The following is a 42,887-nucleotide window of genomic DNA, read 5'->3' on the forward strand; positions in this document are numbered from 1 at the left end:
GCACGCCCCACAACGCCGGCACCAGCCGGCATCGTCGGGATCAATCATCTTCCCGACACCGGCGTCAAAAACTAACCCGAGTGACTCCACTCAGCTTGACATCGCGCGGAATTGGCGCAGCCCCCGCGCTGGGCGATTGGCTGGCAGAGCTTTGGGAGCGCAGCTCCCGCGTTCTGGCGCAGTTCCCGCGCAGCGTGGCCCGGCTTCGGGACACCGGGCCACGGCAATCCCCGCGAAGTCGCGCAAGTCCCGCGCAGCGGCGCAGTCCCCGCGTAGGTGGGCCCGATGACAGACGGCCTGCGCGCCACGCGGCCAACCCAGGGTCCGGAAACCGCCAGGTCAACCGCTACGGGGCGTCGGGGTGCGGCTTGTGCGGCAGGGCGCTGCGCCAGCTCAGCCCCTGGGCGGCCTTGACCGAGCAGATCACCAGCAGCAGCCAGCCGAACTCGAACAGAATCGTGCTTTCCGCCGCGCTGGTCACGAGCAGGGTGACCAGCATGAGCGGCGCCCAGACGTAGACCAGCGACCGCTTGTTCGAGGCGAGCAGCCAGGACCGCACGAAGGCCAGCAGCACGAGGGCGAGAAAGGCGAGAAAGCCGATCAGTCCCACCTGAAAGTACACGTCGAGGTAGGCGTTGAGGCCGGTGGCGTGCAGGCGTCCGGTGGTGAATTCGAGCCAGCCGTACGGGGTCACGTCGTGCGGCCAGAATCCGGCCCAGCCCCACCCCTCGAGCGGATGCAGTTCCACCAGCCGCCACATCTCACTCCAGAGCGAGTAGCGCGCTTCGAACTCGCTGCCGGCGTTCAGCGTGCCGATGATGGTGGTGCGACCGAGCCAGGCCGCGCCGGCGGCGACGAGAGCCGCACTCAGGAGGCCGAGCTGCAGCATCCACCTGCCTTCGACGGGCGTGGTGCGCAAGCGATAGAGGGCTAGCGCGGCGACGATCACGCAGACGGCGACGACCACGATGACCGGGGACCGGGTGAGCACGAGGCAGATGCCGGCCAGCCATAGGGATCCGATGCCGAGGCCGCGCGGAATAGACCTCGCGCGCAGCTCCACGTAAAAGGTGACGGCGGCGATCAGGGCGATCAGCCCGAACACGTTGCGGGAGCCGAACACGCCCTGGATGGGACCGAGCTGGTCGATATTGCCGACCACGCCGAGGAACGCGATGGGCAGGTCGAGCAGCAGCCCCGAGAGTACTTCGAGCACGATGGAGAGGCCGAGCAGCACCCGCAGCACGTCGCCGATGGCGCGTACCACCTGGAACGTGTCGCGCACGAGGGCCACGTAGATGGCGAGGAATCCGACGGTGATCTGGTAGCTGACGCCGATGATGGTCTCGGAGACGTAACCGCTCCACACGCCGGAGAGCGCGCACCAGGCCACGAACACGATGATCGAGATGGGCAGCAGGCCGTGCCATTCCACGATCGGGCGGCGGGCCAGCAGCGAGAGTACGGCGAGCACGACGAGGCCGCCGAGAATACCGATGAGGCCGGGCCAGCCCATGACGCTGCGCAGCAGGTGGGTGCTGAACGCTGTGGCCAGAATGGCGAGCGTGAGCGCGGCCGCGAATTTCGGTGACGCGAGCACGCGGCGCAGGGCGTCGTGCAGGGTGGGCATCCTCTAATTTACCGCGCCGCAGCCTACGGCATCGGTCGGGGCGCGTGTTGCTGACGTTTCGTGACGACGGCGAGCATGATGAGAATCACCCAGCCGCTCTCGATCAGCAGGCGGCTTTCGGCGATACTCTGCGCGATCAGGGCTGCGAGCAGCAACAGCGGCAGCAGGGCCGAGACGGCGAACGGTTCGGTGTCTTGTATGCCGAGGCGCGGCCGGTCGACCGCGAGAAACCAAGCCCGCCACAGGGTAGAGAACACCAGGGCGGCGAACAGAATGACGCCGATCACGCCGAGCTGCAGCCACACGTCGAGCCAGGCGTTGTGTGCCTGCAGGTAGGTGACGCCCTTGCGCACGGCGAGGTCGTTGAACGGTTCCACCCACGGCACCCAGTAGCTCACCCAGCCCCAGCCGAATACCGGCCGTTCCAGGGCGAGCTGGGTGACGCTGGCCCAAATATCGAAGCGACCGGTGAGGTCGTCGCTGCGGCCGAGCAGCCCGAACAGCTGCGAGGAGAACAGCGCGAGGGCTGCTCCCACCGCCAGAACGGATGCCGCCGCCACGACATACAGCGGCCGCCGGTGCTGGTCGTGCACGGTGCGCGCCCAGAGCGCAAAGAGCAGGGCGGCAACGACCGCGACGAGCGATACGGTGACCGTGGCGGAGCGGGTAAGCAGCAGCATCCCGACGGCCAGTGCGAGCCAGACCAGGCCGGCGTTGCGCTTGACCGTGTGGGCCTTCAACTGCACGATGAAGACGATGACGGCGGTTAATGCGATAAATCCGAGCAGGTTGCGGTTGGCGACGATGCCCTCGATGGGGCCGCCCTCTAATAGCAGGCCGCGGCTCCAGTAGAAGGCGCTCGGCACGTCGTCGGTGCCGTAGTCGACGAAGAACGGCAGCACCGGATTACGCATGACGACCGCCACGAACAGCTCGAACCCGAGGCTGAGCGCGAGCACCCAGCGCAGGGCGCCGGCCAGGGTGCGCAGCAGCTCCGGCCAGGTGAGCGCGACGGCCAGGAACAGCGCGGCGAGGGTGGTGATGAGCTGCAGGGTGATTCCCAGAGCGGATGCCCCCGGGTAATACGACCACGCGATCGAGAGGGTGGCCAGCAGCAGGAACGCGGTGACGGTCTTCGGAAACTTGCGCCAGTTCAGGGGCGGGGCGAGGGCCGCGCGGTAGGTGTGTCCGCGGGCGATGTCGCGGTCTGTGGGGGTGTCGTCGGGGGCTGCGGTGGTGTTTGTGTTTGCGGATGTGGCTGCTGTGCTCGGGGCAGCGACGCCTGCGTGTGCCGGGACGGCGGCGGCCCGGTTGCGGGCGTTGGTGCGCTGGGTGCTCAGGCCGATGATGCTGCCGACGACCACGATCACGGCGATCGCGCCGAAGCCCCACCAGCCGCCGAGGTTGCGCCAGAACTGGCCGGCCAGAACGGTGAACCAGACGAAGGTCGCGAAGAGTCGAATGACGAGGCGGCTCTGTACGACGGACATGGCTTCAGATTACCGTTCCTGGTGCGCCGGGTTTCGCGAGATTCGCGCATCCGCTTCGCCGTTTCATGCGGGAGCGGAAAAACTGTTGCTTCGGGATGGCTGAAGCAACGTTTTTCCCGCTCTCGCGTCACGGGGAAGGGATTTAGCCGGCGTGGCCCTCGGCCAGGTAGGCGAGCCGGCGCAGGGTCTCCGTGTTGCGGTAGCCGATGGCCAGGTCGCTCAGCGGGGTGGGGACGAGGCGGGCTGGGCCGGCGACGACGTCCTCGGTGATGCGCACGAGGCATCCGCTGTCGCGATCTTGAACGTCGATCGTCACGTGTGCCTCACCGATCGGCCAGCCGCGGGCCTTCAGCATGGCGTGCCGGGGTGCCTGCCATTCGAGCACGGAGGTGGAGTCGTCGAGCAGGGCCGGCCAGACGCCGACCGAGTGGTGGAGGCGGCTGCCGACTGCGGGCCAGTTCGCGTCCACGTCGCGCATGCGGCTCGCCCCGACGACCCAGGTGGGGTAGAGCCATCCGTTTTCGAGGACCGCGAAGACCTGCTCGGCGGTGCAGCTGAATTTTCGATAGTTCACGGCCATGGGAGCTCCTTCGGTTGGGTTCGGGGTGGCTGAGCGATCGATGAGCGGCCCCTGATCGGACTGGTCGCTACGTGCGAAGGCGCATAACTCCTGCAATTCGTTGGGTGTTCGAAAGTCTGGCCCGGAATTCCGGGGGTGTCTGCCGGGACGGCCAGGAATTGCAGGAGTTATGCGCGGCACCCTGGTATTTGGTGAGACCACCATCATTTGCCCCCGGAGGGGGAGAGGTCGGGCGGCGTCGTGATGTCGTATTCGTGGGCCAGGGCGCTCAGGGCGGCGCGGTAGCCGCACATTCCGTGCACGCCGGGGCCGGGCGCGGTCGACGACGAGCACAGGTAGACGCCGGTGAGTGGAGTGTGCCACGGGTCACTCGACAGCACCGGGCGGCGCACGAGCTGGGCCATGCTGATGGCTCCGGCCGCGATGTCGCCGCCCACGTGGTTGGGATTGTGGTTCTGCATCTGCGTTGCGGTCTGGCCGGTCGAGGCGAGAATGGTGTCGCGAAAGCCCGGGGCGAAGCGTTCGATCTGCCGGGTGATCTGCTCGGTCTGGTCGCGGGTGGAGCCGGCCGGCACGTGCGTGTAAGCCCAGAGCACGTGCTTGCCAGCCGGAGCGCGGGTGGAGTCGAGGATGCTCGGCTGCGCAGCGAGTACATACGGGGAGTCAGCGTGCCGGCCGCGAGCGACGGCGTTCTCGGCGCGGGCCTGATCGGCGCGGGTGCCTCCCACGTGCAGGGTCGGCGCTCGCCGCAGATCTTCTGCGCTCCACGGAACCGGTTCATTCAGGGCGAAATCCACCTTGGCGACGGCGTTGCCGTAACGAAACCGCTCCATGGCGGCCGCGTAGCGGGCGGGCAGTGCGCCATCGGCGAGGTCGACGAGGGCGCGCGGCGTCACATCGAGCAGCGTCACGCGTGCTGGCGGCAGCTCTCTCAGGCTGGTGATCTCGGCGTTGGTGATGATCTCACCGCCGTGCGCGAGCAGGTCGTCAGCGAGGGCTTGCACAATGGCGCCGCTTCCTCCTGTGGGAATCGGCCAGCCCCCGGCGTGCGCGTGCGCGGCGAGAACGAGCCCGGCACCGGCAGTCGAGGGGCTCGGCAGCCTGCCGATCGAGTGGGCAAAAGTTCCGGTGAGCAGCGCCGGCGCTTTCTCGCCGGTGAAGCGCCAGTTCCAAGCCGGGCCGCCCTGCTCGAGGGTGCGTAATCCGAAGCGGGCCAGCGTGAGTGGATGCCGCGGCACGCGCAGCAGCGTATCGCCGGTGAGTTCGGCGATGGCTTTCACGTTGTCGACGAGCGGCCCCAGCAACTGCAGCCAGGCCGCGCCGTCACGGCCGAGGCCGGCCGCGGTGCGTTCGATGTCGTGCCAGGCCACGCCGGCGCGGCCGCCGGGCAGCGGATGCCCGTAGGAGATCTCGGGAACCCGGAGTTCGATGCGGTCCTTGAGGCCGAATTTCACAAAGAACTCCGAGGCGAGCGCGAGCGGATGCACGGCGCTCCCGACGTCGTGGTGAAACCCGGGCAGGGTGAGTTCGGCGGTCTCGGCCCCGCCGCCGATCTGCGGGTTGCGCTCGTAGACGCGCACCCTGAGGCCGGCGCGGGCGAGCGTGACGGCGGCGGCGAGTCCGTTCGGGCCGGATCCGACGACGATCGCGTCGAGCCCCTGGTCGGTCGTCACGCGGTGACCAGGCCGGAACAATGTGGTCTCATTCCGACACCGTATCTCGGGGCTGGGTTGCGCGCAGCCCGTGGGGGCGGTTTCCGGGGGCGCGGGCATCCGTTTTTCGTCACGAGCTACGAAACGGGCCCAAGAATGAGCCAAATGGATTGCAGAATCCCCGTTCTACGCCCGAAATGGGGGACGCTCCATGCGCCCATATACCCATATGCTGCGGAGGTACGATCAGCAGACCCTTGGGGCGTGGATCCAATTCCCCCAAGCCGGTACGTCTGAACTCGAGGCCTATTTGGGGCGCCCCGCACTGTCATCTAAAAGGACACACATGAACGTCACGACTTTTTTCACGCCGAAACGGATGCTGCGCGGCCTCGCCATCACCGCTGCTGCCAGCCTGCTCGCTATCAGCCTGCCGATGACCGCTTCGGCCACGGCGCCCGGCTCTGCCGGCGATGTCTCCAAGGCCATGATCTACGGGGAAACCGGCCCGATCGGCGCTGTGATCCCGCAGTTGCGCAACCAGGACGACACAAGCTTCACCATCGCAGCGCCGTTCCCGATCAACTTCTTCGGAACGAAGTATGACGCCCTGTGTGTCTCGACAAACGGAACCGTTTCGCCCGTTCTCACGATTGACACGGGCTGCAGTTCCGCCTACAACCGGAATCTTGCGGACCTCGCACTGGACAATCAGGCGCCGGTCATCGCGGCCCTCGCCGCCGACATCGACCTCAGCAACCGGGTCACGTCCGAGGGAAGCGCAGTCGTGAATGACGGCTTCGGCGAACCAGGCAACATCTACTACGGGCCGACCACGGTTGATGGCGCAGACGCTGCGGTCCTCACGTGGTATCGCGTTCTCATGTACAACAACGCCAATTCCACCGCCCTGTCGAACACCTTTCAGATCGTTCTGACCAAGACGCCCACGACCAACGGCGACACGGTCGGCTACGACTTCACGATCCAGTTCAACTACGGGCTGATCCAGGATGCCGAGGAAGGCTACACCGCAGCTGCCTGCACCGAGGCGAGCGAGCTCTGCGTGGAACCAGGGTGCGTCGAGGACTGCGCACGGTGGGGTATCGGCTGGGCAAACTATCTTCCGAACGCCGTGGAAGGCGAGCCGGGTACCGCTGACCCGTACGAACTCTTCGCGACAACGCCGATGACCGCTCTCATTGACGGCGCGGCAACCTCACTCACGGCCAACAGCCTCAACTCCTCCGTGCCCGGCCGCTACACCTTCTCCATGGTTGGCGGTGTGACCCAGGAGTTCGTCGTTCCCACGATGGACGGAATCCCGTCGGGCGCCGTGCCCCCCGTGTTCACCCTTGACGCGGTCGAGCCGGTTCCGGCACCGGCCCTGGGCCAGATCACGTCCGCCGAGAACGGCGTCGCCGTCGCCTCGACCGTCGCGCGCGATGCCGCCGGCACCGGCGTCACCGTGACCGGCGCCGACTTCTCCGTTTCCCTGGCCGGGCTGGCTCCCGACGACTCAGCGCTGCCGGTGGACGCGAACGGGATCGTCACGCTCCAATCCGACGCCAAGGCACGCGTCTCCGGTGCAGGGTTCGCCCCGAATTCCGAGCTGCGTGTCTACCTGTTCTCGACGCCGGTACTGCTTGGCACCCTCACGACCAACGCGGCCGGTGCCTTCAGCGCGACGTTCCCGATGCCGGCCGGTGTTGCCGTAGGCAACCACACAGTGCAGGTGCGCGGGTTCACGACCGGCGGCGCCGTGCGCGAGCTCAACCTCGGCGTGCGCGTGATCGGCCCGCAGCTGGCCTCGACCGGTGTCGATGCCGGCATCGTGCTCGGTTCCTCGCTCGCCCTGCTGGTTCTCGGAGCCGGGGCAACCCTGGTGGCGCGCCGCCGCCTGGCCCTGTAGCCGCAGCGTTCCGCATTACGTGAACTGGCGTGTGGCCCCATCTCGGGGTCGCACGCCAGCGGTTTTTTCGGGGCGGGGGCATCCGCTTGCGTAGCTAATGCCGGTAAATATGCGACACGCCGCCTCAAACGGATGCCCCGCCCGGCGTGTCGCAAGTTTTACCGGCATAACGTACGGCCGGCCCCAAACCGAGCGGCACGGATCAGACGAAGGCGGCCTGGCCGGTGATGGTGCGGCCCACGATGAGGGTGTTCATCTCCTGAGTGCCCTCGTAGGAATAGATGGCCTCCGCGTCGGCGAAGTGCCGGGCCACGTTGTATTCGAGCGTGACGCCGTTGCCGCCGAACAGCTCGCGGCACCAGGCCACGCTCTCGCGCATGCGGCTGGTCGTGTAGGCCTTGGTCAGCGCGGAGTGCTCGTCGCGCTGCACGCCCTCGTCTTGCAGCTGCGACACCCGCACGACCATGCCGAGGCTCGCGGTGATATTGCCGAGGCTTTTGACCAGCAGATCCTGCACGAGCTGGTGCCCGCCGATGGCTTTGCCGAACTGCTCGCGCTGCTTCGAATAGGCCACGGCCGCGTCGTAGGCGCCGATGGCGTTGCCGACAGCCGCCCACGACACCTCGGCGCGGGTGGCCCGCAGCACCTTGGCAGTGTCCTTGAAGGAGTTGGCGTTCTGCAGGCGCAGGCGCTCGGGCACCACCACGTCGGTCAGGGTGATGTCCGCGTTCTGCACCGCGCGCAGGCTGATCTTGCCCTCGATCTTGGTGGCACTGTACCCAATGGTGTCGGTGGGAACGATGAAGCCCTTCACCTGGTTGTCGGCGGTGTCCTTGGCCCAGATGATGGTCACGTCGCTGAAGGTGGCGTTGCCGATCCAGCGCTTGGCGCCGTTCAGGGTCCAGCTGTCGCCGCTGCGGGTGGCCGTGGTGCGCAGGCCCTGCGCGGCATCGGAGCCGGAGAGCGGCTCGGTGAGTCCGAACGCTCCCACGATCTCGCCCGAGGCGAGGCGCGGAATCCACTCGGCGCGCTGCTCGGCGGAGCCGCACGCCGCGAGTGTGCCGGCCGACAGTCCGTTCTGCACGCCGACGAAGGTGGCAACGGATGCGTCCACTCGCGCCGTTTCCAGCGCCACGAACCCGCGGAACACGGCCGAATTCGCGAACGGCTTCGTCTCGTCCCAGCCGAAGGAATACACGCCGAGTTCGGCGAGCGGCTTGATGATCTGGGTGGGGAATTCGGCGCGGTCCCAGCATCCGTTCGCGATCGGCCGCACCTCGGCCTCGAGGTAGGCGCGCAGTTTGAGAATGGCCGCCTGCTCGGGCGCGGTGAGCAGATTTTCGTAGCCGAAGACGTCGCTGCCGAGTAGTTCAAAGGTCATGGATGCTCCGTTGCAAGAAAGGCGGGGGATGGCGGTCAGCCTAGGGTCGTCGGCGCAACGCCCGAAGTCGGTTGGTAGTTTGGTCTAAACAGTTTGAGAAGGAGTCGAAAATGTTTGTGGGCATCACCAACACGCCGCGCAATTACGCCTGGGGATCCACGCACGCTATCGCCGACCTGCTCGGACGAACGCCGTCGGGTGGCCCGGAGGCCGAACTCTGGCTGGGAGCCCACGCCGGCTCTCCGGCGGTGATCGAAGACGCGGCGCAGGTTGGGGCTGCGAACCTCGCCGAGTGGATCGCGGCCTCGCCCGCGGTGGCGCTCGGCGCTGATTGGGCCGCGCGCGAAGCGGATGCCGGAGCCCCGCGCCTGCCGTTCCTGCTGAAGATTCTGGCGGCCGGCCGCCCGCTGTCGCTGCAGGCCCACCCGACGACCGAGCAGGCCCGCGCCGGATTCGACCTCGAGAACGAGGCCGGGATCGCCGTCGACGCCGGCAACCGCAACTACCGCGACCCGTTCCACAAGCCCGAACTCATTTTCGCGCTGAGCGACACTTTCGAAGCGCTGTGCGGATTCCGCCCGCTCGCCGAGGTGCGCGGAATCATCGCCGAACTGCGCCTGCTCGACCTCGCGACCGAGAACCCGCAGGCGGCCGCACTCGACCTGCTCGAGAACAACCTGGCCCAGGGCCTGCGCGACACCGTCGACTGGCTGCTGCGCGATGGCCGCGGCGACGACTCCGGCGAGGTGAAATGGCTGGTCGAACGCGTGGTCGCGCTCGCCGAACACGCCGAGTTTTTGGCCGGCGGGGGAGCGGCCATCGGCTATGCCCGCGAGTTGGCGACCGTGCGCGCACTCGCCGCCGAGTACCCGGGCGACCCGGGAATGGTGATCGCCCTGCTCCTCAACCGGGTCTCGCTGCGGCGCGGTGAGGTGTTGTATCTGCCGGCCGGCAACATCCACGCGTACTTGTCGGGGCTCGGCGTGGAGCTGATGGCCGCCTCCGACAACGTGCTGCGCGGCGGCCTGACCCCCAAACACATCGACATCGACGAACTGCTCACGGTGCTCGACTTCACCGCCGGGCCGGCGCCGTACCTCGCGCCTGTCGTTCTCGCGGATGGCGTCTCGCGGTATCGCCCCGGCGTGACCGACTTCGAGCTCGTGCACATCAAAGCGGATGCCGACGCCGCGTCTTCGACGCCCGTCCCGATGCGACAGATCGCCCTCACCGGCCCGGCCATCGCCATCTGCACGGCCGGCGGGTTTCTCGTGGCCGGCGCCTCGTCGTCGCGGGCCGTGAAGCGCGGCCAGGCCGTGTTCGTTACGCCGGACGAGGGCACGCTGACCTTCGCCGGAACCGGCGAGGTCTTTCTGGCGACGACGGGCGCGTAGCTGTCAGCGACGGGCCTCCCAGAAACCCATCAGTCTCCTCGCCTAGCCTCCAGCCGGGGATGAATGCTGGAGGGCATCCGCAACCGATGGGAACTGAGAAACGATGCCGCGTACGGGTGAAGTGAACTGGGTCAAACGCAATCTGATGCGCCCACGAGCTCTTCAGGTCGTCAAGATTACTATCGCCGTGGCCATAGCCTGGTCGTTCGCTCCGCTCATGCCCGGTACCGCCAAAGACTTTCCGTACTACGCTCCGTTGGGCGCGCTGCTCAGCATGCATCCCACGCTCGCGCGATCGATGCACAGTTCAGTCCAGACCCTGGCGGGGGTCCTGATCGGCATCGGACTGGCCGGGATCGTGCTCATCGTGAGCGAGCCCAATGTCTGGACGCTCTCGCTCGCGGTCGGCCTCGGCACCCTGATCGGCGGAATGAAGTGGATGGGCGTTGGCGGCGAGCACGTGCCGATCACCGCCCTGTTCGTGCTCATCATCGGCGGGCCCGATGCCGATGGCTATTCGATCGGCTACGCCACCCAGATCTGCCTCGGAATCGTCGTCGGCCTCGCCGTCAATCTGCTGATCCTGCCGCCCCTCGCCATTGGACCGGCGCGAGAACGCCTGTCGGGATTTCGACGAACGCTCGCGATGCACCTCACCGAGATCGGCGAAGCCCTGGTGGAGAGTTGGCCGCCAGCCCGCGATACCTGGGCCATGCAGGGGGAGACGCTCGATTCGGCGGCACGACAGGTGCGCACGGCCGTGCAGACCGCCGACGAGAGTCGCAAGGGAAATCCCCGTGCCTGGTTCGATCGGGGAAACCTCGACGCCGACTACGACGCCCTGGTTGCGCTGGAAAACGTCACGTTTCACATTCGCAACCTCACCGAGGTTCTGGCCGGGATGGTCTGGGGCAAGCCGATCGCCCTCGAGCTGCCGTCGGAACTTCGTCCCGTTCTCAGTGAGGCCCTGCACACCGTGGCGGCGGCGATCAGCGCCGGAGACGACGACATTGAGCTGCTGGATCGTGCCGGCCTGGCAGTCGAGGCGATCCTGCGCGAAATGCAGCAAGAAATAGGTGCGGGGGCCGCTACGTTGAGCCCCACGGCTGCCATCGTGATCGATCTGAAACGAATTCTCGTTGCCCTGCGACCGAAAACCGATCGCGAGGCAGCGCCGGTCGTCGGGTGAGCTTGGCCGTTTCGTGGTGCCGCGGGACTTGCGCCGCTGCGCCGGAGGCGCAACTCGCGCGCATTGGCGCAGCTCCGGCGTGACGTGTTGCGCGGGAGTACTGGCCAGGCCCGAATTCGCGCGGTACTGGCGCAACACCCGCGCAGTGGGCCGACGCCGAGCGGATGCTCGGCTAGCCGACCTTGCGGGGGCCGAAGGCCCGGCGATAGGCGGTCGGCGTGGTCTGCAGAACCTGCAGGAAGTGGTGGCGCATCACCGCGGCCCCGCCGAAGCCGGTGTCCGCTGCAATCTCCTCGAGGCTGCGCGCGGAGTCCTCGAGCAGTTCCTGCGCCCGGAGCAGGCGCTGCCGGTTGAGCCAGCGGGTCGGCGTCGTGCCGAGCTCCGCGCGAAACCGGCGGGCGAAGGTGCGCGATGACATGAGCGACTTGCGGGCGAGCAGATCGACCGGCAGGTCCTGGTCGAGGTGGCGCAGCATCCACTCGGTGACGGCGGCGAAGGATTCGTCCTGGCAGTCGACGACCGGTGCCTCGATGTACTGCGACTGGCCGCCGTCGCGCTGCGGCGGCACGACCATGCGGCGGGCGATGACGTTGGCCGCGGTCACGCCGAGCTCCTTGCGCACGATGTGCAGGGCAGCGTCGATGCCGGCGGCGGTGCCGGCGCCGGTGACGACGCGGCGGTCGTCGACGAACAAAACGTCGGGGTCCACCGTGGTGTCGGGGTAGGCCCGGGCGAGGGCGTCGGTGTACATCCAGTGGGTGGTGCTGCGGCGTCCGTCGAGGATGCCAGCCTCGGCCAGCACGAACGCGCCGCTGCAGACGCTGAGCACCCAGGCGCCGCGGGCCTCGGCGTCGCGCACGACCTGCAGCACGCGCGGGTCGATCGGCGCGCCCGCCTCGTAGGCCGGAATGGCGATGAGGTCGGCGTCGGCGGCGGCCGACAGGTCGTCGTGCACGACGATGTCGAACCCGATTTTGGTGCGGATCGGGCCGGGTTCGGCGGCGACGACGTGAAAGTCGAAGGCGGGCCCGCCGTGGGCGCTGCGGTCGATGCCGAAGACCTCGCAGATGACGCCGAACTCGAACGGCGCCAGACCGGGGAGGGTGACGCAGACGATTTTGCGAAGCATGGGCATCCTCTGTTCAAGCGTGGCAGGAATGTGTCGAACGGTGTCAATTCTGCCACTCGCGGCAGAAAAGCACAATACATAGAGTTTCTGCCATGACCATTCTGATGCTCCTCCTCATCGTCCTCGCCGTTGCCGGTATTGTCGCCACCATTCGCGCCGCCCGGAGCGACGGCTATCATCGTCAGCCCACCCGGGTCACCCACGACTATGACGCACTGATTCGCTGGCGCTAGCCTGTAGCGGTGGCGCAGAACGTGCCGCGCGAACGAGCGGGGCGTTATGGCGTGGTTGGTTACCGGCGGAGCGGGCTACATCGGCTCCCATGTGGTGCGGGCCTTCCAGTCCGAGGGCCTCGACGTGGTCGTGCTCGATGACCTCTCGAGCGGCCACGAATCGTTCGTGCCGGCCGACGTTCCCTTCGTGCGTGGCAGTGTGCTCGACGGCAGCCTGCTGGTGCACGCATTTCACGAGCACGCGGTGCACGGCGTCGTGCACGTGGCCGGCTTCAAGTACGCCGGGGTCTCGGTGCAGCGCCCGCTGCACACCTACGAACAGAACGTGACCGCCACCGCCACCCTGCTCGCCGCCATGAACACGGCCGAGATCGACCGTATCGTGTTCTCGTCGAGCGCCGCCGTCTACGGCACCCCGCACACCGACCTAGTCACCGAAGACACCGCGAAGAGCCCGGAGTCGCCCTACGGCGAATCCAAGCTGATCGGCGAATGGCTGCTGCGCGACCAGGCCGTCGCGACCGGGTTGCGGCACACGTCCCTGCGCTACTTCAATGTCGTCGGATCCGGCGACCTCGCCCTGAGCGACACGAGCCCGCACAACCTCTTTCCGCTGGTCTTCGCCGCCCTGCAGGGCGGTCGCACGCCGCGCATCAATGGCGACGACTACGCCACGCCGGACGGCACCTGTGTGCGCGACTATATTCACGTGGCCGACCTGGCGCTCTCGCACGTCGCGGCCGCGCGCCGCCTCGACGCCGCCGAACCGATCGAACCGGTCTACAACCTTGGCAGCGGCGACGGAGTCTCGGTCGGCGAGATCATGGCCACCGTGCGCCGGGTCACCGGTATCGATTTCACCCCCGAGATCGGACCGCGCCGCGCCGGCGACCCCGATCGTATCGTGGCCTCCGGGGCGCTCGCCGCCCGTGACCTGCGCTGGAGCATGCGCCACACCCTCGAACAGATGGTGCAGAGCGCCTGGGACTCTTCGCGCGCGGCCGCAAACTGAGCTGCGACACGCCGACGCGCACGACGATCGTGCTACGTTCGCAATGTTTTCCCACCCCCACCGCTACCCCCCGAATGCCCGATTTTGGCGCCGTCGGCGCGTCGCAACCCTCCAGCCCGTATTGAGGGTTTACGATCTGCGACTTGACGATATCGAATTACACCGGTGTAATTAGGTACAGCACTATTCGGTGCAGAACGAGCGCTGGGAGACGATATGGCTATACCCGACTATCGTTCCGGAGTACCAGAGGACTGGTTCGTTGACCCTGTCACCCTCGGTGTTCCGGGAGTACGGCAAGATCTCGGCGACGAGAACGTTCTCGCCTGGCAGGCCGACTCGCTCTGCGCGCAGACCGACCCCGAGGCGTTCTTCCCCGAAAAGGGTGGCTCCACCCGCGACGCGAAGAAGATCTGCTCCGGCTGCGAGGTGCGCAACCAGTGCCTCGAATACGCGCTCGGCAACGACGAACGGTTCGGTATCTGGGGCGGCCTCTCCGAGCGCGAGCGCCGCAAACTGCGGAAGCGCGCCTGACTGAGGCCGCATCGCGTCACCGCTGGACGTAACCGTACGTTCGAAGCGGATGCCGCGGCATCCGCTTAATTGCCGGCCCAATATCGGGGGCGCGCCCTCTCGGTTCAGGGCCCCCGGCCGATACCGACCTAGGCTGGTGCTGTTATGCAACCCAGAGTCACCGCCATCCTTGTCGCCCGAAACGGCGCGAAACACCTTGAGCGAACTCTCAAGGCGCTGTCGCTGCAGACCCGTAAACCCGACATTGTCATCACCGTGGACTGCGGCTCGAGCGATGCGACAGCCAAGATGCTCGCCGCATTCGGGCCGACGCAGTTCATCGCCGCCGACGCCGACCTGAACTTCGGGCAGGCGATTTCCGCCGCCGTTCGCGTGACGACGCCGCCCACGCACGATCGCGAGCTGCTCTGGCTGCTCGCCCAGGACAGTGCGCCGGAGCCGAACGCCCTCGAGGCGCTCGTTGACGCGCTCGAGATCGCGCCCTCGGTGGCCGTCGCCGGGCCGAAGGTGATGGAGTGGATCGCCGGCGAGTACATCCACAACTTCGGCGAATCGATGACGCCGACCGGCGCCACCGTCACCCTGGTCGAAAGCGAACTCGACCAGGGCCAGCACGACGGCCTGAGCGACGTGCTCGCCGTGAGCGCCGGCGGCATGCTCGTGCGCCACACCGTCTGGGAACAGCTCGGCGGATTCGACCCGGCCCTTTCGGTCGTCGACGACTCCCTCGACTTCTGCGTGCGCGTGCGGCTGGCCGGCTTCCGTGTGTCGGTGGTTCCGTCCGCCCGCGTCGCCTCGGCCGGTGACGGTGTCGCCGGACCGAACCAGTCATCGCGGGGTCGCCTGCGCCGTCGCCGGGTGCGGGCCGAACGCTCGGCGCAACTGCACCGTCGCCTGGTCTACGCGCCCGCCGGAGCCCTGGTCTTTCACTGGCTGTCCCTGCTGCCGCTCGCCTTTGTACGCTCGATCGGCCAGCTGCTGCGCAAGGAACCCGGCGCGATCGTGGGCGAATTCGCGGCCGCGTTCGGCGCCGCGTTCAACGGAATGCGCGTTGGCAATGCCCGTCGCTCGTTCGCGAAGACCCGCACGCTCGGCTGGGATGCCATCTCGACGCTGCGGGTTCCCTCGAACGAAGTGCGCCGACGCCACTCCCTCAAGCGGGAGGCGAGCCTGTTCGGCCTGCACGGCGAACGGCCCGAAATTCGGTTCTTCTCCGGTGGCGGTGCCTGGACCATGCTCGCCGCGGCGGTCGTGGGCATCATCATGATGGTGCCGCTGCTCGGCGCCGACACTCTCACCGGCGGCGGGCTGCTGCCACTCTCGCCGAGCCTGCCCGACCTGTGGGCCAGCGTCGGCTACGGCTGGCGCGACCTGGGGCTCGGCTTCGTCGGCGCGGCCGATCCGTTCGCCGCGGTCGTCGCCGTGCTCGGCGGGGTCGCGTTCTGGTCGCCGTCGTTCGCGCTCGTGCTGGTGTACGCGCTCGCCTTCCCGCTTGCGGCCGTCGGCGCGTGGATGGCCGCGACCCGCCTGACCGACCGCGGCAGCCTGCGCGCCCTGGCCGCTGCTCTCTGGGTGCTCGCCCCGACCTTTCTGATCGCCCTCGCCGACGGGCGCCCGGCCGCCATCCTGGTGCACCTACTGCTGCCGTGGCTGTTCTTCGCCTGGTTCGCCGCCGCCCGCACCTGGTCGGCATCGGCATCCGCTGCCCTGCTGTTCGCGGCGGTCGTCGCCTGCGCACCGTCGCTGGCCCCCGCCCTGCTCGTGGTCTGGGCGCTCAGCGTGGCCCTCGCCGGCCGCCGGGTGATGCGCTTCATCGGCATTCCGTTGCCGGCGCTCGCCCTTGCGCTGCCGCTCATCGCCGACCAGGGTCTGCGCGGCAGCTGGCTAAACCTTGTCGCCGATCCGGGCCTGCCCGTGCCGAGCGCCCACGCTCCCACCCTGCAGTTGCTGCTCGGACTGCCGGGCACCGACGGTTGGGCCGCTGTGCTCGACCGATTCGGAGTCGTCGGCCTCGACCCGCAGCTGTTCGTACCCATTTTGCTCGCCCCGCTTGCCGCACTCGCCCTGCTCGCGCTGCTGCTGCCCGGCGCGCGCCTGGCGAGCGGCGCCTGGCTCGTGGCGCTGCTCGGATTCGGCACCGCCCTCGCCGCCAACCAGCTCGTGCTCGCCGCGATCGGCGCCGAACCGGTGCGGGTCTGGACCGGTTCCGGGCTCAGTCTGTACTGGCTCGGCCTGGTCGGCGCCCTCGTTATCGGCCTGCGTTCCCTGCACCGCTTCGCGTCGACGCCCGGCGTGGTCGCCGCCCTCGCCCTGACCGTGGTCGTGCTGCCGCTCGTCGCCTCGCTGCACCTCGGCACTGCCGCCGTGCGGGAGGGGACCGGGCAAACCCAGCCGGCTTTCGTCGCCGCCGAAGCCCAGATCGACGACCGGGTCGGTACGCTGCAACTCGTTCCGCAGGCCGATGGCGGCCTGCTCGCCACGATCGAGCGCGGCGCGGGCGCCACCCTGAATCAGCAATCCACCGTGGACAGCACCGACCAGACGCTCAGTGCCCGCGAGAAAGCGCTCGCGGAGCTCGCCGGGAACCTGGCGTCACGCAGCGGGCTTGAGACCAGCGCGGATCTGGCCGAGTTCGGCATCCGCTTTATCGTGCTGCAGCCGGCCGGGCCTGGAGTCGAGGCTGCCGACACCGCCCTGCGCACCGAAACGGCCCTCGACGGCAACGCCGCGCTGGCCCCGGTGGGCGACACCGAATTCGGTCGGCTGTGGCAGTTCGGCGAAACGGATGCTGCCGCCTCGACCCCCCTGCCCGCTCGCGCCGGCGGCGTCTTCGGTCTCGTGACCCTGCTGATCGCCCTCGCCGTGGTGGGCAGCGCCGTGCTGCTGTCGCTGCCGATCGGCGCCGGACGCGAAGCCGTGCGCCAGGCCAACCGCGACGCGATTCGCCGGGCGGCCCGCGCGGACGCCAAGCAGAAGCCGAAGCGCGCGCGGCGGACGAAGGTCGTTTCTGACCTCGAAGCCGACCTCGAAGCCGACCTCGCCATCGACCGCGAGACCGGTGTCGGCACCGGGCTGGAATCGGACGACGGGTTCTCCGACGACGCGGCGGTTGCCGAGCCCGAGCCTGTGGAGGACGACAATGCCCGATAGAAGCCAACTCGCCCGCATCGGCGGCCGGGCCGGTCGCGGTGTGCTCGGCCTCGTCGGCATCGCCGTCGTCGTTGCGACGCTCGGTGCGGCCACCCTGGTGACGCTGCCGACCCTGGAACGCGACCCGCAATCGAGCGAGATCAAGCCGCTGCCGAGTGAGCAGCAGCGGGTGTGCCCAGGGCCCCTGCTGACCCTGGCCGAGGATTCGACGCAGGCGCAGGCGGCGTCGAGTGTGGGGGCGGCATCCGCTGTGTATGGCGCGGTTGATGCTCGCTCGTTCGAGCAGATTCGCCCGCAGGTGACCGAGATCACCGCGGTCGACGATTCGAACAGCCGGCAGCCGCCGCTGCTGCTGACCGTGCCCGTGCAAAACGGCGCTTCGCTGCCGCCGCTCGTGGCTGGCAGCCAGTCGCAGGTCGCCGCGACCGACACCATCGGCGGACTCGCCGTCGCCGCGTGCGCCGAAGCGGTCAGCGACAGCTGGATTGTCGGCGGCTCGACCGACATCGGGCGCACGAGCCTGCTGCTTCTGAGCAACCCGACCACCGTGCTCGCCACGGTGGATGTGACGGTCTCCGGCGAGAGCGGACTCGTCGACGCGCCGGGCTCGACCGGCATCCTGGTGCAGCCGGGAGAGCAGCGGGTGATCTCGCTCGCCGGTCTCGCCCCGAACGTGAAGTCGCCGGTGTTGCACGTGCAGTCGCGCGGCGGACAGGTGGCGGCGTCGCTCGAGCAAAGCAGCATCCGCGGGATCGAACCGGGCGGGGTCGAGATTATCGGCACCACGGCGACCCCCGCCACCAACCAGATCATTGCCGGTGTGCGCGTGATGGCGGCCGTCTCGGAGGAGACCGTGACGACGGGCGAGGGCTTCAACGCCGACACCCCGTCAATTCGGGTGTTCGTGCCGGGATCGGTCGCGGCGACCGTGCAGATCGGCGTGACGAGCGACGATGGAACCGTAGAGGGGACGTCAACGCAGGTAGAGGTGGAGCCCGGGATCGCCACCGAGATTCCCCTGGCGCCGCTCGCCGTGGGCAGCTTCTCGGTGCAGTTGCGCTCCGACGAGCCGATCGTGGCGGCCGCCCGCACGGCCGTCGACAGCGCCGGCGGCAAGGACTTCGGCTGGTTCTCGGCGTCGGCGCCGCTCGAAGGATCGTTTGCTGTCGCCGTGGCCGACGGCCCGTCGCCGACCTTGCACCTCGTCAACAGCGGGGCAGCGGATGCCTCCCTCACCCTCACGCCCTCCGCGGGTACCCCGGTCGACCTCGAGGTGGGTGCGGGGGCCAGTGCCACGGTGCCGCTGGCTAATGGAGTGGTCTACGCCGTGAGCGGTGGTTCACAGCTGTGGGCGCTCGTGGACTACTCCGGTGATGGGGTGCTGTCCTCGTTCGCGCTGAACCCGCCCGGCCCGCTGGCCTCGTCGATCCGGGTCTACACGCACTAGCCTTCTATTTTTGACCGGGCCCGGGCCCGGAAACCGGGCCCATGTTCTATCGTGGGCCCAGCGACCGGGCCCGGGCCCCGTCCGCGCGAGGAGACTGTGCGGCGGGCTTCCGCGGGAACGCAGGTTTCGATGGCACACTGAACACTCGACGTGTAACCCGCTGGGAGCCGCTTGTGACACCTGACCCGACCGCCCCGTTGGTCGACCCGATCGCGCGGGCGGAGACCGCCGTGATCGGCGGCTCCGGACTCTACGAACTCATCGACCCGTCCGGCGCGGTGACGCACCAGGTGCCGACCCCGTACGGAACCGTTCCGGTGACGATCGGCCTGCGCGCCGGTCGCCGCGTCGCGTTCCTGCCCCGGCACGGCAGCGGCCACAGTGTTGCCCCGCACCTGATCAACTACCGCGCCAATATCTGGGCGCTCGCCTCGATCGGCGTGCGCGCGATCATCTCCTCCTCGGCCGTCGGGGGAGTGACGCCGGAGTATCCGCCGGGCCTGCTCGTGGTCACCGACCAGTTCATCGACCGCACGAGCGGCCGCCCCGACACCTTCTACGACCGGGAATCGGTGCAGCACCTCTCCGCCGCCGACCCGTTCGACCCGGCCCTGCGCGGCTACGCCGTGCGCGCGCTCGACGGCCTCGGCGAGAACTTCGCTTCCACCGGAACCGTCGTCGTCATTCAGGGCCCACGGTTCTCGACCCGGGCCGAGTCGGTCTGGTTCCGGTCGATCGGCGCACACATCGTCAACATGACCGCCTACCCCGAAATCGTTTTGGCCGGCGAGCTCAACATGGGCACGGTCAACCTGTCGTTTGTGACCGACGCCGACGCCGGGCTGGCGCCGGAACCGGGCAGTACGACCAGCGAAACGGATGCCGTCACCGCGTCGGCCGTGTTCCGTCGCCTCCGCGACGCCCAGCCGCGCATCCTGGCCGCGATCGACGGGATCCTGCGTGCCCTGCCGACAGACTTCGCCCCGCGCGAGCTCATCGACCCGGTCCAGGTCGACGCTGTGCTCGCGCGTGCCGTGCTGTCGGAAATCGCATGACCGTCCTGCTCGTCACCGGGGGCGCCGGCTTCATCGGATCCGCGATCGTCGACGACGCCCTCGCCCGCGGCTACGAGGTGCGGGTGCTCGACTCGCTGCGCGCCGACGTGCACGGCCCCGCGCCGGAGCTTCCAGCCGGGGTCGAGTCCGCATCCCCGGCCGAGTCCGAATCCGTTCCGGGCCCGGGCCCGGAAACCGGGCCCACGATAGATCATGGGCCCACGTTCCGGGCCCGGGCCCGGAAAGCTCCCGCGGGGCTGGACCCTCGAGTGGACTTCGTGCACNCGACCCCGCTACGGTCGCCGGCGCGCTCGACGGCATCGACGTGGTCTGCCACCAAGCCGCCAAGGTGGGACTCGGAGTGGACTTCGCCGACGCCCCTGACTACGTGCACAGCAACGAGGTGGGCACTGCGGTGCTGCTGGCTGCGATGGCCGAGCGGGGCATCCGTCGCCTGGTTGTGGCGTCATCCATGGTCGTCTACGGCGAGGGCAGTTACCGCGGCCCGAACGGTTTCACCCGGCCGGGCCCGCGCCTCGCGAGCGACCTCGATGCCGGACGCTTCGACCCCCTCGACCCGGCAACCGGCCGGCCGCTCGAGCCCGTACTGGTGAGCGAAACCGACCCGCTCGACCCGCGCAACGTCTACGCGAGCAGCAAACTCGGCCAGGAATACCTCGCCACCGCGTGGGCCCGTTCGACCGGAGGGCGCGTCGCCGCCCTGCGCTATCACAATGTGTACGGCCCTGGCATGCCGCAGAACACGCCGTATGCCGGGGTCGCGTCGCTGTTTCGCTCGGCGATCGAGCGTGGTGAGGCTCCGCGCGTCTACGAGGACGGACGGCAGCGCCGCGACTTCGTGCACGTGCGCGATGTGGCCGCGGCCAACATCGCCGCGCTGGAGTTCACCGCGTTCGACTGGCCCTCACGAGCGGCCACTACCCAACCGGATGCCGCCGTTTCGCTCCCGCAGGCCGTGCATTCCGATCCTGGAATATTCCGCCCGTTCAACGTCGGCAGCGGAATCGTGCACACCATCGGCGACATGGCGGCCGCCCTCGCCGCGGCGGCGGGCGGCCCGGCGCCGATCGTGACCGGGCGGTATCGGCTCGGCGACGTGCGGCACATCACCGCGTCCTCGGAGCGCCTGCGCCGCGAACTCGGCTGGTCGGCCCAGGTCTCCTTCGACGACGGCATGCGCGAGTTCGCCACGGCGCCCCTGCGCGCGGCGGTGCGTCCCTGACCGGTCCCGGTCATTCTCGGTGGCTAATTCAGGAAATCCAGCTGGACTTCAGGGGCCGCCGCGTGTTTCCAGGCCTGCCGCAGCGGCCTGCATGGGTAATTCCTGAATTAGCCACGCGGGAGGGCCGAGACCTTCAACCGCCTCACCCCGCCGGATGCTGCGGCAGCAGCAGCTCAAACCGGCATCCGTCCCCCACATTGGTCACCGTCACCTGCCCACCATGAGCCCGCACGATACCGTCGACGATCGCGAGCCCCAACCCGGCGCCGCCGCTCTGACCCCCGCCGGACGCGGTGCGCGGCTCGCTGGCCCGCCACCCGGCCTCGAACACCCGGCCGAGGTCCTGCTCGGGAATGCCCCCGGCCGCATCGACGACCGCGATCACCGCGCGCCCGTCGGCGTGCCGGGTGACCGAGACCACGATGGCGCTCCCGGCCGGGGAATGCTGAATAGCGTTCATGACCAGGTTGCCGACCGCGCGGGCGAGTTCGCGGGCATCCGCTTGCAGGGTGAGACCGCGTTCACCCTCGAAGCGCAGGTCGAGCGATTTGGCGAGCGCGACCGGCGCGAGGTCGGCGATAGTGTCGCTGATCAGGTCGTAGAGGGCCACCCGTTCGAAGTTGAGCTGCAGTGCCCCCGCGTGGATCTTGGACAGCTCGAACAGGTCGTCGACCATGCCGCTGAGCCGGTCGACCTGCCCGCGAATCTGCACGTAGTACCGTTCGGGGTCGGGCGCCATGCCGTCTTCGAGGGCCTCGGCCATGGCCCGAATTCCGGCCAGGGGCGTGCGCAGGTCGTGGGAGATCCACGCCACGATCTCGCGCCGCGCGGTCTCGATGCGTTCCTCCCGCTCGCGGGATTCGGTCAGCCGGTCGGCCGTCGCGGCCAGCTCCCCTGCCAGCGTGGCGAACTCCGTGCTGGTGTGCCGCTGTACGGGGGTCGAGCGGCGTCGCCGCGTGGCGAGCAGCGCGAGTAAGCCGCCGAGCAACACGCCGCCCACGGTGACACCGAGCACCACCCACACGTCGAGGCTCATGCGGTGCCGGCTGCCGCCGCACCGCCGGCGGTCCCGAGCGGCACCGGATCGAAGCGGTACCCGACCCCCCACACCGTATTCACGAGCAGCGGATGCGCCGGGTCGACCTCGATCTTCTCCCGCAATCGCCGAACGTGCACGGTCACCGTCGAGAGGTCACCGAATTCCCAACCCCAGACCGAGCGCAGCAGCTCTTCGCGGGTGAGCACCTTCGACGGCCGCCAGATCAGGTAGGCGAGCAGGTCGAACTCCCGCGCGGTGAGCACGAGCGGCTTGCCACGCAGCCGAATTTCATGCGCGGCGAGGTTGAGCGCGAACTCGCCGGCGTCGAGAATCCCCTCCGGAATCGACTCGGTGCCGCTTCGCCGCAGCACAGACTGCACCCGCAGCACGAGCTCCCGCGGCGAGAACGGTTTCACCAGGTAGTCGTCGGCACCGACCTCGAGCCCCTCGATGCGGTGTTCCTCTTCGCCGAGCGCGGTCAGCATGATCACCGGCAGCGCGCCCCAGTTCATGCGAATCCGCCGGCACACCTCGATGCCGTCCAGCAGCGGAAGCATACGGTCGAGCACCACGAGGTCGGGCTGGATCATTTCGGCCTGCCGCAGTCCGGCGAGCCCGTCGACGGCTTCATCCACGACGAATCCGGCGGCGCGCAGGTACTGCCCGACCACCTCGGACACCATGGGGTCATCCTCGATAACGAGCACGCGGCGGCCGGCGAGGGCATCCGCTCGGGGCGGCGCAAAATATTGGGAGGGGGACACCCCCTCAGACTAGGCGGGCGGCCGCGGCCCCGCACGGAAGTGCGAGCCGTTCTGCCGCAGGCACACGCCCCTCTCCCGCGTAATACCTTCCGGGCCCGGGCCCGGAAGGCGGGCCCATGATACAAACTGGGCCCGCTTTCCGAAGGTGGGCCCGGTGGTGGGTGACGTCTCTCACACCAAAAACCCAGAAGAGTTCCGTGGTTCGTAACCTGTTTCGCCCCGAGGCCCCAGACCCCCCGATTAGGGTCGAATCATGACGAACATTCGGGTCGACGTGGTGTTGCCCTGCCTGAACGAGGCGCGGGCGCTGCCGTGGATCCTCGAACGCCTGCCCATTGGCTACCGCGCGATCGTGGTCGACAATGGCTCGACCGACGGTTCGCCTGACGTCGCGCGAGCCCTCGGCGCGCACGTCGTGCACGAAAGTCGCCGCGGATTCGGCGCCGCCGCCCACGCCGGGCTCCTCGCCGCGACCGCCCCGATCGTGGCGTTCTGCGACGCCGACGCTTCGATGGACCCCCGCGACCTGCCCCGAGTGGTCGACCCGATCAGCGACGACGCGGCCGATCTCGTGCTCGGACGCCGCCGCCCCACCACCCGCAATGCCTGGCCTCCGCATGCCCGTTTAGCAAATACCTATCTTTCCTGGCGACTGCGCCGAATAACAGGTGTGAACATTCATGACCTCGGCCCCATGCGAGCGGCCCGCCGCGACCATCTCCTCGCCCTCGACCTACTCGATCGCCGTAGCGGGTATCCGCTCGAGATGTTTCTCAGCGCGGCCGCGGCCGACTGGCGCATCCTCGAGGTTGACACCGGCTATGCGCCGCGGGTCGGTCGCAGCAAGGTGACCGGAACCGTGCGCGGCACCCTCACCGCGATCAAGGACATGTCCGCCCTGCTCGCCGCCACCCAGCGGGGAGCCCGCTCATGACCGCGATCGTCGTCATCGCCAAGGAATGCCTGCCCGGCAAGGTTAAGACCCGCCTGCACCCGCCGCTCTCGCTCGAGCAGGCCGCCGAGCTCGCCGCAGCCAGCCTCGCCGACACCCTCACGGTCGCGTCACGGCTGCCCGCCACGCGCCAGATTTTGGCGTTCGACGGCGTGACTCCGCCGCCCGAGGCCGCCGGTTGGGAAATTCTGGCGCAGACCGACGGCGCACTCGACGAGCGCCTGGCCGCCATCTTCGACCATCTCGACGAGCCGACCCTGCTGCTCGGAATGGACACCCCGCAGGTCAGCGCCGCGCTGCTCGCGCCGGTCTTCTCCGGCTGGGGCGACGAAACGGATGCCTGGTTCGGCCCCGCAAACGACGGCGGCTTCTGGGCCCTCGCCCTGAAAAACCCGACCGGCGCCCTGCTTCGCGGCATCCCGATGAGCCGCCCCGACACCGGCGGACACCAGCTGCACCGTCTCGACCGGGCCGGCCTCACCGTCGGTCTGCTGCCCTCGCTCACCGACATCGACACCATAACGGATGCCCGCGCCGTCGCCTCGATCGCCCCCCACACGCGCTTCGCGCGTGCTTTCGCGGGGGTGCGGGCATCGGCTCGGCTGCAGAATGCCGACCTGGTCGCCCTGAGCGGGGCACGCTCATGACTCTCGTCTCGCCGCGCCTGTGGGAGCAGCCCGCAGACTGGCCGGTCGACGACGTCGATCGAACCACCGCTGACCGTTTTCGTCGCCCGACCACGTTCGGCGCCGGCGGATCCGAACCCTACGCCCAGGCGTTGCAGAGCGATGACAACGTGCTGTACCTGCACGGCAATCGCGTCGATGCCGATCCGGGCACGCCGGCGCGGGTGTCGACCATGCATGCCGGACGCTGGAGTGCCGGTGCCGACGCGATCGACCGATCCCTGGTGGCGGGTGTCGCCGGTCCGGTGCTCGACATCGGCTGCGGACCCGGTCGTATGATCCAGGCCGCAATCGACGAGGGGCTCGACGCGCTCGGCGTGGATGTCTCGCCGACCGCCGTGCGGATCGCGCTCGCGGCCGGACTCGCCGTGCTGCACCGCTCGGTGTTCGACGACATTCCGCTCGAGGGAACCTGGGCGACGCTGCTGCTCGTCGATGGCAACATCGGCATCGGCGGCGACCCCGATGCCCTGCTCGATCGCTGTGTGTCGCTGCTCGCCGCCGACGGCGTACTCGTCGTCGAGGTGCACCGTGATCCCGAGCACGACCTGGCCTACGAGGGAACCCTGCACGACGCCGCCGGACACACGAGCGACGCCTTTCCCTGGGCCGAGATCGGGGGCAGCGCCCTGCGTCGCCGAGCCGCACAGTTCGGACTCGTCCAGGTCGCCGAATGGACCCGCGGCGGCCGCTCATTCGCCCGCCTGGCTCGCGCCTGACCGTATTCCTTTCCGGGCCCGGGCCCGGAAACCGGGCCCAGGCTAGATCATGGGCCCGGTTCCCGAAGGTGGGCCCGGTCTTGGCCCCGGTCCGCGACGGGGACCTTTCAGAACTTCACCGCCCGGAATCGTCCGGGAACGCCGCGACCGGCTGCCGCCAGCGCAGGAACGCCCCGACAGACAGCCCCACGGTCACCACGGCCAGCACGAGCCAGAAAATCCCCAGATTCAGCCCGTAATTCAGCGGCAACACCGACGCATTGACCGGCGCGAAGTTCTTCGCCACGATCGTCGGTACCGCCACGAGCGACACGATCGACCCGACCACGATGCCGCCCTGCACGATCGCAATCACCGTTCCGGTCGCCCGGCGACCGACCCGCCGCAGCGCGATCCCCAACGCGAACACGACCGGCGCCAGGATCGCATCGTGCAGCACGATCGCCGCCGCGATCCACAGCGCCACCCCCGGCAGACGGGTCAGCCGCACCGAATCGAGCATTACGAACGCGCCCCACGCGAGCAGCAGCCCCCCGATACCCACCAGCACCAAGCGGATGCCGCGCATCCGTCGGCTGGTCGACGCCGGTATTCCGGCCGGCGGAGGATTCAGCCCGGTTCCGCCCACGCCCACAACGCCCGGTGACCCCTTCGCATCCGCTCTCATCAGATCGCCTCGATTCGGCTCAGCCATTTGGTTTGCAGCACGCCCGGACGCCCGGGCGCGATCATGCGCGCCGGATACCCGTGCTCGAGGTTGAGCGTCTCGCCGTTGAGCTCGAGCGCCACGAGGGTGAGGGGGTCGCGCACGTACTCGCGGCCCATCTGAGTCTTGCTGAAGCTGCCGCGTTCTTCCAGGCTGATCAGGCGAAACGAGGTCTCGGGGTCGGCGTCCATCAGGTCGGCCAGGTCCCGCAGCCGCACCCCGCGCCACGAAGCCATCTGGCTCCAGCCCTCGACGCAGGCGATCGGCAACCGCACGGACGTCTGCGGCAGCGCGAGCAACTCGTCACGGGTGAATGATCGCTCGGTGCCGCCGACCGCGAGGGTGAGGACCCACGACACAGCGAGAGCGGCATCCGCTACCTGGGCCTGCTCGCTCGTGCGATTCACCGGAACGCCCTGCTGGCCGACGCCCTTCTTGCGCGGCCCGAACAGGTTGACCGCGTCCAGCGGCGTGAAGGTCTGCCCGGCAGTCAGACCCACGACCGCCGTGGTGGCGACGCCGACCGTGGTGAGAAAGCCGCGGCGGCTGACCCGGCTTTCGGCACGCGGTGTCGCGTCGATGTAATCGAGCACCCGCCTGGTCACCCCGCCAGGCCGTGAAAGGCCCCACAGCCGCACCGCTTCCGCGTTCGCCGAACGGTCGCCCGACACCGCATCGACGAGGTGGTCATCGGAAGGAGACGATGTGCTCCAGTACCGCGTGATCACCGGCAGCTTCACCCCGATGTGAATGACCAACAGCCCGATCAGCACCCAGCCGAGCGCGAAGTGCACCTGCCGAAACGGAAACGGCCACGGATACCACTGATAGGTGTTGAGCAGCCCGATCGTGATCTGCACGACCGAGGCGCCCACGAACAGGGCGATCGAGGCGCGCTCGAGAAAATGAACCAGGCCGCGCACCGGCGGAAAGGCAAACAGATCGGGAAAAACGATGTACAGCTTGGCCAGCAGCAGCGGAAAACAGGCGATGCCGGCCACGATGTGCGTGCCCTGCGTGACCTGGTAGAGAAACTCCGGCCGGGTCGCGAAGCGCATCCAGCCGAGCGGTTCCTGCAGAAAATGGCTGTACAGGCCGGTGCCGAAGCAGATCAGAAAAGCGGCGCCGAGCAGCCGGCCGATCACGGTCGCCATTCGCGGATTGCGCACCGGCGACGCCAGCGCTCGCTGGGCCTCGTACATCAATCGCCGCATAGGTCTATTGCACCACCTGAACGCCCGCCGTGACCCCGCTGAATCCTTACGATGTGCGGGTGAGACGGCGGCGAACCCCGTTCGACGAAGCAGCGTAAGACAGACTGAATCGTGCGCATCGCGATCATCTCGGGACTCCTCGCGCTGAGCGCTGCCCTCACCGCGTTCAGCGTCAGCTCCCTCGACCTGTTCGCGCCCGACCGCGACGAGGTGCAGCTCGTGCTCGTCACGAGCGCGCTCTGGCTGCTCTTCGGCCTCGCGTACTGGCTGCTGCGCCGCGTCAACGCGAAAGCCGCCGTCGCGCTGATCCTCGCCGGCTCGGCCCTCATCGGCGGCGCGGCCATGGTCGGCCCGCCCAACACGAGCACCGACTCGGCCCGTTACGCCTGGGACGGCATCGTGCAAAATGCCGGCATCAGCCCCTACGCCTTCACCCCAGCGGATGCCCGCCTCGATTCCCTGAGACCCGACTGGCTCTTTCCCGCCCCCCAGACCACTGCTGCGGGCAAAGAAATCTGCGTCGGAGAACGCATCGCCAGCACCCGCACGACCAACGGCGACCGGCTCTGCTCGGCGCTCAACCGCACGGCCGTGCCCACGATCTACCCGCCGGCCAGCGAAATTCTCTTCGCCGGCGTGCGTTTTCTCGCCGGCCCCGAGCCGGCCTACTGGCCGTTGCAGCTCGTCGGGCTGCTGCTGAGTCTCGGCACCACGGCAATGTTGCTGGTCGGAATGCGCCGCCGCGGCCTCGATGAACGGCACGCGGCGCTCTGGGCCTGGTGCCCGCTCGTGGCGACCGAGGCGATCACCAACTCCCACGTGGACATGCTCGGCGTCATCTTCGTCGTCGCGGCGGTGTTCCTGGTCTCGAGTAACAAGGTCTGGCGCGGCGGCATCATGCTCGGAATCGCGATCGGCACCAAGCTCATCCCGGTGCTCGCGGCGCCGGCGCTACTGCGGCGGGGCGGGTGGCGCCTGGTGGCGGCATCCGTTCTGAGTTTCGCGCTGCTCTATGTGCCCTATGTGCTCGCGACCGGCATCGGGGTGCTCGGCTACCTGCCCGGCTACCTCAGCGAAGAGGGCTACCAGGACGGTTCCCGGTTCGCGCTGGTGTCTCTGGTCGCGCCGGGGGCATCCGCTGTGATCGTCGCCGGCCTGATCCTGGCCGTGGTGGCCATGCTCGTCATTCTCAAGACCGACCAGAACCAGCCCTGGGTCGGCCAGCTCGTCATGATCGGGGCGACCCTGCTCGTGCTCAGCCCCCGCTACCCCTGGTATGCGCTGCTGTTGCTGCCGTTCGTGGCGCTGTCCGGCCGCTGGGAATGGCTGCTCGTTCCGATGGCGCTCACCCTGCGGCTGCTCGTGCCGAGCGTGCCGCTCACCCGGGCGTCGATCGCCATCGCGGTCATCGTCATCGTCGCCGTCTCGCTGCGTCGCGCCGGCCCCGGCGCCCTCAAGCGGATGCTGCACCCCCTGCGTTCCCGCCCCGCCTGACCGCCCACCGCGGCACTCGTTACAGTTCGCGGCACCCCTACCACCGAGTGCCCGCTTCCCTAACGAGTGCCGCGAGCCGCGCAGCCGGCATCGACGTCCGGAGGCAGTTCGTGTTAACACAGAGTTCACTCGCCTGACGGCTGCCCAGCAGATGCCGGCCACCTCCGCTCCTTAACGTAGGCAGATGTGCGTCTTTCGGCGTGCTGCGAACCACGAAAGAGTGCCGCCATGCGCAAGATTCTGATCATCGCGGCGGCCGCCGCCCTCAGCACGGTGCTCGTCGGCGGCGCGGTGGTGGCCGTGCAGGGGGAATCGGCGCTCGCCGAACCGGCCCAGACCGTCGCGCCCCTGGATGAGACCGCCGCGTTCGACCTGCAATCCCACCGCGGCGGCCGCGGCGAACACACCGAGGAGAGCCTCGCCGCCTTCGCCGCCTCGCTCGAACTCGGCGTCAGCACCCTCGAACTCGACACCCATCTCACCCGCGACGACACCGTCGTGGTCTGGCACGACGATGTACTCACCGAGAGCAAATGCCGCGACACGGATGCTGCCTTCCCGGGCGACCCGGCGTTCCCCTACGCCGGCAGCCGGGTGCGTGACCTGACCCTCGCCCAGATTCAGACACTGGATTGCGGCTACCAGCAGCTGCCCGGCTACCCCGAGCAGCAGAACGTGCCCGGAAACACCATCGCCGAACTCGCCGACGTGTTCGCACTCGTCGCGGCGCACCGCGCCGATACCGTGCAGCTCAACATCGAAACGAAAATCGAGACCCCGAGCGATCAAGCCGAAATGGCCGCCCTCACTCGCGCCGTCGTCGCCGAAATTGACGTCTGGGGGAGCGCCGACCGGGTCACCGTGCAGAGCTTCGACTGGGCCTCGCTCAACCTCGTGCGGCAGATCGCGCCGGAGCTGCGCCTCGTCGCCCTCGCCCAGGACGACGACTGGCTCGAACTGGGCCAGCCCGGCGCGAGCGCGCACCTCGGCGGGATCGACATCGACGACTATGACGGCTCGGTCGCCCGCGCCGCCGCCGCCGCCGGCTACGACGCCCTCTCGCCGATCTTCGAAACCGTCACGCTCAAGCTCGTGGCCGACGCGCACGCGGCCGGGCTGCCCGTGATTCCGTGGACGGTCAGTGAGGCCGCGCTCATGCACACCCTCATCGATCTGGGAGTCGACGGCATCATTACCGACTACCCCACCCGGCTGCGCGCCGTGCTCACCGACCGCGGCCTGAGCCTGCCGACCGCCTACCCGGCGGCGTGACCGTGCGCACCGAACCGCCCGCCGGGGTGCCCAGCCGACTGCTCGCCATCCCGCGCGCCGTCGCCCTCAACCTGTTCCCACGGATCGTCGCCGTCCTGTCCCGTGCCACGGCGGGCCTGCGCCGCCGCCTCGCGGGGCTGGCCGGCCGCATCCGTCGGGCCTACAGCTACGAAGTCCACGCCTACTGGCGCACCCGGGCGATCAACCCGAACGCCGTGCTGTACGAAGCGTTCAACGGATCCGGACTGCTGTGCAACCCCGAAGCCCTGTTTCGGCAGCTACGCACCACGCCCGATCAGGCCCGGTTGAAGCACATCTGGGCGTTGAAGAATCCGCGCGCCGCCCGCCGCGAATTTCGCCGCGACCGCACGGTGCGGTTCGTGAAAAGCGGATCGCCCGCCTACTATCGGGCGCTCGCCACGAGCCGCTACCTGATCAGCAACGCCACCTTTCCGCCGCAATTCTCCAAACGTCCCGGCCAGATCTACCTCAATACCTGGCACGGTACCCCGCTCAAACACATGGGCTACGACATGGTCGACGGCGCGTTCGGCACCGCCAACATCGTGCGCAATTTCGTCAGCGCCGACTACCTGCTCGCCGCCAACCCGTTCATGGCCCGCCAGATGTACGAGCGCGCCTACAAACTCGACGGCATTTTTCAGGGACGGATGCTGCTGGCCGGCTACCCCCGCATCGACCGGCAGACCCTGAGCCCGGAGCAGTCGCGCGCAGCCCGTGCCCGGCTCGCCGGGCTGGAACTCGGCGGCCGGGAGATCGTGCTCTACGCTCCCACCTGGAAGGGCGCCTCGTTCGCACACCCCGACGATGACCTCGACGCTCTGCTCGACCGGGTGCGGAAAATCGAAGCCGGCATCGACACCAGGCGCTATGTCGTGCTGCTGAAAACGCACCAGGCCGTGCACGCGCTCGCCGCCGGCCGCGCCGACCTCGCGCGGGTGCTCGTACCGAACGACCTCCCGACCAACGTCGTGCTCGGGCTCACGAGCATTCTGGTCACCGACTACTCGAGTATCTTCTTCGATTTTCTCGCGACCGGCCGTCCGATCGTGTTCTTCACCCCCGACCTCGCCGATTTCGAGCTGGCCCGCGGGCTGTACCTGGCTCCGACCGAGCTGCCCGGCCCGGTCTGTCGCACCACCACGGCGGTGGCCGCGGTCATCGGCCAGGTGGCCGACCACGGTCGGCTGCCGGCCTTCACCGAGCGCTATCGGGTGGCGCAACACGACTACGTCGGCCAGGACGACGGTGCCGCGAGTGCCCGCGTGATCGACATCGTCTTTCGCGGCACCGACCCGGGTCGGGCCCTGCACGAGTCGACCGCGCCGACCCGCCGTTCCGTGCTGATCTACCTCGGCGGAATGAAGCCCAACGGCATCACCTCCGCAGCGCTCAACCTGCTGGGCGCCCTCGACCACGACCGGTTTGACGTCTCCGTGGCGTTCGCGAAGAGCAGCGCCCCGGCCCGCCGCGCCAACCAACGCCTGATCGACCCGCAGGTGCGGCAATTCGCCCGCATCGGCGGCATGAACGGCGGGTTGAGGAAGCGCCTCGCCCGCCGACGCCGTGGCGCCCCGGCCACCGCTTTCACGGCCGAATTCACGCGCTGCTTCGGTGACAGCCGCTTCGACCACGTCGTCGATTTCAGTGGCTACGGCCCGTTCTGGGCCGAACTGCTGCTGCACTCACCACCGGCCGTGCGGTCGATCTGGCTGCACAACGACCTCGCCGCCGATGCCCACCGCAGTGTGGGGGGAGCCAAACGGATGCTGCGCGGCCTCACCGAAACCTTCGCCCGTTATGAGCGGTACGACAGCCTGGTTTCGGTGTCGCCGGCCCTCGCCGAGATCAACGCCAGGGACCTCGCCGCCTATGCGCCGCGCTCGAAGTTCACCGTCGCGCACAACACCGTCGACGTCGAACGCATCCTGCGCGGCGCCGCAGAACCCGCTGACGATCTGCCTAACCGTGAACTCACCACCTTCGTCACCATCGGACGACTCTCGCCGGAAAAGAACCAGGCGCGCTTGATTCGCGCATTCGCGCTCGTGCACGCGCGGAATCCGCTCACCCGACTCGTCATCGTCGGTGGGGGGCCGCTCAAGACCGAGCTCACCGCCCTGGTCCGCGATCTGAATCTGGGCGCGGCCGTCACCCTCACCGGGGCACTCGCCAACCCGTACCCGGTACTCGCCGCAGCCGATTGCTTCGTGCTGTCGAGCGACTATGAGGGTGCACCCATGGTGATCCTGGAGGCGCTGGTACTGGGGCGTGCGATCGTGACGGTCGCTTTCGCATCCGTTCACGACGCACTGCCGGATGCTGCCGGTCTCGTCGTTCCGCAAACCGACGCCGGTCTCGCGGCCGGCCTCACCGCTTTTCTGCGCGGCGAGGTCATTGCGACCGCCTTCGACCATGAGGCCTACGCACGCCGAGCGGTCGCCGAGTTCTGTCGCGCCATCGGGGTTCCCGACGACCTCGACGCCGAACTGGCCGAACTCCTGCCGGCCGCGGTGGTCGCCGCCGAGGTGTGAGTTTCACCCCCGAAAACTGAACAAATCCGTGTCACTCTCACACCTCGGCGAGCGGATGCTGTCCGCGGACCGCGCTCGACCCCGCACAGACAGAGAAGCGGGCCCGCCAATCCGGCGGACCCGCTCCCACAAACCCTGAGCTACAGGTACGGGCTCACGTTCTCGTCGAACGAGGTCGCGATCGCTGTGCTCGCGACCGCGAAGGCGTCGGCCGGGTCGGTCTGTTGCAGCATGATTTTCTCGAGCGCGGTCGTGAGTTCCTTGTCGGCGTTCGGCACGAAGACGCGGCCCCAATCCTGCGAGCGGGTGGTCTCGAGCTGGTCGACCGCCGTGCGGAACTGCGGGAACTCGGCGTAGACCTTGGTCATCGTCTCGCCGTCGCGGGCCGAGGTGCGCACCGGCATGTAGCCGGTGTTCGAGGAGAAGTAGGCGGTGTTCTCGGAGTTGGTCAGGAACTTCAAGAACATTCCAGCAGCCAGTTGCTGCTCCGGGGTGCGGTCGGCGGCGATGGCGACGCCGGTCCCGCCGGTCGGGCAGGCCTGCCCTTCCGGGCCCTCCGGCAGAAAACCGGTGCCGACCTCGAACGTCGCGGCCTTGAGAATGCCGGTGAGTGACCCGGTCGAGCCCATGATGCAGCCGGTCAGCCCAGCGCCGAAGTCAGCGACCTGGTCGACGGCGGCCACCGTGGCAACCTTCGTCTCGTAGATCAGGGACTGCAGGTAATCCGCTGCGGCGATCGCTTCAGGGGTGTCGAGCGTCATCGTCCACTCGTCGGAGTACGCGCCGCCCTGGCCCCACAGCATGTTGCAGAACCACCAGGCCGCCCAGGACGCACCCTTGCCGAGGCCGAGCGGGGTCACGCCGCCGTCGGCCGCAATTTTCGGAGCCCACTCGTCGAACTCGGCCCAGGTCTTCGGTGCGCGGTCCGGCAGCCCGGCCTTGGCCCAGACGGCCTTGTTGTAATAGAACAGCGGGGTCGACCGGGCGTAGGGGATGGCCCAGTGGTTGCCGGTGAAGGTGTAGTCGTCGTACAGGGTCTTGTTGAAGTCGTCGGTGTCGAACTCGAGGTGCTTGGCGAGGTCGTCCAGCGGCAGCACCTGGCCGTTGATCATGTAGCGGAACCACCACACATCGCTCGCCAGCACGAGGTCCGGCACGCTGTTGGTGCCCGATGCCGCCTGGAACTTCTGCGCGATCTCGTCATAGTTGGCGCCGGCCGTGACCAGGTTCACCGTGATATCGGGATTCTCGACGTTGAAGCGCTTGATGATCTCTTCCTCGATCAGCTTCGAGGTGCCCGGGTGGTTGCTCCACCAGGTGATCTCCTTCGCCGGTGTGATGCCGGTCCAGTCGGTCGCCGCGACCTCAGCGGAGCCGGCACCCGCGCCGAGCGAGGGCCCGCTGCACGCGGCGAGGGTGGCGGTGGCACCGAACACCGCGGCGAGTTTCAGAATCTGCCTGCGGTTGATGGTGAAGGTGGGTGTCGCGGTCATAGAACTCTCCTTGAAGGGGTACACACGATGAACAGGAAAAATTGGGGGCGCGCATCCGCTTAATAAACGGATGCCGCAGCGTCAGCCGGTAACGCCGCCGGCGGTCAAACCGGCGATGATCTTCTTCTGCAGCGCAAAGAACGCGATGAGTACCGGCACGGTGACCAGCACTGTGCCGGCCATGAGTACGCCCCAGTTGGTGACGCCGTCGTTGTTCTGCAGCAGCATGAGTCCGACGGGCAGCGTCATCATGTCGGAACGGTCCACGACGAGCAGCGGCCAGAGGTACTCGTTCCACTCGGAGACGATCGAGACCAGGGCGACGGCGGCGATCGTCGGCGCGGAGATCGGCACGATGAACCGCCAGAGGCGGGTCCAGTGGCTGGCACCGTCGAGCGCTGCCGCTTCGAGAATGGAGATCGGCAGGGTGAGAAAGTGTTGGCGAAACAGAAAAGTGCCGAACGCGCTGGCCAGGCCCGGAACGATGATCCCCTGGTAGGTGTTGATCCAGCCGAGCGACGCCACGAGGGTGAAGTTGGGGATCATCACGATCTGCTGCGGCACGAGCAGGGCGAAGATCACCAGGCCGAAGACGAACTTCTTGAACGGAAACTCCAGAAACACGACCGCGTAGGCGGTGGTCAGGCCGAGCAGCATCTTGAGGCCGGCGCCGATCACGGTGGTGATGGTGCTGTTGAGAAAGAAGCTGCCGAATGGCACAGCGGCCAGCGCTGCAGCGTAGTTCGACAGGTCGTAGGCCTCCGGCAGCCACTGGATCGGGACGGTGTAGATCTCATCGCGTTCCTTGAACCCGGCCAGGAACATCCAGACCAGGGGCAGAATCATGATGGCGACGGCCACGACGAGGCCGAGGTAGCCGCCGAGCTGTAGCGGCTTACGGCGACGCGTTGTCCGTGTCTGGGTGGCCATCAGTAGTGCACTCGTTTCTCGACGTATTTCATTTGAATCAGCGTGACCACGAGCAGCACGGCGAACAGAATCGTCGCGACCGCCGAGGAATACCCGGCCCGACCGGCTTGAAAGCCCTCCTGATAGATCTGGTACATCATCGTGGTGGTGCCCTCGAGCGGGCCGCCGCGGGTCATGGCCTGAATGATGTCGAACGACTGCAGGGAGCTGAGCAGCGTCGTGATCGACAGAAAGAACGTCGTCGGGCCGAGCAGCGGCAGCACGATGTTGCGAAACGCGCGCACCGGGGAGGCGCCGTCGAGCGACGCGGCCTCGAGCAGGTCCCGCGGCACCGACTGCAGCGCGGCGAGGTAGATGAGGGCAACGTAGCCGACGTTCTTCCAGAGATAGACGATGATGACCATGACCAGGGCCCAGTGCGGATCGTTATACCAGGGCGGCGAGGCCACGCCGATCGCGTCGAGCAGCGCCGCGGTGATGCCGAAGTTCGGGTCGAACACGAACAGCCAGAGCAGGCCGACCGCCACACCCGAGAGTACATACGGCGCCACGACGATGGTGCGGGCGGCGCCGCGACCGTGCAGTTTGCGGTTGAGCAGCACCGCGAACAGCAGGCCGATGACCATGCCGCCGCCGACGGTCGCGACCGTGAAGATCAGCGTCACGGTGACGACGCGCGACGTGCCCGGGTCGGTGAACCAGGCGACGTAGTTGCCGAGGCCCACCGGAATGGCCGACGCCGAACCGAGGTTCCACTGCAGGGTCGAGTAGTACAGCGACTGCAGCAACGGCTTGTAGGTGAAGACGACCAGCAGGGCCACGTTCGGGCCGGCGAACAGCAGAAAGAGCAGCCATGACTTCCACGGCTTCTTCTTCTTGCGCGGGGTGAACGTTCGGGGCGGCGCGGGTGTCGCGACGCTCGTCGGGGCCGCGACCGCCACCGCTGAGTCGGTGTCGCGCTGCAGGTCCTCGATGGTGGGCATACGCTGAAATCTCCCTGAAAAGTGCCGTCGGCCAAGCAGCAGACTCTGTCAGGTTAGGCAGCGCACCCGGCGCTGATCGGCCAATTTGCGCGTATATGCCCAGTTGTCGCGAGGCGTTCGCCTGCACCGCGTCGAAACTTCAGCGGGTGTTCATGCGACCTGGCGGTCCGCGTCATCCGGCGCCGTTACGGTGTGCAAATGCCCCCACTTGTCATCGGTCACCGCGGAGCCAGCGGCTACCGCCCCGAACACACCGCTTCCGCCTATCAGCTCGCCTTCGAGCTCGGCGCCGACGCCGTCGAACCCGACATCGTCGCCACCCGCGACGGCATTCTGGTGCTGCGCCACGAGAACGACATCTCCGCCACAACGGATGTCGCCTCCCGCACCGAGTTCGCCGGCCGCCGCACCACCAAGGAGTTTCTCGGCCACACCGTCACCGGCTGGTTCACCGAGGACTTCACCTGGGCCGAACTGGCAACGCTGCGCGCCCGTGAACGCCTCGCGCACTTGCGACCGAAGAGCGCCCGGCACGACGGCCAGTACCCGATCCTGCGCCTGAGCGACCTGTTCGACATCGTCGACGAGGCGTCGAACACGTTCCGTCGCACCCTCGGCATGGTCGCCGAGATCAAAAGTGCCGCCTATTTCGCCTCGATCGGACTGCCCCTCGACGAATTGTTCGCTGCCGAGGTGCGCGCAGCGGGCTGGAACGGCAACGACGGACGCCTCATCATCGAAAGCTTCGAACCGACCGTGCTCGATCAGATTTTCGCGCGCGGCATCATCGCCCGAAACGTGTTCCTGATCGCCCCGGCCGGCCAGCCGCTCGATAAAATCGTCGAACTCGGCGCCGACGCGCCCTACTACGCGGACCACCTGACTGAGCCCGGCCTCGCCGCCCTTGGCGACAGCGGCACGGTGCACGGCATCAGCGTGGACAAATCGGCCATCATCCAGGCGGATGCCGATGGCGAGCTGGTCACGTCGACCCTCGTCGCCGACGCCCACGCAGTCGGGCTGCAGATCTTCTGTTGGACCCTCCGGCCCGAGAATGCGTTCCTCACGGCACCGTGTCGGCGGGGGGATCTGGCCGCGAACTTCGGACACTGGCGGGGCGAGTTTGCCGCCGTCATGGAGAGCGGCCTCGACGGGGTCTTCGTCGACCACCCTGACCTCGCCGTCACCGTGCGCGACGACCTGCGCAGCCGGGTGGCGGCATCCGTTTGATGCGTTGAGCGGATGCTCGTGGCGCACTCTCGCCGCGAAATCCCGTCGCGGCACTCGTTAGAGCTCGCGGCACTTCTTGGAACGAGTGCCCGCATCTTCAAGACGTGCCGCGAGCCGCATGCGGTCCCTCGGGCACGCAAAAATCGGGGCCCGCCGTGTGGCGAGCCCCGATTATTGCTGTGGAGGAGAACTACTTGGTCGCGGCGGTGATGGTCGCGATACCGACGAGCAGCTGGTCAGTGACGGCGTCCGTGCTGAACGTGGAGTTCAGCAGGCCGGCGGCGACGGAGGAGATGTGAACCGTGGTGCCGGTGAGGATGGCGTTGTCTCCGTCCATCGTCAGGGGCTCGAGGGTTCCACCGTAGAGGTCGAACAGCAGGGCCTGGGTCGCGGCGGATTCACCGTTGACCGAGACGTCACCGAAGAGCTCCGAGGTGCCCGGGTCGATGGTGAAGTTGGTCAGTTCGACCACGATGTCGCCGGCGGTCAGCGAGAAGCCGGAGCCCTCGTGCTCGATGGAGCCCTGAACGTAAGGGCGGTAGTCTTCCTGCGGGTCGTAGTAGTCCACGTTTCCGCCGGTGATCGGGAAGTGCAGGCTGCCCTCTTCGAGGGTGGCTGTTCCCACGGTGCCAGCGGTGAGGCCGAGGCTCGTGAGGGCTGCAGCGAAGTCCGCGTCGAGCAGCACGGCCGTGTCGACACCCGACAGACTGGGGATCGAGGCGAGGGGCGTCGGGTCGGCTTCGGCCGAGCTCGACGAGCTGGCGGCGGGCGCCGGGGCCCCGGTCGTCGCGGCCGATGAACATCCGGCGAGGCCGGCGATGAGAATTCCAGCAGAGGCGAAACCGATGGTGGCCTTGGTGAAAGTGCGCATGGGATGAATCCTTTTCTGTCGATCGAGCAGGTGGTGTTGGGGTCTGCATGGTGTTCGGCTCCACCCCCGAAATGGTTTGGAATTGCCCAATTCCGTTACCGTTCCGTTACTCAATACAGCAAACGTCCAGATAGGCGGGCGCGCCGAATACGCCGCGATCCCGGTCGTGCACAGGGATCGGCGCCGTCAGGCGAGCGGATGCCGACTCGCCCGCCTCCTGCTCGCGGCCCGTGTTCAGGAAGTTGGCACTGGTTTGAACCCGTGCCGCCTTCGCGAACACGGGCCACGACGCCCGCGGGCGGGGTGTCCGTATTAGAAGTGGCGAAAGCGATCCGGCGCGAGATCCCAGGGATCCTTGCCGAGCAATTCGGCGACGCCGCGAAACACGCAGGTCTCGATCATCATGCGCTGGTGCATCTCATCGTTTTCATGCAGGCGCGACAGGCGCTGGATCGGCAGGCGGTAGAACACCACCCGATTTGTCTCCGGCGTCACCATCCAGCGTTCGACCCCGACGCCCGCGATGACCGAGGGCGGTCCGGAGGCCACTTCGAACACGGACTTGCCCAGTTCTTCGGGCCAGACGCCGCGCAGGTACTCGATCGTCGAGGCGATCGTCGTGTCGAACAGGTCGATGCGGGTGCGCAGCGGCGGCAGGAACGGGCCGGTCGCTGAACTGCGGATGCCGCGGCCGTGCCGGTCCCGTCCGCGGCCGCGCACGGTCGGTTCGGGCGCTGCGGAACGACGGGATCGGGACATGCTGCCATCCTACGGCGGGCCGGCAGCCGGTATCCTTATAGGCAATGACATTCCGCCCGTGTTCTCGTGTTGCCTGCCTCGAACCCTCGGTGGCCACGCTCACCTTCGACTATGGGGAGTCCCTGGCGGTGCTGGGCCCGCTTTCCGGCCGCAAAGAACCGCACAGCTTCGACCTGTGCTCGCGGCACGCGGAACGCACGAGCGCTCCGCAGGGGTGGCAGCTGATGCGGCACCGCCTCGTCGCCGACGATCCCGACCAGTAGCCCGCGCGCTACCCGGCGATGGCGTCGACCAGGCCGGTCAGTTCAGGTGCGAGCCGAGCGGATGCCAGCGCCCGCTCGAGCGCCGCGTCGTGCACCGGGCGGGCCAGATCGTGCAGAGCATGCCCGGCTGCCGTGAGCTCGGTGTAGATTCCGCGCCGGTCATCGGCGCAGAGAACGCGGGTGAGCAGCATCCGCTCTTCGAGGCGGTTGACCAGACGGGTGGTCGCGCTGCTGGACAGCGCGGTCGCGCTCGCGAGTTGCTGCATACGCATATGCCAGCCGTGCTGGCGACCCAGCGCGTCGAGCACGGTGTATTCCACGACCGACAGGTCGACCGAGTCCTGCAAGGCGCGTTCCAGTGCGGTTTCAAGGGCACCGTGCAGGGCGGCCAAGGTGCGCCAGCCGTGCGCGCGCACCTCAACGGCGTCGTCTTCGATGCCCACGGGACCTCCAATATTCACGGAATGGTTTCTTGCGCGGATAACTAGCGTGTGCAAGTATTTATAGCGCGCCCACAATAGATGCTTTTTGCAACTACAGGCGTCTGCAAATACATAGCTTACGTGCTCCCTCCGCGTCTCGCCAGAGTTGGCGCCCACTCATCTCGTTCAAGGAGTCTCTCCATGCCCATCAGCCTGATCGCCCTCGCCCTCGGCGGCTTCGGAATCGGCCTCACCGAATTCGTGATTATGGGCCTGCTGCCTGAGGTGGCCGCCGACTTCGTGGTGAGCCCAGCCGTGGCCGGCTGGCTCATCTCCGGCTACGCCCTCAGCGTCGTCGTCGGAGCGCTCGGCCTCACCGCCGCCGTCAACCGATTTTCCCGCAAACGTGTGCTCATCGCTCTCATGGTGCTGTTCATCATCGGCAACCTGTTGTCGGCCATCGCGCCGACCTACGGCATCATGCTGAGCGGTCGCATCATTGCCGCTCTCTGCCACGGTGCCTTCTTCGGAATCGGCGCCGTCGTCGCGGCGAGCCTGGTGCCCGAGAAAAAGAAGGCCGGCGCGATCGCGATCATGTTCACCGGGCTCACCGCCGCCAACGTGCTCGGCGTTCCGTTCGGCACGTTCCTCGGCCAGGCGTTCGGCTGGCGTTCCACCTTCTGGGCGATCACCGCGATCGGTGTCGTCGCCGTGCTCGGCCTGATCGTCCTGCTGCCAGCCATGGCGGCGCCGCGGTCCGAATCCGCGAGCCTGCGCCACGAGTTACGCGCGTTCCGCTCGTCGCAGGTGTGGTTGTCGATCGCGGTCACCGTGCTCGGCTTCGGCGGCATGTTCGGTGCTTTCACCTATATTGCCTTCACGCTCACCGAAGTGACCGGCTTCGCCGCGAGCATGGTGCCGTGGCTGCTCGTCGTGTTCGGGGTCGGGCTCTTCGCCGGCAATGCGCTCGGCGGCAAACTCGCCGACCGCTCCCTCGACGCGAGCCTGCTCGCCTTTCTCGGCGCCTTGACCCTCGTTTTGGTGTTCTTCGCTCTCACCGCCGCCAACCCGATCGCGACCGTCATCTCCCTCATCCTGATGGGCGGCTTCGGTTTCGGTGTCGTTCCGGGCCTGCAGATGCGGGTCATGCGCCACGCGAACGGCGCCACCACACTCGCCTCCGGCGCCAACATTGCTGCTTTCAACCTAGGCAATGCGCTCGGCGCCTGGACGGGCGGCAGCCTCATCGCCTCCGGCCTCGGCTACACCGCGCCGATCTGGGCTGGCGCGGGGGCCGCTTTCATGGCGCTTGTCGTGATGGCGGCCGCTGCAGCGATGGTGCGGCGCCGGCCGGGAGCATCCGTTCTGCCGGAAGGCGCGCACGGACCGAACAATGTGGAGGTCATTCAGAGAGAAATGGCAAGATAGCACCATGACTGTCGCCGCGCCTTCCGCGCCCCCCACGTTCACCTATAAGATCGCCGATCTATCGCTCGCCGAGGCGGGCCGCCACCAGCTGCGCCTGGCCGAGAACGAGATGCCGGGGCTCATGGCCCTGCGCACTGAATTCAGTGAGTCGAAGCCGCTCGCCGGCGCCCGCATCGCCGGATCGCTGCACATGACCGTGCAGACCGCCGTGCTGATCGAGACCCTCGTGGCCCTCGGCGCCCAGGTGCGCTGGGCCAGCTGCAATATTTTCTCCACGCAGGACGACGCGGCCGCCGCGATCGCAGTCGGTCCTACCGGCACAGCGGATGCCCCCGCCGGCGTTCCCGTGTTCGCCTGGAAGGGTGAGACCCTCGAGGACTACTGGTGGTGCACCACGCAGATCTTCGACTGGAGCGCCGAAGCCGCTGCCGCCGGAGCCACCTGGACCGGCCCGAACATGATCCTCGACGATGGCGGCGACGCTACGATGCTCGTGCATAAGGGTCGCGAGTTCGAATTGGCCGGCGCTGTACCAGCGGATGCTGCCGGTGACAGCCACGAGTACGGCGTCATTCTCGCCGCCCTCCGTCGGTCGCTCGCCGAGTCGACCGACCGCTGGACCCTGGTCGCGGCCGACCTCATGGGTGTCACCGAAGAGACCACCACCGGAGTGCACCGCCTGTACGAGCTCGCCGCGAGCAAGGAACTGCTCTTTCCGGCCATCAACGTCAACGATTCGGTCACCAAGAGCAAATTCGACAACAAGTACGGCATTCGCCACTCGCTGCCCGACGGACTCAACCGGGCGACGGATGTGTTGATCGGCGGCAAGGTTGTCTTCGTCGCCGGCTATGGCGATGTCGGCAAGGGTGCCGCCGAAGCCATGCGCGGCCAGGGCGCTCGCGTGATCGTGAGTGAGATCGACCCGATCAACGCGCTGCAGGCCGCGATGGACGGATTCCAGGTCGCCCGCCTCGACTCCGTCGTCGAACAGGTCGACATCTTCGTCAGTGGCACCGGAAACTTCAACGTCATCGGTGTCGACCACATGCTGCGCATGAAGCACCTCGCCATCGTTGCCAACGTCGGTCACTTCGACAACGAGATCGACATGGCAGCGCTCGAGTCGCTCGCGGGCGCCGTCAAGGTGCAGATCAAGCCGCAGGTCGACGAATGGCGCCTGCCGAGCGGACGCAGTGTGCTCGTACTGTCGGAGGGGCGCCTGATGAACCTCGGCAACGCCACCGGTCACCCCTCGTTCGTGATGAGCAACTCCTTCACCAACCAGGTGCTCGCGCAGATCGAGCTCTATGTCTCGCCCGAGAAGTATCCGATCGGCGTGTACGTGTTGCCGAAGCTGCTCGACGAAAAGGTGGCTCGTCTGCACCTCGACGCCCTTGGAGTGGAACTGACCGTCCTGACCCCCGAGCAGTCCGCCTACCTCGGTATTCCCGCCGAAGGCCCCTACAAGGTAGACCACTACCGCTACTAGCCCCTGCCATTTCTTTCCGGGCCCGGGCCCGGAAAGTGGGCCCATGTTCTATCGTGGGCCTGGTTCCCGAAGGTGGGCCCGGTCGACGGGTGGGTGCTGGTGAGCGGATGCCGGCCCCGCGTTGCTTTCCGGGCCCGGTCCCGGAAAGTGGGCCCATGTTCTATCGTGGGCCTGCTTTCCGAAGGTGGGCCCGGTCGACGGGGCGGGTGCGCGGATGGGGTGCGTGGTGGTGCGACACGCCCGGGTGGTTGGCGTTTTGACGGGTGCGCGTGGTGGCCGTAATGTATCTATACGTACCCCAAAGGTGCGGAAAGCCGCAGTGCTTCCCGGCCTCACGTGGGACCATCTTCTAGCCACATCAACTTCACGGATCGTGTTTCATGATCTCGGGTGTTGGGCTAGGATAGTAAGCCTCCCATCGAGTGTGTGTTACTGGTTGAGTCAGCTTTTTCCCGATGTTTCGGCGTGCTTTGGCGTGCCGTGAATTGCTGGGTTTGGCCGATTTGACAGTGACTGGCTGGGTGGGTAAGTTAGACAAGTTGCCCCGGAGCGACAGCCCAGAACAGGGCCTGAAGTCGGGTGTG

Annotated in this window: 35 protein-coding genes and 1 pseudogene; 20 read left to right on the forward strand and 16 right to left on the reverse strand. The window is 67.9% G+C overall.

The genetic code is table 11. The features are described 5' to 3' along the window. Positions 1-346: 346 nt before the first annotated feature. The 4 genes from E3O06_RS07185 to E3O06_RS07200 all read right to left on the reverse strand — a co-directional run bounded on the left by E3O06_RS07185 (position 347) and on the right by E3O06_RS07200 (position 5,373). Positions 347-1,630, reverse strand: coding sequence for an O-antigen ligase family protein (locus E3O06_RS07185; RefSeq protein ID WP_134502303.1), 1,284 nt, complete (start codon positions 1,628-1,630; stop codon positions 347-349). Positions 1,631-1,653: 23 nt separating this feature from the next. Continuing rightward, a complete protein-coding gene (locus tag E3O06_RS07190; RefSeq protein WP_134502304.1) occupies positions 1,654-3,120 on the reverse strand; it encodes an O-antigen ligase family protein in 1,467 nt (488 codons plus the stop codon). 142 nt (positions 3,121-3,262) lie between these two features. After that, positions 3,263-3,700 carry an SRPBCC family protein gene (locus E3O06_RS07195; RefSeq protein WP_134502305.1) on the reverse strand — a complete coding sequence of 146 codons (438 nt, stop codon included), beginning with the start codon at positions 3,698-3,700 and terminating at the stop codon, positions 3,263-3,265. 203 nt (positions 3,701-3,903) lie between these two features. Beyond that, a complete protein-coding gene (locus E3O06_RS07200) occupies positions 3,904-5,373 on the reverse strand; it encodes a phytoene desaturase family protein (RefSeq protein WP_241979962.1) in 1,470 nt (489 codons plus the stop codon). Positions 5,374-5,698: 325 nt separating this feature from the next. Between E3O06_RS07200 and E3O06_RS07205 the strand changes: the two genes are divergently transcribed. After that, on the forward strand, positions 5,699-7,264 hold the full coding sequence (locus E3O06_RS07205) for a nidogen-like domain-containing protein (RefSeq protein ID WP_134502307.1): 1,566 nt from the start codon (positions 5,699-5,701) through the stop codon (positions 7,262-7,264). A 202-nt stretch (positions 7,265-7,466) separates the two neighbouring features. Here the strand turns inward: E3O06_RS07205 and E3O06_RS07210 are convergent, their stop codons facing one another. Further along, the gene (locus E3O06_RS07210) at positions 7,467-8,645 is read right to left on the reverse strand and encodes an acyl-CoA dehydrogenase family protein (RefSeq protein WP_134502308.1); all 1,179 of its coding nucleotides are present in this window, start codon (positions 8,643-8,645) and stop codon (positions 7,467-7,469) included. A 110-nt stretch (positions 8,646-8,755) separates the two neighbouring features. On the opposite strand from E3O06_RS07210, the gene manA reads away from it, so the two are divergent. Both manA and E3O06_RS07220 read left to right on the forward strand, forming a co-directional pair. Beyond that, positions 8,756-10,039, forward strand: a complete 1,284-nt coding sequence (manA, locus tag E3O06_RS07215; RefSeq protein ID WP_134502309.1) for a mannose-6-phosphate isomerase, class I — start codon at positions 8,756-8,758, stop codon at positions 10,037-10,039. Positions 10,040-10,184: 145 nt separating this feature from the next. Beyond that, positions 10,185-11,228, forward strand: coding sequence for an FUSC family protein (locus E3O06_RS07220; RefSeq protein ID WP_198415795.1), 1,044 nt, complete (start codon positions 10,185-10,187; stop codon positions 11,226-11,228). A gap of 172 nt (positions 11,229-11,400) precedes the next feature. Here the strand turns inward: E3O06_RS07220 and E3O06_RS07225 are convergent, their stop codons facing one another. Next, positions 11,401-12,357 carry a GlxA family transcriptional regulator gene (locus E3O06_RS07225; RefSeq protein ID WP_134502311.1) on the reverse strand — a complete coding sequence of 319 codons (957 nt, stop codon included), beginning with the start codon at positions 12,355-12,357 and terminating at the stop codon, positions 11,401-11,403. A gap of 92 nt (positions 12,358-12,449) precedes the next feature. Between E3O06_RS07225 and E3O06_RS17505 the strand changes: the two genes are divergently transcribed. The 7 genes and pseudogenes from E3O06_RS17505 (at position 12,450) to E3O06_RS07260 (ending at position 21,031) form a co-directional block, all read left to right on the forward strand. Then, positions 12,450-12,590 (forward strand): hypothetical protein, encoded by a 141-nt coding sequence (locus E3O06_RS17505; protein ID WP_166788135.1) that lies wholly within the window; start codon positions 12,450-12,452, stop codon positions 12,588-12,590. Between the two features lie 46 nt (positions 12,591-12,636). Continuing rightward, positions 12,637-13,602, forward strand: a complete 966-nt coding sequence (gene galE / locus E3O06_RS07230; RefSeq protein ID WP_134502312.1) for a UDP-glucose 4-epimerase GalE — start codon at positions 12,637-12,639, stop codon at positions 13,600-13,602. Between the two features lie 216 nt (positions 13,603-13,818). Then, a complete protein-coding gene (locus E3O06_RS07235; RefSeq protein ID WP_092112046.1) occupies positions 13,819-14,136 on the forward strand; it encodes a WhiB family transcriptional regulator in 318 nt (105 codons plus the stop codon). A 144-nt stretch (positions 14,137-14,280) separates the two neighbouring features. After that, positions 14,281-17,286: a glycosyltransferase family 2 protein gene (locus E3O06_RS07240; RefSeq protein WP_134502313.1), complete on the forward strand. Its 3,006-nt coding sequence runs from the start codon at positions 14,281-14,283 to the stop codon at positions 17,284-17,286. Continuing rightward, positions 17,276-18,733: a DUF5719 family protein gene (locus E3O06_RS07245; RefSeq protein ID WP_134502314.1), complete on the forward strand. Its 1,458-nt coding sequence runs from the start codon at positions 17,276-17,278 to the stop codon at positions 18,731-18,733. The genes E3O06_RS07240 and E3O06_RS07245 overlap by 11 nt, the downstream gene beginning before the upstream one ends. A gap of 173 nt (positions 18,734-18,906) precedes the next feature. Continuing rightward, positions 18,907-19,788, forward strand: a complete 882-nt coding sequence (locus tag E3O06_RS07250) for an MTAP family purine nucleoside phosphorylase (RefSeq protein ID WP_241979963.1) — start codon at positions 18,907-18,909, stop codon at positions 19,786-19,788. Further along, positions 19,785-21,031: pseudogene (locus E3O06_RS07260) on the forward strand (NAD-dependent epimerase/dehydratase family protein). The gene E3O06_RS07250 and the pseudogene E3O06_RS07260 overlap by 4 nt, the downstream one beginning before the upstream one ends. A 142-nt stretch (positions 21,032-21,173) precedes the next feature. On the opposite strand, the gene E3O06_RS07265 reads toward E3O06_RS07260, so the two are convergent. Together E3O06_RS07265 and E3O06_RS07270 are read right to left on the reverse strand one after the other, a co-directional pair. Next, positions 21,174-22,067, reverse strand: a complete 894-nt coding sequence (locus E3O06_RS07265) for a sensor histidine kinase (protein WP_134502316.1) — start codon at positions 22,065-22,067, stop codon at positions 21,174-21,176. Further along, positions 22,064-22,834: a response regulator transcription factor gene (locus E3O06_RS07270; RefSeq protein WP_134502317.1), complete on the reverse strand. Its 771-nt coding sequence runs from the start codon at positions 22,832-22,834 to the stop codon at positions 22,064-22,066. The genes E3O06_RS07265 and E3O06_RS07270 overlap by 4 nt, the downstream gene beginning before the upstream one ends. A 253-nt stretch (positions 22,835-23,087) precedes the next feature. Between E3O06_RS07270 and E3O06_RS07275 the strand changes: the two genes are divergently transcribed. Genes E3O06_RS07275 through E3O06_RS07285 form a run of 3 tightly spaced genes read left to right on the forward strand, consistent with a single transcriptional unit; the run spans position 23,088 to position 25,191 of the window. Then, complete coding sequence (locus E3O06_RS07275) at positions 23,088-23,768, forward strand: glycosyltransferase family 2 protein (RefSeq protein ID WP_134502318.1); 681 nt, start codon at positions 23,088-23,090, stop codon at positions 23,766-23,768. Beyond that, entirely contained in the window at positions 23,765-24,433 is a 669-nt protein-coding gene (locus E3O06_RS07280; RefSeq protein WP_134502319.1) for a TIGR04282 family arsenosugar biosynthesis glycosyltransferase, read from the forward strand. Before E3O06_RS07275 ends, E3O06_RS07280 begins: the two co-directional genes overlap by 4 nt. After that, positions 24,430-25,191, forward strand: coding sequence for a class I SAM-dependent methyltransferase (locus tag E3O06_RS07285; protein ID WP_134502320.1), 762 nt, complete (start codon positions 24,430-24,432; stop codon positions 25,189-25,191). Before E3O06_RS07280 ends, E3O06_RS07285 begins: the two co-directional genes overlap by 4 nt. Before the next feature lie 115 nt (positions 25,192-25,306). Here E3O06_RS07285 and E3O06_RS07290 read toward each other — a convergent pair whose 3' ends face one another. Both E3O06_RS07290 and E3O06_RS07295 read right to left on the reverse strand, forming a co-directional pair. Next, positions 25,307-25,759, reverse strand: coding sequence for a hypothetical protein (locus tag E3O06_RS07290; RefSeq protein WP_206751367.1), 453 nt, complete (start codon positions 25,757-25,759; stop codon positions 25,307-25,309). A gap of 98 nt (positions 25,760-25,857) precedes the next feature. Beyond that, complete coding sequence (locus E3O06_RS07295; protein WP_134502322.1) at positions 25,858-27,111, reverse strand: molybdopterin-dependent oxidoreductase; 1,254 nt, start codon at positions 27,109-27,111, stop codon at positions 25,858-25,860. A gap of 111 nt (positions 27,112-27,222) precedes the next feature. Between E3O06_RS07295 and E3O06_RS07300 the strand changes: the two genes are divergently transcribed. The 3 genes from E3O06_RS07300 to E3O06_RS07310 all read left to right on the forward strand — a co-directional run bounded on the left by E3O06_RS07300 (position 27,223) and on the right by E3O06_RS07310 (position 32,432). Next, a complete protein-coding gene (locus tag E3O06_RS07300; protein WP_134502323.1) occupies positions 27,223-28,605 on the forward strand; it encodes a glycosyltransferase family 87 protein in 1,383 nt (460 codons plus the stop codon). Between the two features lie 228 nt (positions 28,606-28,833). Then, a complete protein-coding gene (locus E3O06_RS07305; protein ID WP_134502324.1) occupies positions 28,834-29,877 on the forward strand; it encodes a glycerophosphodiester phosphodiesterase family protein in 1,044 nt (347 codons plus the stop codon). Beyond that, positions 29,874-32,432 (forward strand): glycosyltransferase, encoded by a 2,559-nt coding sequence (locus tag E3O06_RS07310; protein WP_241979964.1) that lies wholly within the window; start codon positions 29,874-29,876, stop codon positions 32,430-32,432. Before E3O06_RS07305 ends, E3O06_RS07310 begins: the two co-directional genes overlap by 4 nt. 140 nt (positions 32,433-32,572) lie before the next feature. On the opposite strand, the gene E3O06_RS07315 is transcribed toward E3O06_RS07310, so the two are convergent. From E3O06_RS07315 to E3O06_RS07325, 3 genes are all read right to left on the reverse strand, one after another. Then, positions 32,573-33,925: an ABC transporter substrate-binding protein gene (locus E3O06_RS07315; RefSeq protein WP_134502325.1), complete on the reverse strand. Its 1,353-nt coding sequence runs from the start codon at positions 33,923-33,925 to the stop codon at positions 32,573-32,575. Between the two features lie 81 nt (positions 33,926-34,006). Next, positions 34,007-34,855, reverse strand: a complete 849-nt coding sequence (locus E3O06_RS07320) for a carbohydrate ABC transporter permease (protein ID WP_134502326.1) — start codon at positions 34,853-34,855, stop codon at positions 34,007-34,009. Continuing rightward, positions 34,855-35,838: a carbohydrate ABC transporter permease gene (locus E3O06_RS07325; RefSeq protein ID WP_134502327.1), complete on the reverse strand. Its 984-nt coding sequence runs from the start codon at positions 35,836-35,838 to the stop codon at positions 34,855-34,857. The genes E3O06_RS07320 and E3O06_RS07325 overlap by 1 nt, the downstream gene beginning before the upstream one ends. 198 nt (positions 35,839-36,036) lie before the next feature. On the opposite strand from E3O06_RS07325, the gene E3O06_RS07330 reads away from it, so the two are divergent. Next, positions 36,037-37,068 (forward strand): glycerophosphodiester phosphodiesterase family protein, encoded by a 1,032-nt coding sequence (locus E3O06_RS07330; RefSeq protein WP_134502328.1) that lies wholly within the window; start codon positions 36,037-36,039, stop codon positions 37,066-37,068. 190 nt (positions 37,069-37,258) lie between these two features. Here E3O06_RS07330 and E3O06_RS07335 read toward each other — a convergent pair whose 3' ends face one another. Together E3O06_RS07335 and E3O06_RS07340 are read right to left on the reverse strand one after the other, a co-directional pair. Next, entirely contained in the window at positions 37,259-37,939 is a 681-nt protein-coding gene (locus E3O06_RS07335) for a hypothetical protein (RefSeq protein ID WP_134502329.1), read from the reverse strand. Positions 37,940-38,251: 312 nt separating this feature from the next. Beyond that, on the reverse strand, positions 38,252-38,698 hold the full coding sequence (locus E3O06_RS07340; RefSeq protein WP_134502330.1) for a metallopeptidase family protein: 447 nt from the start codon (positions 38,696-38,698) through the stop codon (positions 38,252-38,254). A 44-nt stretch (positions 38,699-38,742) separates the two neighbouring features. On the opposite strand from E3O06_RS07340, the gene E3O06_RS07345 reads away from it, so the two are divergent. After that, positions 38,743-38,961, forward strand: coding sequence for a DUF3499 family protein (locus tag E3O06_RS07345; protein WP_134502331.1), 219 nt, complete (start codon positions 38,743-38,745; stop codon positions 38,959-38,961). Positions 38,962-38,969: 8 nt separating this feature from the next. On the opposite strand, the gene E3O06_RS07350 is transcribed toward E3O06_RS07345, so the two are convergent. Beyond that, a complete protein-coding gene (locus tag E3O06_RS07350) occupies positions 38,970-39,404 on the reverse strand; it encodes a MarR family winged helix-turn-helix transcriptional regulator (RefSeq protein WP_134502338.1) in 435 nt (144 codons plus the stop codon). A 180-nt stretch (positions 39,405-39,584) separates the two neighbouring features. Between E3O06_RS07350 and E3O06_RS07355 the strand changes: the two genes are divergently transcribed. After that, the gene (locus tag E3O06_RS07355) at positions 39,585-40,811 is read left to right on the forward strand and encodes an MFS transporter (protein WP_134502332.1); all 1,227 of its coding nucleotides are present in this window, start codon (positions 39,585-39,587) and stop codon (positions 40,809-40,811) included. Positions 40,812-40,815: 4 nt separating this feature from the next. Further along, complete coding sequence (gene ahcY, locus E3O06_RS07360) at positions 40,816-42,303, forward strand: adenosylhomocysteinase (protein ID WP_134502333.1); 1,488 nt, start codon at positions 40,816-40,818, stop codon at positions 42,301-42,303. Positions 42,304-42,887: the final 584 nt, after the last annotated feature.

Origin of the sequence: Cryobacterium glaciale (genome assembly GCF_004402535.1) — a bacterium.
Taxonomy (GTDB): Bacteria; Actinomycetota; Actinomycetes; order Actinomycetales; family Microbacteriaceae; genus Cryobacterium; species Cryobacterium glaciale.

Excerpts from the sequence above, each read along its gene's own strand:
- E3O06_RS07185 (WP_134502303.1), bottom strand. The coding sequence starts at position 1,630 with ATGCCCACCCTGCACGACGCCCTGCGCCGCGTGCTCGCGTCACCGAAA.
- E3O06_RS07190 (WP_134502304.1), bottom strand. The coding sequence starts at position 3,120 with ATGTCCGTCGTACAGAGCCGCCTCGTCATTCGACTCTTCGCGACCTTC.
- E3O06_RS07195 (WP_134502305.1), bottom strand. The coding sequence starts at position 3,700 with ATGGCCGTGAACTATCGAAAATTCAGCTGCACCGCCGAGCAGGTCTTC.
- E3O06_RS07205 (WP_134502307.1), top strand. The coding sequence starts at position 5,699 with ATGAACGTCACGACTTTTTTCACGCCGAAACGGATGCTGCGCGGCCTC.
- E3O06_RS07210 (WP_134502308.1), bottom strand. The coding sequence starts at position 8,645 with ATGACCTTTGAACTACTCGGCAGCGACGTCTTCGGCTACGAAAATCTG.
- manA (WP_134502309.1), top strand. The coding sequence starts at position 8,756 with ATGTTTGTGGGCATCACCAACACGCCGCGCAATTACGCCTGGGGATCC.
- E3O06_RS07220 (WP_198415795.1), top strand. The coding sequence starts at position 10,185 with ATGCGCCCACGAGCTCTTCAGGTCGTCAAGATTACTATCGCCGTGGCC.
- E3O06_RS07225 (WP_134502311.1), bottom strand. The coding sequence starts at position 12,357 with ATGCTTCGCAAAATCGTCTGCGTCACCCTCCCCGGTCTGGCGCCGTTC.
- E3O06_RS17505 (WP_166788135.1), top strand. The coding sequence starts at position 12,450 with ATGACCATTCTGATGCTCCTCCTCATCGTCCTCGCCGTTGCCGGTATT.
- galE (WP_134502312.1), top strand. The coding sequence starts at position 12,637 with ATGGCGTGGTTGGTTACCGGCGGAGCGGGCTACATCGGCTCCCATGTG.
- E3O06_RS07235 (WP_092112046.1), top strand. The coding sequence starts at position 13,819 with ATGGCTATACCCGACTATCGTTCCGGAGTACCAGAGGACTGGTTCGTT.
- E3O06_RS07240 (WP_134502313.1), top strand. The coding sequence starts at position 14,281 with ATGCAACCCAGAGTCACCGCCATCCTTGTCGCCCGAAACGGCGCGAAA.
- E3O06_RS07245 (WP_134502314.1), top strand. The coding sequence starts at position 17,276 with ATGCCCGATAGAAGCCAACTCGCCCGCATCGGCGGCCGGGCCGGTCGC.
- E3O06_RS07265 (WP_134502316.1), bottom strand. The coding sequence starts at position 22,067 with ATGAGCCTCGACGTGTGGGTGGTGCTCGGTGTCACCGTGGGCGGCGTG.
- E3O06_RS07275 (WP_134502318.1), top strand. The coding sequence starts at position 23,088 with ATGACGAACATTCGGGTCGACGTGGTGTTGCCCTGCCTGAACGAGGCG.
- E3O06_RS07280 (WP_134502319.1), top strand. The coding sequence starts at position 23,765 with ATGACCGCGATCGTCGTCATCGCCAAGGAATGCCTGCCCGGCAAGGTT.
- E3O06_RS07285 (WP_134502320.1), top strand. The coding sequence starts at position 24,430 with ATGACTCTCGTCTCGCCGCGCCTGTGGGAGCAGCCCGCAGACTGGCCG.
- E3O06_RS07290 (WP_206751367.1), bottom strand. The coding sequence starts at position 25,759 with ATGCGCGGCATCCGCTTGGTGCTGGTGGGTATCGGGGGGCTGCTGCTC.
- E3O06_RS07295 (WP_134502322.1), bottom strand. The coding sequence starts at position 27,111 with ATGCGGCGATTGATGTACGAGGCCCAGCGAGCGCTGGCGTCGCCGGTG.
- E3O06_RS07305 (WP_134502324.1), top strand. The coding sequence starts at position 28,834 with ATGCGCAAGATTCTGATCATCGCGGCGGCCGCCGCCCTCAGCACGGTG.
- E3O06_RS07315 (WP_134502325.1), bottom strand. The coding sequence starts at position 33,925 with ATGACCGCGACACCCACCTTCACCATCAACCGCAGGCAGATTCTGAAA.
- E3O06_RS07320 (WP_134502326.1), bottom strand. The coding sequence starts at position 34,855 with ATGGCCACCCAGACACGGACAACGCGTCGCCGTAAGCCGCTACAGCTC.
- E3O06_RS07325 (WP_134502327.1), bottom strand. The coding sequence starts at position 35,838 with ATGCCCACCATCGAGGACCTGCAGCGCGACACCGACTCAGCGGTGGCG.
- E3O06_RS07330 (WP_134502328.1), top strand. The coding sequence starts at position 36,037 with ATGCCCCCACTTGTCATCGGTCACCGCGGAGCCAGCGGCTACCGCCCC.
- E3O06_RS07335 (WP_134502329.1), bottom strand. The coding sequence starts at position 37,939 with ATGCGCACTTTCACCAAGGCCACCATCGGTTTCGCCTCTGCTGGAATT.
- E3O06_RS07340 (WP_134502330.1), bottom strand. The coding sequence starts at position 38,698 with ATGTCCCGATCCCGTCGTTCCGCAGCGCCCGAACCGACCGTGCGCGGC.
- E3O06_RS07345 (WP_134502331.1), top strand. The coding sequence starts at position 38,743 with ATGACATTCCGCCCGTGTTCTCGTGTTGCCTGCCTCGAACCCTCGGTG.
- E3O06_RS07355 (WP_134502332.1), top strand. The coding sequence starts at position 39,585 with ATGCCCATCAGCCTGATCGCCCTCGCCCTCGGCGGCTTCGGAATCGGC.
- ahcY (WP_134502333.1), top strand. The coding sequence starts at position 40,816 with ATGACTGTCGCCGCGCCTTCCGCGCCCCCCACGTTCACCTATAAGATC.